Origin of the sequence: Salegentibacter sp. 24 (assembly GCF_004362395.1) — a bacterium.
Lineage (GTDB): Bacteria > Bacteroidota > Bacteroidia > Flavobacteriales > Flavobacteriaceae > Salegentibacter.
The window spans coordinates 1-57,671 of record NZ_SNWE01000013.1 but is presented as its reverse complement, the minus strand read 5'-3'; the positions used below and the strand labels follow the sequence as shown (position 1 = coordinate 57,671).

Here is a 57,671-nt window from a genome sequence, read left to right as displayed (position 1 = left end):
TAAAGAAACCGGGCATCAGAATGCTTATTTCCCTCTTTTTGTTCCCAAGCACCTGTTTGAAGCTGAAGAAAAAAATGCCGAGGGATTCGCCAAGGAATGTGCTGTAGTTACTCATTATAGATTAAAGACCGACCCAAACGATAAATCCAAATTAATTGTTGATCCCGATGCGAAACTGGAAGAAGAACTGGTGGTAAGGCCGACTTCGGAAGCCATTATCTGGAATACCTATAAAAACTGGATCCAGTCCTATAGGGATCTTCCTATAAAAATAAACCAATGGGCCAACGTGGTTCGATGGGAAATGCGAACCCGGTTATTCTTAAGGACTTCAGAATTTCTTTGGCAGGAGGGTCACACCGCCCATGCTACCAAACAGGAAGCCCTGGAAGAAACCGAGTTAATGAATAATATTTATGCGGAATTTGCCGAGAAATTTATGGCCATGCCGGTTATAAAAGGAAGCAAAACAGAAAGTGAGCGTTTTGCAGGGGCGGTGGAAACTTATTGTATTGAGGCCATGATGCAGGATGGAAAAGCCCTGCAAGCCGGAACTTCCCATTTTTTAGGACAAAACTTTGCAAAAGCTTTTGATGTAAAATTCACCTCCAAGGAGGGGAAGTTAGAAAATGTTTGGGCGACTTCCTGGGGGGTTTCCACTCGTTTGATGGGTGCCCTTATTATGACCCACAGTGATGACAATGGGTTGGTGCTTCCTCCAAATTTAGCCCCTACACAGGTTGTCATTGTTCCTATATATAAAGGAGAAGAACAACTGGAAGCAATTTCTAAGGTAGCCAATAAACTAGAGAGCGATCTAAGGCAAGCCGGTATTTCGGTAAAATATGATGACAGGGATACTCAAAAACCAGGATGGAAGTTTGCACAATATGAATTACAGGGGGTGCCCATTAGATTAGCTATCGGCCCTAAAGATCTTGAAAAAGGAAGTGTGGAACTTGCAAGAAGGGATACTTTGACCAAAGAATTCATAGACCAAAGTGAAGTCGTGGAGAAGGTGAAGGATTTAATGGTGGAGATCCAGGAGGCATTATTTGAAAAGGCCAATTCTTTTCGGGAGGAGCATATCACCAAGGTAGATTCTTTTGATGAATTTAAAAAAGTTTTAAAATCCAAAGGCGGATTTATTGCAGCACATTGGGACGGAACTACAGAGACCGAAAATAAAATTAAAGGTCTTACCAAGGCCACAATTCGCTGTATACCATTTGATTCCGAAAAAGAGTCGGGAAGCTGTGTGCTTACTGGGAAACCTTCTGTACAAAGAGTGCTTTTTGCAAAGGCTTATTAAATTTTAAATTTTTTTTGTGGAACTCTTGTGCCATTCAAAAATAGTTGTATTTTTGCATCCGCATTGAAACAAAAAAATGGTCCGTTCGTCTAGGGGTTAGGACGCCAGGTTTTCATCCTGGTAACAGGGGTTCGATTCCCCTACGGACTACAAAAAGACACAGGTTTTAGTCTTGTGTTTTTAAAGTCCTGAAAAGGCAATTTGAAATAAATTAATGGTCCGTTCGTCTAGGGGTTAGGACGCCAGGTTTTCATCCTGGTAACAGGGGTTCGATTCCCCTACGGACTACTTTAAAAAATAATTAAAGCAATTTTGTAATGGCAAATCACAAGTCAGCATTGAAGAGGATACGTAGCAATGAGACTAAACGTCTTAGAAACCGCTACCAGCACAAAACTACCAGAAACGCAATTAAGAAATTGAAAGATTCTGAGAAGAAAGAAGCTGAAGCTCTTTTGCCTTCTGTTATCTCAATGGTAGATAAATTGGCGAAGAAAAACATTATACACGACAATAAAGCTGCGAATTTAAAATCGCAACTAGCAAAGCACGTAGCCGCGCTTTAAGAATTATTACAGTGTTCAATTATAAAAAAATGCTTTCTGCGTTTGCGGAAAGCATTTTTTTATTTTTAATCGTTTTTTGGGATTAAAAAACCGAAAGACCGGTCAGGGTAGTAAGTCGTTCTAAGGCTTTCATACCTAATTCCGAATTACCTTTTTCATTCAAAATAGGGCTCCATACGGCAACGGAATACTGATCCGGATGAATAGCCACAATACCACCGCCAACACCACTTTTACCGGGTAGGCCAACTTCAAAACTAAATTCTCCGGCTTCATCATAAAAGCCACAGGTTTGCATTAAAGAATTGATCCTTTTTACCGTGGTAGGCGTTAAAATTTCCTCATCCGTGCCTAGTATTTTCCCCTTATTAGCAAAGATCATAAAGGCCTGTGATAACTGTTTGCAGGACATCGCCAGGGAACACAGATGAAAATAGAAATCCACAATAGGTTCTACTTCACATTTAATATTCCCGAGAGCCTTCATATAGTTTACCAGGGCAACATTTCTATAACCGGTAGATCGTTCCGAAGCTGCAATTTTAGGATCAAAATTAATGCTATTATCCTCAGTTATTTTCCGAACAAAATCCAGTAATTCCTGTTTGGGATCTTCCAGTTGATCCACCAAAATATCTGAAATTACCAGTGCCCCGGCATTGATAAATGGGTTTCGGGGTACACCGCTTTCATATTCCAATTGGCTTAAGGAATTAAACGGATCTCCCGAGGGTTCAACATCCACCCTGTCCCAAAGATCTTCACCCATAATTCGCATGGCCATAGAAAGGCTGAAAACCTTTGATATACTTTGAATGGAAAATAGCTCTTCACTATCTCCGAAACTAAAATGTTGGCGATCTCCGCAATAAACGTGCATCCCAAATTTTCTTGGATCTACCTTGGCAAGTTCTGGAATGTAGGAGGCAACTTTGCCTGTTACATCCCGGTAACTGAGTTCGTCATTAATTGTATTTAATATCTTTTGGTAATTCATAGGTTAATTTAGTTCGCTTAAGTCTGTATTGGTTTCTACCTCGTAAGGTAATTTTTCTGATTCAAAAATACGAGCACTTAACTGGCCTTTTAACTCAACTTTATTATCCGAAATCATAAGCCAGCTACCTTCCCTGAGACCCACTACAGGTTGTGTATTTATTTTATGAAATTCTTCAATCCTGGTTTCCCTGGTTTCTCCTTTATGTGTTGACCCGGGATCCGGATCTAAATAATGCGGATTGATATTAAATGGCAATAGCCCTAAAGTTTGGAAGCTTGGCGGATAAACTATAGGCATATCATTTGTAGTTTGCATAGTTAGACCTGCAATATTCGTTCCGGCACTGGTGCCCATATATGCACAACCATTTTGAATGCATTCTTTTAAAGGCTGCATTAATTTTTTGCGGTAAAGTTCGAAAACCAGTAAAAAAGTATTCCCCCCTCCGGTAAAAATTCCTTTTGCAGAGGTAAGGGCTTTTTCCATATTTTCGAACTGGTGAATTCCGTAGAGCTCTATTCCGGCTTTTTTAAAAGTTTTAGCTGCTTTTTTTGTGTACTGATCGTGTGAGATTCCCCCTGGGCGGGCAAATGGAATGAATAGGACCTTATCAGCTTCACTAAAAAAACTTTCTATTTCCGGGATAAGATATTCTAAATAGTCCTGTCCATGTAATGTGGAGGTACTGGCTAATAATGCATTGCTCATTGATCGTGTTTTTCTGAGGTGAGTATAAGATTTCTTGCCTTAAAATTAGTCTAAATAGGGGTTTTAACAAAAGTTTACAAGCTGCTTTACTAAATATAAGAAGTAAGAATTGTTACTTTAATAGTAGCAAAGATCTTAACTATGATAAAAAATACATTATATATTGCATTACTTTTATTTAGTAGTATTTTATTAGCCCAGGAAAAAGAAAGGATGATGGTTAACGGGAAAATTATTGTTCCTGAAAATGACTCATCCGAAGGCATGACTATATTTAATCAAAATACAGCTAGCGGTACTATTGCTAATTCAGATGGAGAATTCAAACTTCGTGTAGCACTAAAGGATACCGTGGTGTTTTCGGCCTTGCAGTTCGAGAATTTTAGCGTGGTGGTGGATGAGGGGGTTATAAACTCCGGGGAAATGAATGTTTTTCTTACGGAAACCGTTACCGAATTGCCAGAAGTACTTCTTTCTGATAATGATCTTTCCGGTGATATAAGGGTAGACGTAGCTAGAATTCCGATTGCGGATCCTGAAGTTCCCAGGTATTCGGCAGCCGAATTAGATGCGATGAATATTAGAATGCAACCTGATTCTTTAATGGGTCCTGGAAGGAACGCGGCCCTGGCCGCTAGTAATACCAGACTGGTTAACGGACTTAATTTCGTGAATATTTTTAAATTACTTGTGGGTGCTGAGGTCGAGAATAATCCTTTCACCAAACAAGAGCTTGATGAGAAGTTACGTGCCTTATATGATGATGAATTTTTTAGGGTCAACCTCAATATAGAAAGAGATAACATCGACGATTTTATTTATTATGTTACCGATCACGGGTTGGATAAAGACTTGTTGGAAGATGGAAGAGAATTAAACCTTATCGAGTTTTTGATCGAAAAAAGTAAAGAATACAAAGCCTTTAATACCAGGGAATAGTTCCTGTTAACCATTATAATTCCATGAAATATTTTTTATTCGCCTTTCTGCTTTGCTTTTCATTTATTGTAAATGCTCAGGAAAAACAAATATTAACCGGTATAATTGAAGCCGACAGTATAGAGGCTCCCGTTCACATTATTAACCTTAGCCAGGAAAAAGGGAGCGTGAGTGACAAGGCCGGGAATTTCAAGATTGAAGTTACTGCCAGTGATCGGCTGTTAATATCTTCGGTTCAGTTTCAACGCAAGGAAATAGAAGTTACCGAAAAAATGCTTGGAGATAAATTCTTGAGGATAAAGCTGCAGCCGGCACTTACAGAGCTGGAACAGGTTAGAGTTCATAATCTTAGCGGTAACCTCGGAGCGGATATCGCAACAATTAAGGTGGTGGATATGCCGGTTATAAGTGTGCCCCCCACGGGATATACCACCTCCCCAGGCACCCCCAATGCTGCCTTTAATGCAAGTCAAACCCAGGCGCCCACAGGTGGTAATATTTTGGGTCTGGTGGGACTTATTGCCGGTAAGCCTAATTTCGGTACATTAGGCAAGACTGATACCCCGGTCAGAGCCGAAGAGCAAGTTGTTAACAGGCTGCGTAATAAATTCGATGATTATTTCTTCACCAATCATTTAAATATCGATTCCAGTCATATTTGGAATTTCCTTTCTTATATTTTTGAAAATGGATTTCAGAAGCGATTACTTGAGAAGGACAGGTCTTTAGAGCTGATCGTATATTTAGAAAAGAAAAGCAGGGAATATCTTGACTTTATTGAAAATAAATGAAAAGAAACGTTCTTTTTCTTCTCCTGCTGATTTTTATAACTCCTTTATTTTCGCAGCAACGCGCAGGAATCAAAGGAAAAATTCTTGTCGATTCTATTGATGCCCCGGTGCATATTATAAATATTACAGCTGAAAAAGGGACCCTAACACAAGCCAGTGGAGAATTTGAAATTGAGGTTAAGAAAAATGATCTGCTGTTATTTTCTTCCGTTGAGTTTGAGAAGAAAGAAATAATCATCACTTCTGAAATTTTAACCGCTGGATTTTTAGAAATAGCCTTACATAAGAATTTAACTGAACTAGATGAAGTTAGACTGCATCGGTTTAGTGGCAATCTAGCTAAAGATATTGAAGGTATAGAAACTTATGATCCAAGGGCCTTAGGTTTTCCTCTTTCTGATAAAAAGCCTCTGAGTATTGAAGAGCGAAAGTTGGTAGCCGTGACCAACCCTAACGATCCTGTAGGAGTAATTTACGGTATCATATCCGGGGAAAATAAAATGCTTAAAAAGGCAATAGAAAACAATAAGAGGAGCAATCTGGTTTATAAGGTTAGAGATATGTTGCCTGATGAGTTCTATAGAGAAACCCTTGCTTTAGATGAAAGTAAAATAATGGACTTCCTTTATTACTGTGCCCAAAAACCGATTTTCAAAGAAATAGTTAGTAAAGAAGCACCTTTGATGATCATAGAATTCCTCAAAGAAACAATCACCCCATATAATGAGTTTACCAAAGACTAATTCTTTCTATACTCTATTATTAATGCTCTTTAATTGCGTTGCATTCTCGCAGGAACCAACAGTGCTGTCGGGAAATCTTATGACTAAAAAACCTTTAACTTCTCCTGTACATATTATCAATCTCACTCAGGAGAAAGGTAATTTAAGTGAGCTTTCTGGGGCTTTTTCGGTGGAAGTAAATATTGGGGATGTTTTGTTGTTTTCTTCGGTTCAGTATAAGAAAGTTACTTTTAAAGTAACAAGGGAAAACCTCAACCCGGGAAATTTCACTATTAAATTGACTGAAGACCTTACCGAATTGGATGAAGTAAAGCTTCATAATCTCTCGGGAAACCTGGCTAGGGATATTTCAGGAATTAAAACTTTTAATAAATTCAGTTTAAATGCGCCTATGGCGAGAAAACCGCCTCCTACACAACTGGAAAGACAAACTTTCACTGCCACAACAGGCCCTGGGGGCAGTAAATTAAGTCTGCTTGGGGTATTGACAGGAAGGATTCCTTTAGTTCCAATAATGAACGAGATCAACGGTAGTTTAGATCGACTCAAACAAAGACAGGAGCATGCCGATTTAAGCTTTACAGTTGATAAAGCTATTTATATAGTTTCAGAGAATATCTTCATCGAAGTTTTCAAAATACCGAAAAATCAGGTAAGGAATTTTGTGTACTATTGTGCTGAAAATTACCAGTTGCAAATGCTGCTGGAAAATCCATTGGAATTACACGAGTTTTTCCGCTCTAAATCGAGTGAATTTAAAACATTTATTTCTTTGGATTAATATTTGTTATAACTACCAAAAAAACATTGATGAGAAAAATAAGTTTAATCCTGGCCAGCTTTTTTTTGCTCACGGCATTCAAATCCGGTGCCCACGAATTTTATTTAAGTGTTACGGAAATTGAATACAACAAAGAGGAGCAAAGCCTGCAAATTATTACCCGTGTTTTTATAGATGATTTTCAAAATGTTTTAAACCAGCGATATGGTTTAGACCTTCAATTATCCCAGGAAGCGGAAGAAGGAGAAATTAGAGAAAATATTGCCAAATATCTCGAACAAAAACTAAGGTTGAAAATCCCCGGGCAAAACCTGGAATTAAATTATTTAGGAAAGCAATACGAGGCCGACCAGCTGGTGCTTTATATCGAGGTTGAAAACGTAGCACCATTTAATCAAATCGAAGTCACCAACGAGATTTTGACCGATCTTTTTGATGATCAAAAAAATGTAGTCCATGTAAAGGTAGATGACAAGACAAAAAGTCTACTTCTGATGCGACAACAGGAGACAGAAAAACTTACTTTTCCCTAAATTATATTAGAAATCCTGAGAAAAATATTTATTTTTAGCAATCTTTAAATTAAAACATAATAAATGAACCAATTAAGACTCTTAAGTTTCGCTTTAGTGATGCTTTTTGTAGGAGGTGTTCAGGCCCAGGAAGCTGAGGCCGACCAGCAACCAAAACAAGAAGGTCACGAAAATAATAATAAATTTAAACAGCTTTACCAAACTTTTGCAACACCCAACCAATACCGCACCGGTGCTGGAGCTCCTGGAGAAGCCTACTATCAAAACCAGGCTGACTATAAAATGGATATCGTTCTGGACGATAAGAATACGCGTTTAGATGGAGAAGCTGAGGTAACTTATCATAATAACTCTCCAGACGAGTTAGAATATTTATGGGTGCAGTTAGACCAGAATGTAAGAAAAAAAGAGTCTCCAAGTGCAGAGCGTAACCCTAGCGGTATGAATCCTGTAGCTACTCCCCGACGCTTTGTTGAAGATCATTTGCAGAAGCCTTTTGATGGAGGCTTCAATATAGTGGAATTAACCCACGATGACCAGGATTTGGATTATACCATAAATCAAACGATGCTAAGAATTGATCTGGAAGAGCCTTTACAGCCCGGGGAATCTTTCGAATTTGATATCAAATGGTGGTATAATATCAACGATTATATAGTTTATAGCGGAAGAAGTGGTTATGAACATTTCCCGGAAGATGGCAATAATGCCTATGTTATAGCGCAATTCTTTCCAAGAATGGCGGTTTATAATGATGTTGAAGGCTGGCAAAATATGCAGTTCTGGGGCAGTGGAGAATTTGCGCTTCCCTTTGGAGACTACGAGGTAAATATTACTGTTCCTGCAGACCATATTATGGAGGCTACCGGAAAACTTCAAAACCGGGAAGAGGTTTATACTGAAGAGATGATGAACCGGTATGAAAAAGCAAAAAAATCATTCGACAAACCGGTGGTAGTTAGAACCCAGGAAGAAGCTGAAAAAGCGGAGAAATCCTTTTCCAACAAAACCAAGACCTGGAAATATAAAGCCGAAATGGTAAGGGATTTTGGATTTTCTACTTCAAGAAAATTTATTCTTGATATGATGGCTACCGATGTGATGGGAAAAGATGTTATGGCGGTTTCATTATATCCAAAAGAAGGTAATCCCTTATGGGAAAAATGGTCTACAAGAGCAGTGGCCAGCACCTTGAAATCCTATTCTGAAAAAACCTTTCAATACCCCTATCATAAAGCGGTTTCAGTTCACGCTAGAAGCCAGGGGATGGAATATCCTATGATATGTTGGAATTACGGTCGTCCCGATGAAGACGGCACGTATTCCGATAGGGTTAAATTCGGAATGATAAGTGTGATCATACACGAAGTAGGCCACAACTTTTTCCCGATGATCGTTAACAGTGATGAACGCCAGTACGGCTGGATGGACGAAGGTCTAAATACTTTTAGTCAATATATTGCCGAACAGGAATTCGGAGAAAAATATCCGGAAGCTATTGCTCCCCTGGAGCAATATCCTTCCCGAAGAGGGATCCCTGCTAAAATTGTTCCTTATATGAAAGGGAACCAGGATTATATTGCACCGATTATGGCCAACCCCGAGAATGTATACCAACTGGGTAATAATGCTTATGGTAAGCCGGCTACCGCACTGAATATTTTGCGTGAGACGGTAATGGGGAAAGAACTTTTTGATTATGCCTATGCGACCTATGCGAAACGTTGGATGTTTAAGCACCCAACCCCTGAAGATTTCTTCAGAACAATGGAAGATGCTTCAGCGGTAGATTTAGACTGGTATTGGAGAAGCTGGTTCTATACTACCGATAATGTAGATATGGGAATCAGAGAAGTTAAGGAGCTTTATATTACCGATAAGGCTACCAAAGAAGGAAAGGAATTTCTTGAACGTTACGGGGCAGATCCCCAGGAGATTGATGTTATTTATGTAGTAGCCGAAGATAGTGAGGATTTTGACCCAAGCTTAAAAGGAAAATCTGTATTAGAAAATTCTCCAACTCTAAATGAATATGTAATGGATAATTTTTCTGAGCAGGAAAGAGCAGAACTAAAAAATCCTAAGTATTTCTATCAGGTTACTTTTGAGAAACCAGGAGGAATCCCAATGCCATTGCTGGTTCAGTTAACCTATGCTGATGGTTCTACCGAGATGAAAAGGTACCCTGCACAGCTATGGAGAATGAACGATGAGGTGGTTACAAAATCATTAGCTACCAGTAAGGAAATAACCAAAATGGTTGTAGATCCCCATCTTGAAACAGCCGATGTTGATGTTAGCAACAACACCTGGCCAAAAGAAGAGACCACCAGTAAATTTGAAGAATTCAAAGAAAGTCTTGGAAATTAAAATATTTTAAGCCGACTTTAACGAGTCGGCTTTTTTTATGCTTAAATTTGTGGCTATATTTGCTATGCTATGACTACCATACCCCTTTTTATTAGTGGTGCCGAGATTGCCTTTATCCTGTTTGTTTTGGTAATGGTTTTTGGTGCCGATAAGATTCCTGATATCGCCCGCGGAATGGGTAAAGGAATGAAAATGCTTCGTAACGCCTCTAACGATATTAAATCTGAAATTCAGAAAAGTGCCGATAAGCAGGGAATAAATACTGATATTTCTAAGGATGTAAAGGGCGAAATTGATAAAGTGAAGGAGGATATTGACGAGATTACCGGTTCAGTAAAAAGGAGATTTTAATCATTTTTTATGTTAGAACAGCTAAAACAATGGGATCGTGAGCTGTTTGTTTATCTCAATGGACTGGGTATTGAGGCCCACGATAATTTCTGGATTAGCGTAACTACCATCCAAAACTGGATCCCGCTTTACATTACTTTTTTTATTCTTTATTTTATAGCCTTCCACTGGAAAAAAGCACTTTTTACCAGTTTATTTATAATTGCCACAGCGCTTTCTACCTATAGTTTTACCAATTTAGTAAAGAATTTCTTTCTCAGGCTCAGACCAAATAATCAGCCAGAAATCGCAGATTTTATTAGAATCCTACAGACCCCGGATAATTATAGCTTTTTCTCAGGACATTCAGCAGTTTCTTCTGCTGCCGCATTATTTTTAATACTTTCATTAAAGGAAAAGTACCCGTGGATCTGGGCGGTGCTCATCTGGCCCCTGATGTTTATGTTGAGCCGAATTTATGTGGGAGTTCACTATCCCGGCGATGTACTGGTTGGCGCAGCCGTGGGGATCATTTTCGCAATTATTTTCTTTTTCCTCTACCAACGCTCTGGAAAGCGATTTATTTAACCCGGGTCAGTGTTAATCCGTCGCGAATTGGTAAAATCACCGTTTCCAGGCGCTCATCTTCTACAAGCATCCTGTTGTACTTTAAAAGTGCCTGTGTAGATTCATCATCGGATGCTACCGGTGTTGTTACTTTTCCATTCCACAATACATTATCGGATAGGATAACTCCACCTGGGTTCATTTTCCCGATGATTAAATTGATATAAGCTGGATAATTTGGTTTATCGGCATCAATAAAGGCTAAATCGAATTTTTCTTTTATCTCTGGAATGATCTTTTGCGCATCTCCGGTATATTGTTTTATTTGATTTTTATAATCAGAAGCCTGAAAATATTTCTGTTGAAAATCATATAATTCTTCGTTAATATCAATGGTATGTAACATTCCATTTGCCGCTAAACCTTCTGCCAGGCATAAGGCAGAATAGCCGGTGTATGTTCCGATCTCCAGAATACTTTTTGGAGCTATTATTTTTGAAATTATGCTTAATATCCTGCCCTGGTAGTTTCCACTGAGCATTCTGGGTTGCAATATTTTCTGATTGGTTTCCCGATTGAGTTTTGCTAATAATTCGGGTTCTTTAGCTGAATGAGCTAAAATATACTGGTCTATTGCTTCAGGCAAGAAATGCATAGGTTTTAATTTTTGTCAAATTTAAAGAATAGAGGTCAGTATTTAACTGCATACAATTTGTTTGTGGTATAATTTCTCTTTTTTAACCATTCTGGATGTGAGATTATGGAAAATTGTGGTTTTAGTTTGAGATCTAGTACTGATGCGTTAATTTTTAGTTGTTAAATAAGTCCAGTTGTTCTTTGTCATTTTGATTTGTTTGATATTCGGTTAAGATCTCATTTAAAGGCGTTTTATCGAATACTGAGATCCCTAAAATTTGCACGATTTCATAAATTGAGAGGTTGCTCTTCATTTCATGTTTGACACGTGCCACAATAAGGTAGGTACATATAGCAACCCAGATGTGGATATTGACTGCATTTTCAGACTGTCCCCATAATTTTTTTATGGTTAAATTCTGTTTTATCCATTTGAAGAAAGTCTCTATTTGCCATCTGTTACGGTAAAGTTTGGCTATTTCTAAAGCTGATACTTCATGATTGTTGGTTACAAAAGTAAGCAGGATATCGTTTTGATCATCATAGTATTCAACCAACCTTAGCGGGTCTGGATAAAGTTTACTTGATTTATAGCCGGCTAAAAGGATCGTCTTATCGCTTCTCAATCCAAATCTTAGATCGATGTTGTAATTATGTTCAATAACAGTATAATCCATCGTAGTCTTGGCTCTGGAAACGAAAAAGGCGCCCATTTCATGCATATGATATAATGCTGCAAAATCTATATAAGCTTTATCCATAAGATATATTGCTCCAGTTACAGGAACTAATACATCCAATATGTTGCTATCGTGATATTTACCATCGGTAATCATTATAAAAGAGGGAATACTGCCTCTTAGATCCAATAAGGTGTGCATTTTTATTGCACCTCGAGAATATTTTCCTGGAGCCCAGCTAAAAAGTTTTAAGCTCAAGGAGATTGTCGTTGAATCTAATGCAAACACCTCATTTTTAAGATCAATGTTAGGAATTGGAAAATCAGCGTACATTGGCCGGACTTGCTCTATCAAATATTGACCAAAGTCTGCAAATATTTTCCAATCCCTGCGCTCATTGGCTCGTGATATACTTGATTGATTCACTCGCTTTCTGATTCCGAGGTGGTACAGTTTGTTTTGATGGGCTTTCAGGCAAGTACAAATATCACGTAAGGAATTTCGGGCTGTTAGTTGACCAAAGAATAATTGAATAAATTGGTTCCAACAATTAAACTCCCTTGTTCCGTGGTCTCCATTGTATTTGGAAACGCACTTTTCAAACTCATAGCGGTTGATAAACTGCAAAAGTTGAGCGAAAATATATTTACCTGTATTCATAGCTTGCCTTAAAAAGGGCAAAGCTACAGATCAATTCAAATCAAAAAATCAAAGAACGTATATAAGTATTTTATTATCAGTTAATTATAAGCATTTTTAAAAAATCAACGCATCACTAGTATTTGAGATCGATTAATCCTAAAACAAAACTCATCAAAATACCTATTGATGTTAACATCACTTACCCAGGAATATGTTGTTCTTATCCAGGATTTTACCTGATGAATCATGGTGTGTAGCCCTTTAAAATTCAGCCCTTTATTACTATCGATTTGAGTGATGTCATAAGCTTTGGCAATAGGTCTGTACCCTCTCCATTTATCAGTGGTTACTTTTGCTTCACGACTAATATGATTGACGAATATATACTGAAGGGATCTGGCTGAGAAGTCTTTGATACGCATAGCGTACATCCTTCGTACTTTTCCATCCTCGGTTAGCTGAACTGCTGTAATAGCTTTCTTTTTCTTGCTATCATAGCTTCTTCCGATTTTTTTCTCTTCCCGGCCGCCAACTACAAATTCATCTACATGGACATCCCCGTCCATGGGGTTATTACCACTTGAAGACATAGCCTCCCTTACTTTATGCATAAACAACCGGGCTGTGGTCTGAGTGACTCCATAACGAACCGATACATAGCTTGCAGAAAGGCCCTTGGTACTGGTAGCCATCTCAAAAACAATAAAAAAGGCCTTACGCACACCAAACTTTACTTTATGAAAAAGCGTGTGCGCTGTTGCTGATTCTTGATGTGAACAAATATTACAGGTGCGTGAAAAATCTTTTCTGACCTGTGATTTCTTATGACCACATTTAATACATTCAAAACCGTCTTTCCATTTAATATCGGCAAGGTATTTTTTACAATCATTGTCCGATTTAAACCGATCAGAGAACTCTAGAAGGTTTTGACCTTTGAATATATCCATAATTGTACTGCTTTTGTTGACTTTAAAGATATGAATTTAAATGGTGACCTCTATTAAAGAAATTAATTCTGGTGCAATAACAGCTTTCCAACACGAAAGCTATATCCTTTTCCCAAGGTATAAAGTCTGTGAATAAATTGTATTTTTACTGGCAAAGTTAGCATTTGAACGCTATGCCGATTTAAAATATAACCACACATGCAATTTCAAAATACGCTCGAATATGCCCGGGAACTCGATGCCCAGGATAGCATATCCTCATATCGGGAGGAATTTATTTTTCCTCAGCACCAGGGTAACAATGTAATATATTTCACAGGGAATTCCCTGGGGCTTCAACCCAAATCTGCAAGAAACTATGTTGATGAAATAATGACCGATTGGGCGAATCTCGCCGTTGAAGGTCATTTCTCTGCCAAAAAACCCTGGTGGGATTACCACGAGCGTTTTTCAGGCAAACTGGCCAAAGTTGTAGGTGCAAAACCAGCGGAAGTGACTGTTATGAATACCCTTACGGTAAACCTTCATTTACTGATGGTTTCCTTTTATCGCCCAGAGGGCAGGCGATATAAAATAATCTGTGAAGAAAAGGCCTTTCCAAGTGACCAGTATATGATTTCCAGCCAGGTTCGTTTTCATGGTTATGATCCAAAGGATGCTATTGTGGAAATTAAAAGGCGGGAGGGTGAAAATAATTTTAGAACCCAGGATATTCTGGCAACGATACGGGAAGTGGGAGAAGAGTGCGCCCTTATTTTAATCGGAGGAGTAAACTACTACACAGGACAGGTACTTGCGATGGAAGAAATCACTAAATCCGGGCACGAAATCGGCGCATTTGTTGGCTGGGATCTTGCTCATGCCGCTGGAAATATTGAACTTAAACTAAACCATTGGAATGTGGATTTTGCCGCCTGGTGCAGTTATAAATATATGAATAGTGGGCCTGGAAATGCTTCCGGATGTTTTATCAATGAAAAATATCATAATCAAAAAGATATTCCTCGTTTTGAGGGTTGGTGGGGACATAATAAAGAACGTCGTTTTTTAATGGAGCCTGAATTTCAACCCGAAAATGGGGCTGATGCCTGGCAGATTTCAAATGCCCCGGTTTTAGCCCTTGCGCCTTATTTGGCATCTTTGGAAATGTTTGATAAGGTAGGGATGCCGGCCTTGATTGAAAAACGAAATAAACTCGTGGCCTATTTGGAATTTGTGTTGCATGAAATAGATAAGGAGGTGGATAGTAATTTTGAAATTATTACCCCAAAAAATCAGGATGAACGTGGCACCCAGCTTTCTGTTTTTTTACACGGACAGGGCAGGGCATTGTTTAATTATTTAATGAAAAATGGGGTAATAACTGACTGGCGGGAGCCAAATGTGATTCGACTGGCCCCGGCACCCTTTTACTGCTCTTTTGAAGATATGTACCAGTTCGGCCAAATTCTTAAAAAGGGAATTCAGGAAAAATCTGTGTAAATTTAGTGACTGCTTAATTCAACTACCGATGAAAAAGATAATTATTTTTAGTTTTTTAATACTTTCAACCATAGCTTTTGGACAGCAGAGGGAGCGTGATTTGGAACTTCAAAGCAAATTGGAAAATCTTATTAAAGATTTTAAGGGGGATGTGGGGGTTTATGTGAGACATTTAAAAACCGGGAAGGAAGTCGCGATCAATGCCGATACGGTTTTCCCAACGGCCAGTATTGTGAAAGTACCAATTTTGATAAAGATCTTCGATAAAATTGAAAAGGGTGAATTACGTTATACGGATTCGTTGTTGTATACAAAGGAGCGTATTTATGGCGGTTCGGGTTTGATGCAATTTTATAAAGACAGCACCAAAACAGATCTTCGAACACTGGTCGCTCTTATGATTAGTTATAGTGATAATGTAACATCACTCTGGAATCAGGAACTTGCCGGTGGGGGGGAAGCCATCAATGAATTAATGGCTGAAATCGGGCTGGAAAAGACCCGTGTAAATTCCAGGACCAAAAACAGGGATAAAGACTGGGAGAAGTACGGTTGGGGACAGACCACGCCGCGGGAAATGGCATCTATTTTAGTGAAAATAAGAAAACGAGAGCTTATAAGCGCCCGGGCCAGTGAGGAAATGTACAGGTTGCTCGGGAACTCTTTCTATCAGGAATACGCGCTCTCACAAATACCACCTTATGTCCAGGCAGCCGCAAAGCAGGGAATGGTGAATACATCCCGTTCAGAGCTTTTTTTGGTAAATGCACCATCCGGGGATTATGTATGCTATATCGCTACAAAAAATAATCAGGATGATTCCTGGGAAGATGATAATCAGGCCTGGCAATTACAAAGGGATATTTCCGCCTTACTCTGGGATTATTATGAGCCTGATTATAATTGGCAGCCCGGTGAAAATCCAGGGGGTTTAAAATATTAATGGTCGAAATAAATTTAGTCCCGTGCAGCTCTCTGGGCAGGAGTACCAATCAATATTTTAAAATAATGAACCAGCAATAGACTAAGAACTGCAGGTATGGTGACTAGTTACTTTTTTAATTTTTATGGAGCCTCGACTTCAATATCACTAAAAAATATTTCAAAACTTCCGTCTGGCGATTCATGGGATTTGGCGATTTTTAGGCCTTCAAAATCTTCATAATTCTCCCAGGTAGTTGGCATTTCTCGTTTCCCGTCGGCCGATTTATAGATCCATTCCTCTATTAAAAGATCATCCCTGTAATAAATCACATAAGTATCCCCGGGAGTATACCCACCTTCACCTTTGTAGGATACCTCCAGGTAGGTCATTTCCTTTTTACTAATTGGAGCTATCCCGGATTTTTCCTCAGAGATCTCAGGGTCGCTCCACACCATATGGAATGGGAACAATAGCCAGTAGGAGTCGTTGATGAATTTCTGGTCGATGTCCTTATCTTCCTCAGCAATACTATCGGTCCTGGTATAGCTTTGACTGATATCACCTTGGGTAAGCCTGATTTCGTTGGTTTGTGGTTTCCAGTTCCAGGCACGGCTGGTCCTAATGGAATCTCCAACCCTTACATTAAAGGTGAACTGAATCTCTTTAACATCATCGAAATTCTTCAATCCGTGAGCTACAGCGATTTGCTCAGGTACTGTTTTAACTGGTTCTGCACTTGTTTCTTTACCAATTTCAGTTTCTTTATTCTTGCAGCTGATCAAGGTAGCCATCAGAAAGCTAAAAAGTAATAGTCTTTTCATTGTAATTGTTTTCTTTTAAAGATACAAAAAATGGTACTAAATAGCATTAATGCTCATTCCTCCATCGGCTACAATATTTTGGCCGGTGATGTATGAGGATTTGTCCATCGCCAAAAATGCAATTATCGCTGCTATTTCACTGGCCTTAGCCACGCGTTTTAAAGGCGTTCTTTGGATAATAGGATTCATTCTATGCTCCTCTTCTAAAAGTCCTTTTGTGAGCGGTGTAACAGTAAACCAGGGAGAAACTGCGTTCACGCGAATTCCATCCCCCGCCCATTCCACGGCAAGACTTCGGGTTTGCTGCAGTAAGCCGGCTTTGGACATGGCATATGGTGTGCCGGTACCAACATCCTGCATGGCCGCAGAGGAGGCTACATTTACTATTGTTGAATGATTATCTTTTTTTAGCAAAAAATGAAGCTTGCGACTGAATTCAAAAGGGGCATTCAAATTAATTTCCATCACTTTTCTGAATTCTTCATCAGAATAATCCTTAGCTTTTTTCCGGATATTAATGCCTGCGTTATTCACCAGAATATCTAGTTTATTCCAATGTTTCTCAATGTAGGCGTAAACTTTTTGCCGGTCCTGGGCAATAGCTACATCGGCAACAAGTCCGTGAGCTTTTTTACCATATGCTTTGAGTTCCTTCAATAAAGCGTCTATATCCTTCTGGGTTCTTGAGGTGAACAGAACTTCTGCACCCAAATCTAGAAATTCAAGTACTGTAGCTTTTCCTATTCCTTTTGTGCCACCGGTTACCAGGGCGAATTTATTCGATAGATTCCACATAGTGATTAATTTAAAGTCCGAAGATAAGATTTACTAAGCAAAGCAGGGATGAAATGCCTGGATGTACCTTATAGAAAATAAGAAAACCCTTTGAACAGTTCAAAGGGTTTAATGAATGTAAATAAATTATTAATTACAGACGTCGTCCGGTTAATAACTTATACAAAATCAGGATTACGGCTACCACAATTAGAATGTGTATAATGCTTCCTAAATCTGGAAATGCAAAATAGCCAACAAGCCATCCTATTACTAATAATACTACGATAAGCCATATTAAATCTCTCATACTGGTTGGTTTTAAGTAGCTGAGCTACCTTGGTTAATAGTTTATACAAGTTAATAAATAAATTCGTGCCTCGAAAAAAAATGAAAACTATAAAAATTTGATTTATAGTAATCTATAATTATCAATAATGAAATTTCAATTATTAAACGAATTTATAGAATAAGTGATTTGAAAGGATATCTTTTAACTAGTGTTTAACTTGAATGTTAAAAATTTTGTGGATTGCTAATTATAGAGTGGTCTCTTTCTTTTATTTTAGATAATTCCTGGTTGGATTTTTTATCCAACATTTTTAGCATCATTGCCATCCGGCGGTTATTTTGAAAATATTCTCGTTTGGTATTTAAAAAATTCCAGTATAAACTATTAAACGGGCAGGAATTCTCCCCCGTCTTTTTCTTCACATCATATACACACCCCTTGCAGTAATTGCTCATTTTATTGATATAGGCCCCGCTGGAAACGTAAGGTTTGGTCGCTACCAGGCCTCCATCAGCAAACTGGCTCATTCCCCGGGTATTTGTGATTTCTACCCATTCTATGGCGTCAATATAAATTCCCAGGTACCAGGCGTCAACCTCATCGGGATGGGTTTGGGTGAGAAGCGCATAGTTTCCGGTGATCATTAAACGCTGAATATGATGTGCATACGCATTGTCCAGGCTTTGTTTAATGCTATGCTTTAAGCAGTTCATTTTGGTATTGGCATTCCAGTAGAATTCCGGTAATTTATTCTGGTTTGAAAGTTTGTTTGCTTGTTTATACCCCGGCATTTCTTTCCAGTAAATTCCGCGCATATATTCTCGCCAACCAAGAATTTGTCTTACAAAACCTTCAACCTGGGAGATATCAATCTGGTCCTGGTTTTCTCTCCAGTGACCAATTACTGAATCGATAACCTCTTTAGGGCTGAGCATTTTGGTATTTAAGGCAAACGATAAGCGGGAATGAAATAAATAAGCTTCCGAAATATGCATGGCATCCTGAAAATCGCCAAAATGAACAAGCAGATTTTTACAGAAATAGTTTAGAACCGATAGTGAATCTTCCCGGCTGGTTGGCCAGTTGTATTTTCCAGCATCAATGTTTCCGAAACTTTTAATTTCTGCTTTCCTTATCTCCTGTAGTGTTTCTGAAATATCTTTTCTAAATCCACGCTCGTGTGGAATTTCCGGTTTGCCCATCCATTTCTTACGGTTAGTTTTATCGAAATTCCATTTTCCGCCTTCAGGGTCTTTCTCATTTACCAGGAGTATTTCATGTTTTTTGCGCATCTCCCGGTAAAAGTATTCCATGGTCATCTGCTTTTTTCCTTCATAGAATTTGGCAAGATCTTCTCTTGAAGTGAAAAAGTGTTCGGTATCGTAAGCTTCAGAGACTATAGATAATCCTTTGCAGAAATCCTTTAGCTGCTTGTCCAGACGGAATTCATCAGGAAGCTGGTATTCAAATTTCTCAATTTTATACTCGGAAATTAGCCATGACAGGTTTTTTGATAAAATCTGCTGATTCCTCAGGTCGTTGATCTTTAAATAAATCACCTCGTGCTCACGTTTTCTTAAGTATTCAGCAAAATTTCGCATCGATCTGAAAAAGCCGACTATTTTCTGAATATGATGGAGGACATAATCGGTTTCCTGTCGCATTTCCATAAAAACGTAAAGCAGGTTTTTTTGCTCCTGCTTAAACCAACTGTGTTGATAATTGAGCTGGTCCCCCAAAATAAGCCTTAAGGTTTTTACTTGCCCAGCCATAAATTTTGGAATTTCTGCTCCGGATCATAACGTTCCGCCTGGCGTTTAATATTGAATTTTCTATCCCTTGGATCGTTGCCGACTCCGCTGTTATACATCCAGTTTCCCCAATTGCTGTGCACGTCATAATCAATGAGTAGGCTTTCAAAATATGCCGCCCCAAAGCGCCAGTCCTGTTTTAACTCTTTAGCCCAGTAGCTTGCCACATTTTGCCGACCGCGATTACTCATAAAACCAGTGGCGGCTATTTCTTTCATATTGGCGTTTACAAAAGGCTCCCTGGATTGTCCAGAAATCCACTGTTGCTGGGTGTCCTTGTTGTTATCCCAAGGTAAATCCATATCGAGAATTCCCTCGATTCTGAAGATGCTATTTCCGTGTTTTAGAGAAATATATTTAAAGTAATCGCGCCAGATGAGCTCAAAAATAAGCCAGTAGGTATCCTTGTTCTGAATAATCTCTTTTTCAAATTTTTGTACCTCCCAGTAAATTTGTCTGGCTGAAATGCTACCGTTGGCCAGCCAGGGAGAAAGTTTCGAACTGTAGTCTTCTCCAAGGAGCCCATTACGGGTTTGTTTATATTTTGTAAGCTTCTGGGTTTTCCAGAAATAGTGGTTGATTCTTTTTTTTGCCTGTTTCTCCCCACCTTTAAATGGAAAAGCGCTTCTTGGATCTTGCTGAAATTCTTGAAAACCTAATTGTCTGAAATCAGGAATTTCAGTCTCATTTTTTAAATGGAAGTTTTCTTTTTTTAAAGGTTCAGAGACCGGGGTGCATTTTCTAACTGAAATTTTAGCTTCACATTTTTTTCTGAAACTGGTAAAAACCTCCGGTATCTCACTGAAATTAGCATACGGAATATCCTGGGGATGAAATAGAAATTGATCAAAATAGGTTTTTAATCTTATGCCTTTCGGGAGCTTTCCTTTTAACCTGGCCAGGAGCACCTGTTCCTCGCTGGTCCATTCCTGCTGGAGATAAACGCAGCTGACAGCAAATTGCTGAAGGAATTCAGGGAAGCTATCTTCTGGTTTTTGGTGATAAATAAATAATGGAATATTTAGACTGCAAAGCTGTTGCTTTAATTCTGCGATGCTTTCCATTAAAAATTTTGCCCGAAATTTTCCCGTCCTGGGGAATCCGAATTCGGTCATGGCAAACTGGCGGGGATCAAAAAAGTAAATAGCAATTACCCGGTCATTTTCCTTACACGCTTTTGCTAGGGGTAAATTATCTTCGCAACGTAAATTGTTCTGAAACCAAACTAATCCTGTTTTCATCTTTTAATGCATCTTTATTTTTCACGGCAATCAATTGTTACCTCCCGATTTTCATTCCATTTTTTTTGCTTGTTGTCAGGCTTTTAAGGGCATGTTTTTTCGCACAAATCGGCTTTCTTATGATCTTTATATCAATCCTTTTGATTAAAGAAGGATTTTATTTCCTCATCGGGCCGGGCATAATGAAAACGATCCAATAGACTGGGTAGGGCATAAGCATCCAAACCATTTATAGCAACTGTTTCGGAGTCGTCAAGGCGTAACCAGCCATCTGGGGCCTGTATGCTTTCATCATAATAAATATGCTCTATTGCGCCAATTACCAGGACGGTATTGTTTTCTTTTATGAAATATTCATTGACAAACTTACAGCCTAACTTCACAGTGGACTGCTTTACATACGGCGCATAAAAACTGTCCAGATATTCTTCTTCAAGACCGGTTTTCTGAAATTCAGAAACCTCCTCTTCGTATTTAGCGGCTGTCCGGTGCGCGCTTTCAATCATATCTTTTTGGATATGGTTGACGGTAAAATAGTTACTTTCTTTAATGTTTTTGTAGGTGTTTCTGGGGACCTCTTGAGTAGGGCGGGTGATAAAACCTAACAAGGCCGGGTTGCTTCCTAGATGGGTGACCGAACTAAACACAGCCACATTAGCTCCTTTTTCATCAGATCTGGTAGCAATGAGATTGGCGGATTTATATCCGGTGACACTATTTATTAGATTTAAGCGGTATAGTTTTTCCATAGCCGCGATTTGCTCTGAGGTAATATGTTGCATAGGAGTGTTATATTAAAAAAGGTGACCAAACTAAAAATGCCGCTTCCTGACAAATTTAAGTTTTAGTCACCTTTAGCAGGTAATCATTAGCTTTTCTTTATAATTTGATTAGCCCTGGTTTTCCAGTTTATTGATTCTCATTTCATATTCCTCCATGGCTTCCCGAACCTGGTCCACATTGTCTGAAGATTTTTGATGGGCGGCATTCATAGCCTTTTCCAACTCTTTGTCGGGGTGCTGAAACAAATCGGTTATCACATGATTGATCTTATCGATAATACTTTCCTGGCTGTTTTTTATATCTTCCAGCTTATTAAGGGTAGACCTCATTTGTTCAATTTTCGACTCATCCATTTTTTTTGATTTTTAGGGTTCTCAATAAAACTAATTATTTGCCTGCTAAGTGCGCTTGGAATTAACCCGATTTTAAGGACATTTAATCTAAAATTATGAATATTTCAAGTTAGCCTTAAGCATCAAATTTCGGATAATCGGTGTAGCCTTTCGGGCCTGCTGTGTAGAAAGTATCTTCATCCCACGCTGCGATGGGGGCATTCTTAGCAAAACGTTCCGGTAGATCGGGATTGGAAATAAAAAGCTTCGCATAAGAAACCATATCGGCATTTCCCTGTTCTAGAACCTTGTTGCCCGACTCCTTATCAAAGCCCGCATTGATCATTAGTTTTCCCTTATAAATAGGACGGTAATGTTGAGCGATATTTGGTTCCAGATAAGCTATTTCACTTATATCGGTAAAGGGTTCCGAGAGATGTAAATAGGCCAGATCATACGCGTTTAATTTTTCAATGATATGATCGAAGGTGGGAATTGTTTCTTCAGACGCCTTAATACCAAAAGCATTATGCAGGGAAGGATTTAATCTTACTCCAATACGATTTTCTGGCCACACTTCGCTGATGGCTTCTAGTATTTCAAAGAAGAAGCGGGCTCGATTTTGAATATTTCCACCATAATCGTCTGTTCTTATATTGGCATTTTTATTGAAAAACTGGTGAATTAAATATCCATTTGAGCCGTGTATTTCTACTCCATCAAAACCTGCATTTTTAGCATTTTCTGCAGCGTGTTTAAAATCCTGAACGGTTTGTTTTATATCCGCGATACTCATAGCTTCTGGTTCCACCGTATCCTCAAAACCATCCGGGGTGTAGGCCTGGGTATTAGGATTGACCGCACTTGGTGCTAATGGTTTAGCTCCCTGGTGAAACTTAGGGTGGGAAATCCGGCCGCAATGCCACAACTGAAGGAACATTTTACCTTCATTTTCATGGACTGCTTTAGTTACTTTTTCCCAGCCTTTAATCTGAGATTCACTATAAATTCCAGGCGTATTTATATAACCAACCGCTGCTTTGGAAATTTGCGATCCCTCGGAAATTATAAGTCCGGCACTAGCACGTTGCCCGTAATATTCCACGTGTAATTCTGTGGGAGCATTATCTTTATTATCGGCTCGATTTCGTGTCATTGGAGCCATAATGACCCGGTTTTTTAATTCTAGGTCCCCGATGTGAACTGATTTCAATAAAGCTTGATCTTCCTTCATAATTCTTGTTGTTTTTATGCTCTAGGTGAGGTTTGAAATATTCAAGAGTTGTTTTAAATTCTTTTTCAATTGATTTAGCCGGAAGACTCGCTTACAGCTAGTTTTCAATTAAATTTAAAGAAAGCATATTCGAACTGCTGTTAATTAAATGGTAAATAGATTTTTCTTAAACCTTCCAGGAATGCCTAAAGTCAGTAGAAATAAGTATTTTCGTAACATGAATTCGCATCCTCTTTAAGTAGATTTTTATATTTTCTCAGGGATGCACAGCAGGCACTTTATGCAAACACCAAAAAAAATTGCCATCGTTGGCTCAGGGTTGGTTGGATCTTTACTCGCTATTTATCTTAGAAAAGCAGGTCACAAGGTGGAGGTTTTTGACCGAAGGAAAGATGTCAGGAAAGTAGCGTTTTCTGGACGTTCTATAAATCTAGCCATGTCTAATCGAGGCTGGAAATCCTTAAGGGCTGTTGGTATAGAAGATGAAATTAAGAAACTGGCGCTTCCCTTGGATAAAAGAGCCATGCATCTTTACCACAAACCACTTTATTACCAAAAATACGGAAAGAAAGAGGAAGCCATCTATTCAATTTCCCGTGGTGTCTTAAACCGGAAAATGATCACCCTTGCCGAAGAAGCCGGTGCTAAATTTAGGTTTGAAGAAAAAGTCTGGGATATAGATATGACCGAAGCCAAGTTATATACCGGGGAAAGTGAAAAAGGACAGTGGAAGGAATACCAGTTTGATCTTATTTTTGGAGCCGACGGGGCTTTTTCCCGGGTTCGCCATAAAATGCAAAGGCAAAGTCGGTTCAATTATTCGCAGCATTTTATCAATGTCGGTTATAAAGAATTAAGTATTGCACCAAATGAGGATGGCAGCCATAAAATGGATAATGCCTCCTTTCATATTTGGCCTCGAGGTGAATTTATGCTCATTGCAATGCCCAATTTAGACGGTAGTTTTACCTGCACTTTATTTATGCCATTTGAAGGTGAAAATTCTTTTGAAAGCATCAAAACCGAAACCGATGCGGATGCTTTTTTTCAAAAACATTTCCCTGATATCAATCATGAAATAGAGAACCTGAAAAGGGATTTCTTTAAAAACCCTACCAGTAGTATGGTCACCATTAAATGTTTTCCCTGGTCTTACTGGGAAAAAGTAACTTTAGTTGGTGATTCCGCGCATGCCATTGTGCCTTTTTATGGGCAGGGAATGAATGCTGGTTTTGAAGATATTTTGGTGTTAAGCCAGAAAATGAAAAAGCACGGAGACCATTGGGAACGTATTTTTGAAGAGTATCAAAATGCCCGTAAACCCAATACTGATGCCATTGCGGAACTTAGTTATCGGAATTTCAAGGAAATGAGCAGTAAAACCGCAGATCCTGATTTCCTACTGCGAAAGAAAATAGAAAACTGGTTCTCTGATAAGCATCCCGAGACCTGGGTGCCTTTGTACTCAAGGGTTACTTTTTCTGATAAACCTTATGCAGAGGCGCTGGCCATTGGAGATTATCAGCGAAAAATTATGGATCAGGTAATGGAAGTGCCAGGGATTGAAGAAAAATGGAATTCTATTGAAATTGAGAATAAAATTCTAAAACTGCTGGATGATAAACCTGTGTTTTCAGTTTAAGTTTTCTTCAAATTCCGATTCAATATTCAGACTTTCGTAAACACCCACCATTGTTTTATGATCTTCGGTTAAAACTACAAGCATATCATCTGCTTCAATAACCGTATTTCCATTGGGCGTGATAAACTGGTCATCCCGGGAGATCATGGCAATAATTGCCTTCTTTGGAAATTCTAATTGGACAATTCTCTTTCCTACCGAATGGTTATGTTCCGGAATATTTATTTCTCTTAAAAAAGATTTGGCCCCGTCGGCCATAAAAGCATCTACAGGTGATTTTTGCTTGGCTTGCATCGGTAAGGCCACGTGTAACCATTTTGCAACAACAGATAGGGTAGTGCCCTGAATGAGCACTGAGGATAAGGATACAAAAAATACAATATTGAAAATCATATCTGCCTTCTCGATCCCGGCAAGCAGGGGATAGGTTGCAAATACAATTGGCACGGCCCCTCGAAGTCCCACCCAGGAAATATACCAGCGTCTGCGCATCTTCATTTTAAAGAAAATTAAACTTAAAAATACACCCAGGGGCCTTGCGATAAATATCAGAAAAGCGGAAATAAAGATTCCCACCCCAATCACGGGGACGATATGCGAAGGGTAAACCAGTAAACCCAAAGTAAGGAACAAAACTATTTGCATTAACCAGGCAAGACCATCAAACATTCGCATAATGGTCTTTTTGTGAATAATATTGTGGTTTCCTAGATAAACACCACTTAGGTAGACAGCTAGAAATCCATTTCCGCCAAGGACATCAGTGGCGGAAAATACGATAAACATTAAGGCGATGGCCAGTACCGGATATAAACCTTCGAAATCCAGGCGAATTCTATTGATGACCAGACGGCTTAATTTTCCGAAAATAAATCCCAGAGCGGCACCAATGAGAATTTGCTGTAGAAAGAAAGGGATAATGCTGTAAAGACTTTGATCCTGATTCACTACCAAACCTAAAAAGGCAATAGTCAAAAAGTAAGCCATAGGATCGTTACTACCACTTTCGAGTTCCAGGGTCGGTCGTAAATTTGATTTTAGTGCCAGGTTCTTAGATCGAAGAATAGAAAATACCGCTGCAGCATCGGTAGAAGAAACAATTGCCCCCAGCAGTAAACCTTCATATATCGTAAAATCGGTGATATACCAAACAAAAACACCAACACTCACTGCGGTGAATAATACCCCAAGGATGGAAAGAGAAATCCCCTGCCACATCACTGGTTTTATGGTTTTCCAACTGGTGTCAAGCCCCCCGGAAAATAAGATAAAATTCAAAGAGACGATGCCAATAAATTGGGCGAGTTGGGGATCGTTAAAATAAATTCCTCCTATACCTTCTGAACCTGAAAGAATACCAACGGCTAGGAAAAGCACCAGGGTCGGTACGCCAAACCGGTAAGAGGTTTTCCCGGCAAGGATACTTATAAACAACAAAAGAGAGCCAATTAAGAGAATATTTTCTATGGTGATGCTCATGGTGTTTTGTGCTCTTACTCACTAAGTGAAATTGGAAATGCGGTGGTAAATTATGGAGGATTTAACACCCGGGAATTCTCGCGTTAAAAATACATATTCGGCCTAATTAAATAAAGCCGAATAGGTATAATTTAAAAATATTAGTCATGATTTTTACCCGCAGTTAATGCGATTCCTCTTTAAGAATTTCGGGGAATTTTTCTTTAAAACGGTTTAAACGAGGAATAGAGACCTGTTGGATATAAGGATTGTTTGGGTTATTCCTTTCATAATTTTGGTGGTAATCTTCAGCTTTCCAGAATTTCTGAAAAGGTAATATTTCAGCAGCTATAGGTTCTTTGTAATTTTTAGCGACCTCTTTTTTAACCTCATTTATAAGCTCCTTTTGTTTGTTATTTTGATAAAAAATAAGGGAACGATATTGTGAACCAATATCCGGGCCCTGGCCATTGACCTGGGTAGGATCTTGGGAACCAAAATAAACTTCTACCAGCGTTTTGAAACTCACAACATCCGGGTTATAAATAACTTCCACAGCTTCCGCGTGCCCTGTTGTTCCTGTATTGCTGGATTGATAAGTGGGGTTTTTGGTATGCCCCCCTGAGTAGCCTGAAATTACTTCTTTAACGCCTTCTATGCTCTCATAGATAGCCTCGACGCACCAAAAACAACCGCTGGCAAAATAGGCCTTTTCATATCCATTTTCCGCCTCGACCTCAATGGGTGCGGCGTTGGCTATTTCGGGCTTGGTTGCTGTTTTTTGCTGGGCGTTATTCCCGCAGGAAATCAATAAGAATATAAAAGTGGGTAAGAAAAATCGTTTCATTGGATTATTGTTTTTTATAAGTTCCTTCAAGTGTTTTTTTGCCATAAAGCGCATAATCTACCGCGAGCTCGCCATTGATGGAAAATCCTTTCCAATCTAAATTCATCACTCCATTTTCATCCGGAGTTAACACAGCTATAGGAATATTGGTGTCGAAATCTTTCCATGGGAGCTCTTCATTGGTGTTCTTATTAGATGGGTTTATGTAATAGAAATTTACCAGATTTCCGGATTTTGAATATCTCGCGTTTATATACATTTCGTTTTCTGAAAGACATAATTCAGTATTTGTACCTTTAGCTAAGGCTATGCAATAACAACTGCAGTTCGCATCGTTTTGATCTGTTTTAACATAGATAGTTCCCATATCAATACCCTCAGCAGATTGGGTGTTACTGCCTTGGTTTTTATCCGGGGCGTTCCATGTTTTTTCTTTCTCAGGGACAGAGGTTCCCTTTGAACCGGACTCCTGACCACTGGCCTGAGAATGCTCATAATTTTTATCCTGTTCGGTTTGAAAATCATTACTGGTTTCCTGGTTTTTATCATCGTCTTTACATGAAACCAATACTAATATCAGGCTGAGTATGATGGTGTAAAATTTCATAATATCGGGGATTGGTTGGTAGGATAAAGGTAGCTCTTAATTGGCTTAAAAGTGTGAAAAGCTTGTTAATCAATATTGCCTCCGGATGAAACAACTGATAAATTATCAGATTTTTCAACGAATTGCAATTATTATTGATTTGAATAATAATGAAACAATATTCCTTTGATTTAACAATATTTTATAGATTTACATAAAATTAAATCCTGGATGTTTGTATTTGTTTTATTAGAAACATTTCAAAGGAAGTTTAATTAAAAAACTTGATAATTTGTGAGCAAAGACTAACCCCCCCAAAGTCGATACTGCTAAAATACAGATCGACATAAAAAAGTAACCAAGAGTGATCTTGTGTTTTAAAATTTAAAAGTTTAATAAATCCAACCAAATCAATATGAAAAATAAATTAAAATTACTTACCGGCATATTCCTGCTAACAATTAGCCTTCATTCCTGTAGCAAAGAAACACAGGAAACAACAGATGATGCCAAAGCACTGGAAAAGGAGCTTGCTCAGGATCATAATGGTGTACTAAAGCTGGAATCGGCTACCTATATATTTCAGAAAACTGGAGAAACTACTAAATTCCTGGAGGATAGAAGAGATTTCAATTTCAAGTTTGTCAATGAAATATCGTATCAGACCACGGGAACAAATAAACACGCTATTGAAGGACTTACCATAACAAATCCCGAAACTGGTGAGCATATGATATTTTCAAATTTTGAAGAATTAAAAAATGGTTTCTTGAGCTTCGATGTAGCACTGAGCAGTGGTCAGACTTTATCTTCAGTATCTTACAAACCCGGCAATGAGACTGCCTCAACAAATAAATGGCACGGGGAACCCCTATTGCCAGAGCCCTCTAACTTAATAGGTGCGATGATTGAAGTTTCCCAGCAGGAGCTGGTAAATGATTGCAGGGCCGCCATGGAAGTTTGTGCTGCGACCAATGGAGTTCCTACAGTAGCCCTTAATAATGGAAAAGGGTGGTTTACCGGAATTGAATCCTGCTCCCTGGAATGCCATAATTAAAAGAGAGGAATCGCTTTAGAGATATCCCAACAATTTTATAAGCAAAAAAGCCTTCAATTTTGAAGGCTTTTTTAGTGATAAGATTTTATGCTAATTAAACTTTAGCGAAAAGATTCTGCATTTTTTCCTGCTCTTCTTTAGCAAGTTCTTCGTCAACCAGTATTCTTCCACTATGTTCATCGGTGATGATTTTCTTCCTACCCGCAATTTCCATAATTACCTGAGGCGGGATGGTAAAATAAGAGCCTCCAGAAGCACCACGTTCCACGGGTACAATAGCAAGTCCGTTTTTAACGTTGGTTCTGATTCTTTTATAAGCATTTACAAGGCGATCTTCGATATTTTTTTCGAATTCTTCAGACTTTTTGATTAATGCCTGTTCTTCTTTTTCAGTTTCAGCAAGAATCTCGTTAAGTTCGCTTTTTTTATGTTCCAGGTGTTTTTTCCTTTCATCAAGACGTTCTCTGGTTTGCTCAATAACCTCTTTTTTCTGCTCAATTTGAGCCCGGTATTCCTTGATATGTTTCTCGGCAAGCTCTATTTCCAATTCCTGGAATTCAACCTCCTTGCTAAGTGCATTAAATTCGCGATTGTTTCGCACGTTTTTTTGTTGCTCAGCATACTTCTTCATGGTCACTTTCGACTCATCAATAAGATTTTTCTTGCTCTTAATATCATTTTCGATTACCTCAATATCGGCATCCATTTTTTCCAAACGCTTGCTCAATCCGGCTACTTCATCCTCCAAATCTTCCACTTCCAGGGGAAGTTCACCGCGTACGTTCCTTATTTCGTCAATTCTGGAATCAACCAGTTGAAGGTCGTACAACGCTCTTAATTTGTCTTCTACAGTAACATCGTTCTTTTTTGCCATAGTTATATATACTTGATTGGATTGGTGTTTGTCTCTCCTAAAATAAGTGCAAAATTACTAATTTTTTTTGTAAGATAAGAATGTAATAAATCTTTTGTGTATTGCTCGCTTTCATAGTGACCTATATCGGCCAAAATGAAGTTATGATCTGCTTTATAAAAGTCGTGATATTTCAGGTCGGCCGTAAGATAAATATCTGCGCCTGCCGCCTTTGCCTGGTTTATGGCGAAACTACCGCTACCACCGAGCACTGCAACCCTTTTTATAGTATTTTTATTCAACTCAGAATGCCTTATACATCCGCAATGGAAGATTTTTTTGATTCGTTTTAAAAAGCTTATTGGCTCTTCTGGGGTCTCTAATTCCCCGATCATTCCCATTCCCAAATGTTGGTTTTCATTTTCTAAAACACTTATTTCATAGGCTACTTCTTCATAAGGATGAGTGCTAAAAAGTGCCTTAAGAAGTGATTTTTCAATATGCTCGGGATAAATAAGCCCGATTTGGGTTTCTTTCTCAAGATGCACTTCCCCGCGTTCCCCAATAACAGGCTTGGCGTGTTCATTAGGTTTAAAGCTACCTTCTCCCTGTAAGTTAAAACTACAGTGGTCATAATTCCCGATACTGCCCCCACCGGCATCAAAAAGTGCTTTTCTAACTGCTGCTGCCTGCCTGTGGGGAACAAAAGTGGTTAGTTTCCTAATACTGTCTTTGCGTGGAATTAATATCTGTCGCTTTTTAAGTCCTACCATTTCACAAATCATATCGTTCACACCTTTAAACTGGTTGTCAAGAGCGGTGTGAATGGCATAAATAGCGATATCATTTTTAATGGCCTTTATCACGGTTTGTTCCACGTAATCGTTCCCGGTAAGTTTCTTTAAGCCTGAAAAAATAATGGGATGAAAGCTAATAATAAGATTGCAATTTTTTTCAATGGCTTCATCCACTACGCTCTCTAAGGTATCTAAGGTGATTAGAGCAGCCTTTACTTGAGCATTTTTATCTCCCACCAAAAGGCCTGTGTTGTCAAAATCTTCTGCATAGGCAGGTGGCGCTAATTTTTCAATAATTTCAATAACTTCTTTTACAAGCATCTTGTTTTTCGGATTTTATAGACCTGGCAGGTTGCTTTTTACTAATTTCGTGTTAGTGGTCACTGAGTACAACCTCAAATATAATTATTATAGCCTGCCTTATATGAAGATTTTACGAAAAATGCTATTTCCTTTTGCTTTATTATATGGCTTTATCACCTGGAGCAGGAATTGGCTTTATAACTCCGGGGCCTTAAGCTCCAAATCTTATGACCTTCCCATAATTGGTGTAGGAAATCTTAATACAGGGGGAACCGGAAAATCCCCAATGATAGAATATTTACTGGAATTTTTACTGCCTGATTTTAAAGTGGCTACGCTAAGCCGGGGATATAAGCGGAGCACCAGGGGTTTTAAATTATTAGAAGGAACTGAAACTGCCGGGGAAGTAGGGGATGAGCCGCTTCAGTTTAAAAGAAAATTTCGGGAGGCAATTGTTGCTGTAGACGCTGATAGGCAAAATGGAATTGAGAAACTTCTCAAAGAGAATACGGAAATAATGTTACTGGATGATGCCTTTCAACACAGAAAGGTAAAGGCCGGGCTCGATATTTTACTTACTGCTTATGGAGATCTATTTGTAAATGATTTTATGTTGCCTACGGGATACCTGCGCGAACCCACAGTGGGAGCAGAGCGGGCCAAAATAATTGTGGTTACCAAATGTCCTTCTGCACTCACCTCCCGGGAAATGGAAATAATCCGCCGGAAACTCAAATTACAGAATTATCAAAAGCTTTATTTTAGTTTTATCGCCTATGGGGAAGAAATAATCTCAGCAGATACTAAGATGACATTGGAAAGTCTGAAGAATGATAAATTTACTTTGGTTACCGGAATTGCAAATCCAAAACCGCTTCTGAATTATTTAAAGGAGAAAGATTTTGACTTTAAACATCTCGCCTTTAAAGATCATCACAATTTCAGTGAAGCCGAGATTCTGGAATTAGAAAAGGAACCTTTTTTGCTGACCACAGAAAAAGATTATGTACGCCTTCACAAAAGAATGGAGGCTAAAGCCTTGTTTTATTTGCCGGTCAAAACAGCATTTTTAAATAAAGAAGCAGAATTTAAAAGAGAAATTTTAAAGTTTGTAAACAAAAAATGAGGTGCATTCACACCCCATTTTTATTTTGGCTAATTCAAACTATATATGATGTTTTTATTCGATATATAATTCAATTAACGTATCGTTTACAAAGGCTGTGCCAAGGACTAAACCGTACTTTCTTTTAGGGCTAACTGCCGGTTGATTTTAAGGAAAAATTCCTCAGTTTTATAGGGTTTAGGAATAATTTCACTGAAGCCATTTAAAAAGAATTCATCCAGGTCTTCATCTAAGGTTACGGCCGTTAGGGCGATGATAGGGATCGCCGAATTGAATTTTCTGATCTCCTTAGTAGCTTCAATACCACTGATTCCGGGCATATGAATATCCATAAGAATAAGATCGTATTCCTTTTCCTTGGTCTTCTCTATGGCAATAGTACCATTATCTGCAACTTCACAAATCACCTGGTGTTTTTCCAGAATCTTACGGGTAATCATCTGGTTAATTTTATTGTCTTCTACAATAAGTATATGCTTGCCTTCAAGTTTAATTTTAGCGGGTTCTTCTGGAACTTCAGGACTGTTTTCAAGCTTATTGTCGGTCTCTTTTGCTTCAAATTTGAGCTGAAATGCAAAGGAAGATCCTTTACCCAGTTCGCTCTCCAGCTTAATTTCACTGCCCAGTAAAGTGAGCAGGTTTTTGACAATGGAAAGGCCTAATCCTGTGCCTCCGAATTTTCGGTTAATTTGTGTAGAACCCTGGGTGAAATTTTCAAAAATAGCCTTTTGCTTTTCTTTGGTAATTCCTTCGCCGTTATCTTTAATTTCGAAATCCAATAGTACGTTGTTACCGTCCCGGCTGTTTTTAGATACATCGATCCATATATCCCCATCTTCTGTAAATTTTATAGAATTCCCTATAAGATTGATGAGAATCTGGGAGATTTTAAGCGGGTCCCCTTTTAATTCCTGAGGTATGGAATCATCATAATTAAAATGAATCTTGATATTTTTATCGTCAGCCGAATTTTTAAGGGCAACCAGCACATCCGAAATTCGTTTTTTAAGATCAAATGAAGCTTCCATAATTTCCACTTTGTTAGCTTCAAGTTTATTGAGATCTAAAATATTGTTAATCAAGGAAAGTAAATACTCTCCAGAAAACTTCAGGGAATTAAGATGTTCCTTCTGGTTTTCGGTAGGACTTTCTTCCAGCAATAAATGTGTAAGACCGGTAACTGCATACAAAGGTGTTCTTAACTCGTGGGTGATAGTAGAGAGAAACTGGGCCTTGGCCAGGGAAGCTTTTTCAGCATTCTCCTTGGCTTTGGTTAGCTCGGTGTTTTTCTTTTGCAACAATTCATTGGCCCGCGCACGTAAATTATTGTTTTTATATAGGGAAAGGGTGAGAAGGGAAAGTATCGTGATAAGAGCTACACTTAAAATAGTGGTAAGCTTATTGACTTTAAGATTTCTTTCCTGCTCCGCATTTTGAAGGCTTAGTTCATTTAAGCTGCTTTGTAATGCATCAACCCCGTATTTCGCATTGGCCTGGTCCGCCAATACTTCTTTATTCATGGCAATTATAGAATCCTTTCTGGAATAGCTTTTTTCCAGGTAGGCTAAGGAGGTTTTGTAGTCTTCCTTTTCTTCATAAATCTTGCTTAATAATTTATGAGTGCTCATCACCATTCCCCCGAAATTTTCGGCCTTTGCAATTTCTAAAACTTTTTGACAATACTCCTGGGCAAGCTCATAGTTTTCAAGGCTGATATAAGCCCTGGCCAGGTAATAATAGAGCCGGGAGACTTCGTATAATTTATCGGAATCCTCTAGTTGAGTTTTGGCCTGCTTTAGCAGGTTCAGGGATTGACCAGGCTCTCCTTCAGTATTCAGGATGATAATGGCACGGTTTAAAGCAACGATACCCAGAAATTCTTCATTACCCAATTTGGAATATAATTCTTCAGCAAGACTCAAATATCGATTGGCCCTGGTTTTATCCTTTTGAGCGATAAAGATTTTTGCAAAATTCACATAGCTATAGGCCAGACCTTCTTCATCATTAATTTCTCTTTGTATGGAAATTGCCCGGTTTAATTCTGTTATGGCCTTGTCGTATTCGTGCCGTAAATAATATAGCTTAGCGAGGATACTGCTGGATAAGGCGATAAAATGCTTGTCATCAATTGATTTTGAAAGGGCTAAAGAAGAATTTAACTGTTCAATAGCGTTATCGAAATCAAGCATATTTACCGAAACTTCGGCATCGTTGATTAACTGCTGAATTCTTTCATTGGCTATCTGATAGTCTTGGGTTTCATCCTGCGGTAATGAATAGCATAGATTGCCCCAAAATGCGAATAGTAGTATAAAAGTAAAGTTCTTCATTCAGGAAATTCAGCTAAACGCTTAATCTTGATAAATATAGTTATTTATCATTAACCATTGAAATTAAATCGATGAGACGACTTGAATACCCGATCTCATTATCATACCAGCCAATAATTTTAATCAATTTCCCGCTGATTACCGAAGTCATTTGCGCGTCAAAAATACAGGAATGTGGGTTGTTATTGATATCTATAGATACGATAGGGTCTTCGGTATAACTAAGAATCCCTTTCAGGGAAGTTTCTGAGGCTTGTTTAAAAAGCGCATTAATCACCTCAATACTGGTTTCTTTGTGCACGTTTAAAGTCATATCAGTAAGCGAACCATTTGGTACGGGAACCCTAATTCCACAGCCCCCAATGACATTACTAATATCGGGGAAAATACCGGTCAGGGCCTTTGCTGCACCAGTTGTGGTAGGAATTATTGATTGCGCCGCAGCCCGGCTTCTTCTTAAGTCACGATGAGGTTTGTCGTGTAAACTTTGGTCTGAGGTGTAAGAATGTATCGTGGTAATATAAGCTTGCGCTACCTTAAAATTTTCATGAATAAGCTTAAGCATTGGAGCAGCATTATTGGTAGTGCAACTCGCGTTGGAAACTATTCTCTCACTGCCGTTCAAAATATGTTCATTGACCCCAAGAACCACCATTTTAATATTCTCATCTTCCGGTGGAACGGTTAATATTACCTTTTTTGCCCCGCTGTTAAGGTGGAACTCAAGATCTTCTGATGTTTTAAATTTTCCGGTTGCTTCTACTACGGTATCCACCTGGTAACTGCTCCAGTCAACATCTTTTGGATGTGCAGCGTTTAATAATGGGATGGCATTGCCGTTTACAATAATAGTATTCCCTTGAGAAGAAATCTCAGCTGGTGAAACCCCGTGAATACTATCGTATTTTAATAGATGGGAAAGGGTTTTAGCATCGGCCAGGTCGTTGATGGCAACGACCTTTATCCTTTTGTTTTCGATTAAAAGCCTAAAGAGGCTTCGTCCAATACGGCCAAAACCGTTTATGGCTATATTGATGCTCTTGTCCATTGATGTTGATTCAGGAAGATCTTAGTCGATATGTTTGTGAGCCTTATAAGAAGAACGAACCAGGGCGCTGCTTTCTACGTGCCGAAATCCAAGATCAAGACCAATGGCCTCATATTTCTTAAACTGATCGGGGGTGATAAACTGCTTTACTGGTAAGTGTTTTTTACTGGGTTGGAGGTATTGTCCAATAGTTACCACATCTACATCGACACTTCTCAGATCATGCAGGGTTTGGATAACTTCATCCTCCTGTTCGCCAAGGCCGAGCATAATGCCGGATTTAGTTCTTTTAATTCCCTGTTCCTTTAAGTAGCGTAACACCTCTAAACTACGATCGTACTTCGCCTGAATTCTTACTTCACGAGTCAACCTCTTGACGGTTTCCATATTGTGCGATACCACCTCGGGCATTACCTCTACGATCCGGTCAATGTTTCGTTCATTTCCCTGAAAATCCGGAATAAGGGTCTCCAGGGTAGTTTCCGGATTCATTCTGCGGATGGCCTTTACAGTTTCTGCCCAGATTATAGAGCCCATATCTTTTAGATCATCGCGATCCACACTGGTTACTACCGCATGTTTAATGCCCATAATTTTAATAGAACGGGCTACTTTTTCAGGTTCGTCCCAATCAACGGTTTCTGGACGACCGGTTTTTACACCACAAAATCCGCAGGAACGAGTACATACATTTCCTAATATCATAAAGGTAGCAGTACCTTCGCTCCAGCATTCACCCATATTTGGACAACTACCAGAAGTACAGATGGTATGCAAATCATATTTGTCAACCAGGCTACGAAGTTCGGTGTATTTTTTTCCTGTTGGAAGTTTTACCCTTAGCCATTTAGGTTTGGCTTTTGGCTTTTCTTTTACGGGGCTTATAGTGTCTATACTCATAGTGAAAATCTAGTTTTCAAAGATACAATAATCTGATGAACTGCATAAATTAGAACGTTAAGTCGACCAAAACTTACATTGATTTTCGATCTTCAATAATTTTAGCGAGTAGTTTTTTGGCCCTCAGTAACTTTACTTTTACATTATTTATGGGTTCATCCAAACTTTCGGCAATTTCTTTATAAGATTTTTCCTGGAAATACCTAAGGTTAATCACTTCCTGGTAATGGGGCTTCAATTGTTTAATATCGGTAAGCAATTGCGCCAAATGCTGTTCGCTGATTAATTTATCCTCTATGGTAGGAGTTTCATCGGCAATGCGATAAACCCTATCATTCTGGTCTGAAGTGGTTTGGGACCTGATAGATGATTTTTGTTTGCGCAGCATATCTACGTGGATATTCTTTGAAATGGCAATTAGCCAGGTGCTAAATGAATAATCTTCATCAAAAGTTTCAATCCTTTTAAAAGCTTTTGAAAAAGTTTGAATGGTAATATCTTCGGATTCATAAGCATTTCCGGTTTTTTTAATCTGGAATCCGTAAACACTATCCCAAAAGGTGTCAAGCAAATAATTAAAAGCGGACTGACTCCCGGTTTTGGCAGCTTTAATCTTGGTAAGTAGCAATTTCTGATCTATTTCCAATGTCTGGGTTTTGAAAGACTATTTGCTATAAATATGCCAAATTGGGTAAAGATTAAAAATACCTCTAAAAACGGAAATAACCAAACCACATCGGTCTCCTGAAGTTTTTGCGCTGATTTAGCATATACCACTGCCTGCACTAATAAAACAAGTCCTGTAATACTTAGCACCAATTGCCACTGGAACTGGAGCATTAGTAGCGCTGCCAGTAAGATCCAGAAAAAAAATCGGGAAGCATAAAACAGGCTCAGTAAAATCTTGTCTTTTGTTTTATAAAACCCGGCTACTGATGCATGTCTTCTTTTCTGATGAAACCAGGATTTTAAGTCTTTCTTCGGGATACTTCTGGTACTTGCCTGGGGATGATAACAAATAAAGGTATTTACTTTGTTTCCGCCCTGATTTACAAAGAGATCATCGTCGCCCGAACGAAGGTGTAAATGCTCTGCAAAGCCTTTTTGATCATAAAATTGTTTTGAGGTGTAGGCAAGGTTTCTTCCCACGCCCATGTAAGGATTTCCTAATTTTGCATAGGAAAAATATTGAATTGCAGTGAGCAGGGTTTCAAACCTTATGAGTTTATTCAGAAGAGATCTACTATTTTTAAAATAACCACCGTAACCCAAAACAATACTTTTCTCTTGGTGAAATCCGGCAGCCATATGTCTGATCCAGAACCGACTCTGGGGAGCGCAATCCGCATCTGTAAAAATTAAATACGGGTGTCTGGCTTTTTTTATTCCAAGGGTAAGGGCATATTTTTTGTTTGCCCAAAAGGCCTCATTATTCTTAACATCCACAAGGCTTATACGGCCATCAAGGGCTTGGAAAGCTTCTATTACCTCCAAGGTGGTATCTACTGAGGCATCATTGATTATAATTAATTCAAAATCAGGATATTCCTGGTCAAGGATAAGAGGCAGGAAGTTTTTAAGGTTTTCGGCTTCGTTCTTTGCACAAACAATTACCGAAACCGGTATGTTTACAGGGCCAGGATTCCTGCTTTTATCGCCTGCAAAGGCAAAAAATGCCAGGTAGAAGGCCAGGATTATTAAAGAAAACAGTAAGAAAAACCCCAGTAGAAGTGTTGCCATTTGATCTAATTAGCCTTCTTTTCTCCAGAGCAGTCAGCCATTTCATCGGGCATTTTTCCACAGAAGCTACAGGCTTCGCCCTCTTTATTTAAAAACGGACTTTGGCTGGCGCAGGTTCCTGCGAACTTGCCGTCTTTTTTGCCCCATATTTTAATGGCTATTCCGGCAAATGCCAGTCCTAGAAGTAAAATGGTAATCAATAATAATTCCATAGCTAAAATTTTTCTAAAACCTCATTCTTCAAAGCAAGGTTTTTATTACAAAGATATTCCCGAAAAATATCGAAGAATACTACTGCAAAAATAGCAATAAATAAACGTTTGGAAAAATCCAGAACTACATTAGCATTAGGTTTGCATAATTTAACTAAAATTTAATCCTAAACCACTGTTTATGTAAAGTTTACAGACTAAATTAGTTGGCTTAAACTACTAATAACTAAATTATGAAAACTAGATTTTTATGGGTACTCCTGGCAGTTTTTGCTTTCAGTCTAACCTCGTGTGAAGACACCAAAAAAAAGGAAGAAGAAAAAGCTGAAATGGAACAGGCAGAAGCCCAGCGCCAGGCTGAAATGGAAGCCGAAAAAGAACGTATGGAAATGGAATCCAATAGTATTGCCGCCAAGGCCATGGCAACAGATTCTTTAAGTACTTTGGTCAGTGCATTGAAAAGTGCAGAACTGGCAGCTACTTTTACAGAAGATGAAGGCCCATTCACTGTTTTTGCGCCTACCAATAGCGCATTTGATGCCGTTGATGATGCAGCTCTGGAGGAATTGATGATGAGTGAAAATAAGGATCAGTTAGCGGAACTTTTAAAGTATCACGTGGTAAATCAGGAGATCACTGCCGCAGATTTGAGCCAGATGATTCAAGACGCTGAAAATGGAGAAGCAACTATCACTACCCTTGCAGGGGTAGATCTTACCGCTATGATGGAGGGTGAGAATATAGTACTTAAAGATGAAAACGGGAATACGGCAACAATTATCGCTACTGATATTGAAGCTTCAAATGGTATAGTTCATTTGATTGATGCGGTGGTGATGAAAAAAGCTGCTTAATTAGAAAGCTAGATCAGCATTAAAATGCCAGGCGGAACTTCGGTCCGTCTGGCTTTTTTTTAGCCTTCTTTTTCAAACAAGGTTGCAGGTGTAAGGAACAGGATACCACTCTTATAAAAGACTGTTTTATTTATGATGAAAAAGAAATTAAAAAATATTTACTTCCGCTTCTAAATTAATTCCATACTTTCCATAGATCTTATCCTGAATTTCTTTAGATAGGGATAAAATTTCTTTTCCTGTAGCGCTGCCATAATTTACTAAAACCAGGGCCTGGTGTTTATGGACTCCAGCATCTCCCCGCCGAAATCCTTTTAAACCAGCCTGATCAATGAGCCAGCCGGCCGGAATTTTTATTTTATTTGCTCTCAGGGTATAAAATGGTATCTCAGGAAACTGACCCTGAAGCTTTTTGAATTCAGATTCTCTGACGACTGGATTTTTAAAAAAACTACCACTATTTCCCAGTTCTCTGGGATCGGGTAATTTTTCCTTACGGATGCTTATCACAGCATCCGATACATCTTTAATGGTCGGTTTTTTAATGTCCTTTTTATCGAGTTCAGCCTGGATTGACCCATAAGTAGTGCTTAACTGATGGTTTCTTTTGCTTAACCTGAAGTTTACCGAGCTAATTATATATTCTCCTTTTAACTTACCTTTAAAAATAGAGTAGCGGTAATCAAATTTGCATTGGTCCAGGCTAAAAGTCTCCATCTCCAGGGTTTGAATGCGCATCGCCTGGCAGGATTCAAAAGTATCTTTTAATTCGACCCCGTATGCGCCAATATTTTGAACAGGTGCAGTGCCTACGTTTCCGGGAATAAGGGATAAGTTTTCTATTCCACCGTATCCTTTTTCAATACAATACAATACAAATTGATGCCAGTTTTCACCGGCACCAACTTTTAAAATCACTTCATCCTGACTTTCAGAAACAAGTTCAATTCCCTTAAGGCCGATCTGAATAACTGTTTTATCTATATCCTGGGTAAGCAACATATTGCTGCCTCCACCCAGTACAAATATTTCAGAGGCATAGGTTTGCTTTAAAACATCGCGTAATTCTTCGGTGCTGTGCACAGAAATAAACTTCCTGGCCTTTACATCTACTCCAAAAGTATTGTACTGCTTGAGCGAAAAATTTTCAGCAACCTGCATAGCCTATTTGTTATATTCTTCCAGGGCTATTTTGAGGATTTCGATGGCTCTTTCCAGGTTTTCTTTTTTCAAAACATAAGCTATTCGCACCTGGTTCATGCCTGTGTTTGGGGTAGAGTAGAACCCGGCAGCGGGAGCAACCATCACGGTTTCTCCATTGAATTCGAAATCTTCCAGTAACCACTGTGCAAACTTATCGGCGTTTTCTACCGGTAGTTCTGCAATACAGTAAAACGCTCCTTTTGGTTTGGCTACTTTTACACCTTTAATGCGCTCCAGACCTTCAATTAACAGGTTTCTTCTTTCGGTATATTCTTTATTTACCTCTTCAAAATACGCATCGGGAGTATCCAGTGCAGCTTCTGCAGCGATTTGAGCAAATGTTGGCGGACTTAAACGTGCCTGGGCGAATTTCATTGCGGCAGTCATAACCTCTAAATTTTTAGAAACCAGACAACCAATTCTTGCACCACACATGCTGTAGCGCTTAGAAACAGAATCGACCATAATGGCATTTTGTTCCAGCCCGGGAATACTCATTATGGAATGGTGTTTTACACCTTCATATGCAAATTCGCGATAGACCTCGTCGGCAACGATAAAAAGGTCGTGTTTTAAAGCTAATTCGGCAAGTTGTTGAATTTCTTCACGGGTATACAGATAACCGGTCGGATTACCAGGGTTACAAAGTAAAATCGCCTTGGTTTTATCGGTGATTAATTTCTCAAATTCTGAAATTGCAGGAAGTGAAAAATTATCTTCAATCGAACCTTTTATGGGCACAATTTTCACCCCTGAAGCTGTTGCAAAACCGTTATAATTAGCATAAAAAGGTTCGGGAATAATTACCTCATCTCCCGGATCGGTAATACTGCCCATAGCAAATAACAAAGCTTCTGAACCTCCGGTGGTAATAATGATATCTTCAGCATCTACCGGGATATCATTCTTACGATAATACTTAGCCAATTTGATTCGGTAGGATTCAAAGCCTGCGGAATGGCTATAGGAAAGCACATCAATATCGTTATTCTTTACCGCATCTAAAGCTGCTTTAGGAGTTGCAATATCCGGTTGCCCAATATTTAACTGATAGATTATTTTTCCCTTTTTTATGGCTGCTTCCGCAAAGGGAACTAATTTTCTTATTGGAGATTCGGGCATAAGGCGCCCTTTGTTTGAAATATTTGGCATGAGATTGTTTTTAATAAAATGCAAAAATGCAAAATTCCTGTAAAATTATAGGTCTATTTTGCGTTATAATTGGTTAAAACTAAAAAAGGGGTTTGTCCGGTGAGTTTTAATTTCAGGCATAAAAAAACCGTTTGAAAAATTTTATATTAATCAAGCTGCTTCGGCTATCTATGATAGGAGAGCCTGAAAAAGTACAGAATGACTTTTATAAAGAGATTTCAAACGGTCATTTCTAGGTTTTAAACCTTAGAATTACGTGTTGCTTTCATTTTCCTCAACAACTCTTCCTTTAATTTTAAGCGATTTAGTAGCCTGATCGGCATTGGAATATACGGTGATGGTTTTTCTAATTGGACCAACACGGTTGGTATCATATTTTACCTGAATTTCCCCACTTTCTCCTGGTTGGATAGGTTCTTCGGGCTTTTTAGGAATTGTGCATCCACAGCTGGAAGTTACCTCAGAAATCACCAGGGGAACATTACCGGTATTGGTAAATTCAAATACTCTAACCCCGTCACTACCTTTGTTGATTTCACCATAGTCAATAGTTTCACTCTTGAATTCTATTTTGGCCTTCTCCTGCGCCGTTACAGCGCTAAATCCGGTAACGACAAATAAGGCAATAGCAATAAACTTTTTCATAATAAATGGGTTTTAGTAAACAAAAGGTAAATATAAACTGAAATGATGTACACACAAAATTATATTCAAATCAACTTCTTTTATAATCCTTAAGTTATAATTACTTTTGCCTTTATTTTCAAAAACCAGACCACTATGGCGATTGCTTCCCAATACGATTCAAAAAAAATAGAAGATAAATGGTATAACTACTGGATGGAAAACAATTATTTTCATTCTGAAGTAGATCAAAGAGAACCATACACTATCGTGATCCCACCGCCAAATGTGACTGGGGTTTTACATATGGGCCATATGCTGAATAATACCATTCAGGATGTTTTAGTAAGACGTGCAAGGTTAAAGGGTTATAACGCTTGCTGGGTGCCGGGAACAGATCACGCTTCCATTGCTACTGAAGCAAAAGTAGTGGCAAAGTTAAAGGCTCAGGGAATTGATAAAAATGATCTTAGCCGTGAGGAATTTCTACAACATGCCTGGGAGTGGACACATAAACACGGGGGTATTATCCTGGAGCAGTTAAAGAAATTGGGAGCATCCTGTGACTGGGAGCGTACCAAGTTTACGATGGATGAAAACATGTCCGCCTCGGTAATAAAGGTTTTTGTAGATCTATATGAAAAGGGACTTATTTACCGGGGTTATCGAATGGTAAACTGGGATCCTGTAGCAAAAACCACCCTTTCTGATGAAGAGGTGATTCACCTGGAGAAGCAGGGGAATCTCTATTACCTGAATTATAAAGTGGAAGGGAGCGATGAGGTTTTAACCATTGCCACCACCCGGCCTGAAACCATTCTTGGAGATACTGCAATTTGTATAAATCCAAACGATAAGCGCTTCACTCATTTGAAAGGTAAAAAAGCAATTGTGCCTATATGCAATCGCGTGGTTCCAATAATTGAGGATGAATATGTAGATATTGAGTTTGGTACTGGTTGTTTAAAAGTAACCCCGGCCCATGATGAGAATGATAAAATGCTGGGAGATAAGCACCATCTTGAAGTAATTGACATTCTTAACGATGATGCAAGCCTTAATGCCCACGGCCTGCATTATGAAGGTAAAGACAGGTTCCAGGTAAGAAAGGAAATTGTTGAGGAATTAAAGAAAATGGGTGTACTTACCAAGATTGAAGAACATTCCAATAAAGTTGGAACCAGTGAACGCACCGGTGCGGTTATAGAACCAAAGTTGAGCGATCAGTGGTTTTTGAAAATGAAGGACATGGCTAAACCGGCGATTGATGCCGTGGTTGGAGACCAAATTAATTTAGTTCCGGATAAATTCCTGAATACCTACAAGCACTGGATGGAAAATGTACGTGACTGGAATATCTCACGTCAGCTTTTATGGGGACAACAGATACCCGCGTATTACTATGGAAACGCAAAAGAGGAATTTGTAGTTGCTGAAACTGCTGAAGAGGCTTTGAAGAAAGCCCGGGAAAAATCCGGAAATGCAGGCTTAAGAGCAGAGGATTTAATTCAGGATAAAGATGCCTTGGACACCTGGTTTTCTTCCTGGTTATGGCCAATTAGTGTTTTCAACGGAATTCTGGAGCCCGAGAATAAGGAAATCAATTATTATTATCCCACCAACGACCTTGTGACTGCTCCTGAAATTTTATTTTTCTGGGTAGCACGTATGATTATGGCCGGATATGAATATCGGGGAGAAAGACCCTTTAAGAATGTATATCTCACAGGTATTGTCAGGGACAAGCAGCGAAGAAAAATGTCTAAATCCCTCGGGAATTCACCGGATCCACTTGGCCTTATAGAACAGTATGGTGCTGATGGGGTTCGGGTAGGGATGCTCCTTAGTTCTCCAGCCGGAAACGATTTAATGTTTGAGGAGGATCTCTGTAAACAGGGGAGTGCTTTTTCAAACAAAATATGGAATGCTTTCAGATTGGTTAAGGGCTGGGAGATTTCCCAGGATAAAGAGCAGGAAGAGACTTCTATAATTGCGTTGAACTGGTACAAGGCAAGGTTTAGAAAAACCCTTGCTGAGATTGAGGATCATTACTCCAAATACCGGATGAGTGATGCTTTAATGAGCACCTATAAGTTGATTTGGGATGATTACTGCTCGTGGTTCCTGGAAATGGTCAAACCCGCTTATGGACAACCTATGGATGCCAAAACCTATAAGGCGGTAATTGAAATCCTGGAGGATAACCTAAAAATCCTTCACCCATTTATGCCTTTTGTGACCGAAGAAATCTGGCAGGAAATTTCCGAAAGAAAACCTTCCCAGGCATTAATAGTTGCCAAATGGCCAGAGCTAAAAGATTTTGATGATGAAATAATCAGTGAATTCGCATTGGCATCAGAGGTTATTGCGGGAATCAGAAAAATCAGGAAAGAAAAAAATATTTCTTTTAAAAACACCATTGACCTATTGGTGATGAATAATGAGAAAGCTTCTGAATTGTTTGATCCTGTCATTGTAAAAATGGGTAATATAAATGATTTTGGATATGTAAATAAGCAGGTGGAAGGGGCGCTTTCGTTCCGGGTAAAATCTAACGAATATTTTATTCCTATCGCCGGGTCCATTGATGTGCATGCGGAAATAGAAAAGCTGGAAGAGGAATTAAAGTATAATGAAGGTTTTTTAAAGTCCGTGGAGAAAAAGCTTTCGAATGAGCGGTTTGTTAATAACGCACCCGAAAAAGTGGTAGCGGTTGAAAAGGCAAAAAAAGCTGATGCAGAAGCAAAAATCGAAGCGATCAAAGCCAGTCTTAAAAGTCTGAAATAAATTTTAGAGCTATTGGCGGGGAGGTATTATGCAGTTACCTCGCCAATATGCTCCTCTACAAGTTCCACATATTTTTCACGGGCTTCTTGCTTGCTTAGGTTTTTAACCTGTAACAAAGCATTTACCTTGAAGGCGTCACGTAGATCCCCCTCGTTTGTGGGTGGGATATAAAACCCGTTAACCTGTGTAGCTCTTTTATAATAGGCATAGAAATAAAGCATAACATCCGGAGCAAATCGCTGGTTGGTATTACTAGCCATATCATAGGCTTTTAAAAACTTCTCTTCTGTTATTTCAGGCATAACACTGCTTATTCTGCAATTTTTGCTATTACACTTAGCCCACCTTTTACTTTCTGGTTAAGTTTAACAGAAAGAGGTGTATTTATCGGTAAAAAAACATCTACCCTGGACCCAAATTTTATAAACCCGCTGTCACTTCCCTGAACCACGTCCTGGCCGACCTGGGCATAGTTTACAATTCTTTTAGCCATTGCACCGGCAATTTGGCGGTAAAGAATTTCTCCGGCAAAGGAGTTTTCTACAACTACGGTAGTTCTTTCATTCTCTTCACTGGATTTTGGATGCCAGGCCACCAAAAATTTTCCGGGATGATATTTACTGTATTTTATTTTACCCCCAATAGGATGCCTTGTGACGTGCACGTTTATAGGAGACATAAAAATAGAAACCTGTAGGCGTTTGTCTTTAAAGTATTCTTTTTCTTCAACCTCTTCAATGGCAACAACTTTTCCGTCTACCGGGGCCACTACATGGCTATCATTTAAAACAGTACTTCTTTTGGGGTTTCTAAAGAACTGAACAATGAGTAAAAACAATATGACCGTAACTATCAGGATCGAGAATTTTATCCAATAGGTATATATTAACGTATATGATAATGCGTTTATTGCAATTAGCAGCAAAGCCGCTATGGCCATAATTTTATAACCTTCTTTATGAAACATAGTCTAGAATATATAAATAAGCATAAACAAATGGGCTCGAGAAAATAATACTATCCAGTCTGTCAAACAGTCCTCCGTGCCCTGGCATTAGGCTCCCACTGTCTTTAACGCCAGCCTGGCGCTTGAATTTTGATTGAATAAGATCTCCTAATGTTCCAAAAACACTAAGTATTATCGCTAAACCTAGCCAAATAGTAAAGCTCAGGAACTGGGTATAATAAAAAATAAAAAAACTGGCTATACCGCTAAAAATCAATCCGCCCAGGAAACCTTCTACGGTTTTATTGGGGGAAATTCTTTCAAAGAGCTTTTTATTTCCGAAATTCTTTCCAACAATATAAGCAAAAGTGTCATTTGTCCAAATAAGTATAAAGATCCCTACCACCAGTCTTGGTATAAAAACACCTTCTATAGTTGGAATAAGGGTAAGAAAAATAACCGAGGAGATTAGATAGAAAATAATTATGATGTACTTTTTCTTTTCAAAAACAGGGATTTTCTTGACAAACAGAAGGTCCTTTACCAGGAATAAGTTTACGAAAATCGTTATAAATAACAGCAGAATAGTAGCATCCTGATTGAATTTCAGGTAACTAAATAGATAAAACAGTAAGGCCTGCACCCCGTAAAGAGCGTAACTTTTTAAATGCAGGAGTTTTTGCATTTCAATCAGGCAAACCAATCCAAGAAGGTAAAATAAACTGATAAATATAAACTCGGAAGAGAGTATGGAAGCAACCAAAATGGATACGTACAACAATCCCGAAATAGTTCTAATAATTGCTTCCCTCATGTGTTTATAAATCTTCCAGCAGGAGCAAATATAGGTTTTTTGTGCTACTTCCATAGCTCATAAAATCTCCCTCTTTTTGAGTTTCAAAATTTTTGATGGTAGTAATATTAGAAGGAATTCGCTGTTTGTTGCGGAATTTAATGCCACGAAGGCCTTCGCCAATGGTATCTATCAACTGACTGGTAGAAGAAATAATGACGAAATTATCTGGTAGATCATTGAGTTTGCATTCTTTGATTTGGTTGGAGGAAATAAGAATAGAACCATCGTTGGAAATCAAATATTCGCAGGTTGATAAAAAGAAAGGTGCAGAACCAGACCTGGTAAAATTTAGATTAAAACCCTTAAATCTATCCTGCAGGTTTGGGTCCAGGCAAAAGCAGTCATTTTCATACCAGTCATTTTCTAATAGGATATTATCAAAAGCTTCCTGTATTTCATTATTGTCCTCACAATAGAGAAATTTACCACCGTTATTTTTAAAATTGAGCATAAAACGCTCATCGGTAGGTAGTTTTACCTCGGGCATATATTTCCCTCGATCAGCTTTTTCAGGGGAATCCTGTTGCTTGTCTGATTTAGATTTAGGGTTAAGAAATCTTCTAAATAGACTCATAGAGTTTTGGGTGTGGTTCTCAACGTCATTTTAACCAAAGGTAAAAAATCTTAATTTAACACTTATGTAAATTAAGATTTTTTAAACTATGGTTGTGAACTATTTATTAACTGAATTTTTTTCAGTTAATGTGTTCTCTGAGGAATCTTCTTGCGGGGTAGGATTTTGCTCTTTGGTCTTAGCAATCTTCTCTTCTATACCAGGGGTCTTTTTGCTACCAAGTACTTCTGTTTTCTCTTTTTCTACATCATAAGGCCTCCTTCCAAAGATATCCTCAAGATCATCTTTAAAAATTACCTCTTTATCAAGAAGAATGTCAGCTAACTGGCCCAGTTTATCCTTGTGCTGGGTAAGTAGATCTATGGCACGTTGATATTGTGTTTCAATTAAATTTGAAATTTCTTTATCAATGAGTTCAGAAGTGCTTTCACTGTAGGGCTTTGTGAAATTGTATTCGCCCTGTCCTGATGAATCGTAATAGGTAAGGTTTCCTATCTTCTCGTTCAGTCCGTAGATGGTGACCATGGCCTTAGCCTGTTTGGTTACCTTTTCAAGGTCACTTAAGGCACCGGTGGAGATTTTATTGAACACCACTTTTTCTGCAGCTCGCCCGCCAAGGGCAGCGCACATCTCGTCCAACATTTGTTCCGGTCTTACAATAAGCCGTTCTTCGGGTAAATACCAGGCTGCTCCAAGAGATTGTCCACGAGGAACAATGGTAACTTTTACCAGGGGTGCAGCGTGTTCCAACATCCAGCTTACAGTGGCGTGGCCAGCTTCGTGATAGGCAATGGCTTTCTTTTCGTCTGGTGTAATTATTTTATTCTTTTTCTCGAGTCCGCCTACAATCCTGTCTACGGCATCAAGGAAATCTTGTTTTCCAACTGCTTTATTCCCTTTACGAGCGGCAATAAGTGCGGCTTCATTACAGACATTGGCGATATCTGCTCCGGAGAATCCGGGGGTTTGTTTTGCTAAAAATTCAGTATCAAGTTCTTCAGCTACTTTTTTAAGTGGTTTGAGGTGAACTTCAAAAATTTCTTTTCGTTCATTTAAATCCGGCAGGTCAACGTAGATCTGACGGTCAAATCTTCCTGCTCGCATTAAGGCTTTATCCAGAACGTCCGCACGGTTGGTAGCGGCAACAACAATGACATTGGTGTTGGTACCAAAACCATCCATTTCGGTCAATAACTGGTTTAACGTATTTTCGCGTTCATCATTTGAACCTGAAAAGTTACTTTTCCCACGGGCTCGTCCAATGGCATCGATTTCATCAATAAAAATAATGGAAGGCGACTTCTCTTTGGCTTGTTTAAACAAATCACGAACTCTGGATGCTCCAACTCCCACGAACATCTCTACGAAATCTGAACCTGAAAGTGAGAAGAAAGGGACTTTCGCTTCGCCCGCAACAGCTTTTGCTAAGAGGGTTTTACCCGTTCCGGGAGGCCCTACAAGTAAGGCTCCTTTTGGGATTTTACCCCCTAGAGAAGTATATTTATCCGGATGTTTAAGGAAATCTACAATCTCCTGCACTTCTTCTTTGGCGCCTTCTAAACCGGCAACATCTTTGAAAGAAGTTTTTACATCAGTATTCTGATCAAATAATTTGGCCTTGGATTTACCAATATTAAAAATTTGGCCTCCAGCACCGCCACCTCCGCCGGAGCTCATTTTTCGCATGATAAAGATCCATACCCCGATGATTAAAATAAAAGGTAACAAAGCCCAAAAAATCTCACTCATCACGTTGCTTTGTGTATCATACACAACGGTAGTTTCCAGATTGTTTTCAGCTTTAATTTCCTTGATATCGTTTTCAAGGTTCTGTAAATCTCCGAATTCAAAGCTATAGGCGGGAGTATCACCCCCAGTGGCTAAAAGCTCAGGGTCTGTAGCTTTTTCATGGATTTCTTTTTGACTAGCTTCTTCGGTAAGATATACATTAGCTCTTTTGCGGTTTACGATCTCAACTTTCTTTACATCACCACTTCTAAGGTAAGAAAGAAATTCCGCCGGATTGGTTTGAGAAGGTTCGCTAAAACCGCCTCCGCTAAAGAAGTTAAGTCCTAAAAAGAAAATAATTATAGCGGCATAGATCCAGTAAGCGTTAAATTTCGGCTTTTTAGGATCTGTATTTTTTTTAGTTTGCTGTTTCGCCATTCTTGGAAATTCTAAATTAAATAATTAATAATTGGTTGCTATGGAGGTGATCTTAGCATCACCCCAAAGACTTTCAATATCGTAAAACTCTCTAATATGCTTTTGGAAAACGTGGACAACTACGTTTACATAATCTAATAATACCCACTCAGCATTTTCTCCGCCTTCTACGTGCCAGGGTTTGTCTTTAAGAGCTTTACTTACAGTTTTTTGGATGGAATTCACAATGGCGTTTACCTGTGTGTTGGAGGTACCGTTGCAAATAATAAAATAGTCACATACGGTGTTTTCAATTTGCCTAAGGTCAAGAATATCTATGTCGTTTCCTTTTACTTCTTCAATCCCTTTAATTATATGCGCAATAAGTTGATCGTTGTTCGGTTCTTTTTTTGCCATTAAAATTAATTATTTTCGCAAAGTTATTACTTTTTAGCTGTTTATAGGCTTAGTTTACATAACATTTAACGCCCGTTTCATTTCTTACTATTAGTATGCGTATAATCAAAATTAATGCCACCAATTCTACCAACGAATTTGCCAGGGAACTCTACCGGGGGAATACCTCTTTTGAGCCGCTTTGTGTGGTAGCTATAGAACAAACCAAAGGCCGGGGACAACGAGGCTCTGGATGGATTTCCAATGCTGGGGAAAACCTTACTTTTAGTGTTTTATATCCAAAGATCAGGGTCGGGCTTAACCATCAATTTTTAATGAGTGCAACGGTGTCTCTGGCGATATTAAATGTGCTTAAAAAATTTAATATCCCTGGTCTTAAGGTCAAATGGCCTAACGACATAATGTCAGCACGCTATAAAATTGGTGGTATCCTCATTGAAAACATTCTGAAAAATAATGAAATCGCGGCTTCGGTAATAGGAGTGGGCCTCAATGTGAATCAAACCGAGTTTCCTGACCTGCCACAGGCCGCTTCGCTTAAGCTTTCAACTGGAGTTCATTTCAACCTGGATGAATTGCTGAAAAGGATCACGGATGAGTTTGAAGTGAAACTGACGCAAATTTATGACCAGGCTGAAACCGCTATTTTGGAGGAGTATGCCAGGAGTATGTTTAGAAGGGACCAGGTTTCTACCTTTGAGTTCCCTAACGGAACTTATCTCACCGGAATTATAAGGGGTGTCACAACTTCCGGAAGGTTGAATATAGAAGTGGAGGATTCCGTTTTTAAAACTTTCGATTTAAAAGAAATTAAATTGCGGTATTAATAAATTTAATGCTCTTTAAACAGCCGCTTTAATGTGTGTAACGGACCTACTCACTGGGCGATAAATGTTTTCGCCTGGCTTTGGATAGTAAAATATTTCATGAGATATTGAGTATAAAATTAATAACAATATGGAATGCCATCCCGTGTATTGTTAAACCAAAAGGGATTCTTCGCGCTGTAAGTAAAGAGGTGGGGGACAGCAAATCCTATCAACCTTTACAGAAATAAGAGGAAAGCCTACGAAATTCTTAAATACCATATCACCATAGATTTTTGTAGTTTAAAATTCTATATTTGTTGTTAATATTTTCATAAATTAGATAAATAATGTAAAGCTATTCCAAATGTGCCCTTTATCAATAGGGGTGCATCCGTTTATTGGATGCCATTTCTCCTAAGCAAATGATGATTTTTTAATTATTATGATTATAATTCTACTTATAGCGGCCATATTCGGCTTTGTTTTATCCACAACATTATTTTTTAAAGAATCTACTAATACTATTGCCACTCGCATTTTAGGTAGTTTTTATTTTTTATTATCGGTTTATGCCTTGCAGGCTTATATAATAGATGGCGGCTTTTTAGAGCATTTTAAGTGGTTTTTCCTTTGGCCATTGCTCCCGTATCATTTAATATTTATTCCGATTTATTATTATTTCAAAGTTATTATCACCGATGAGCTCAAATGGAATAGTGGGGAATTGATTCTATTTTTACCCTTTCTTTTAGGCTTAATTGATGTTGCTTATGTTTATCTCCAACCCGAGAGTCTATATAATAATATTATATCTACAACAATATCGGCTCCTGAGAAAAGACTGGGAGTCCATTATTTACTTTTGAATTTGGACCAACACTTACTTATGAGGCACCTATGGCAGTTAGGAGTTTTAGTGGTGTTAGTGCCCCAAATAAGGTCGTTTATAAAAAAAGGTAAGGATGATGAACTAAAATCTATTCTTGACAAATGGCTAGTTACATTTTGGAGCATTCTAATAATTATGGCAGTCCTGGCTATTCTTTATGCATTAGAAAAAATCTTCGAAGAAAACTTGTTTCACAACTTACTAGTAATTGGAGAAAATGGGGGAATTATAACTTTCTTTCTTTATATAGCTCTATTTCTTATTGGGATCATTCCCATTTATTTTCCAAGTATTCTGTATGGCTACCCCCAACACCAGGAAAAACCTATTCTTGATATTAAAAAACAAGATCAAACCGATGACCTCAAATTCGGCCTGAATGAGCAGGAGGTTAAATCAAAGTTAGAGGGTCTAAAAGAAACTAAATCCTATCTAAACCAAAGTTTCAATCTTACCCAATGTGCCCGGGCACTGAATATGCCGTCTCATCATATTTCCTATTTTCTTAAAAAATATTATGAAATGAGTTTTGCAGACTATAAAAACTCTTTAAGAATGGACCATGCCAAGAAACTTATTGAAAAAGGTTACCTGCGAAATAATACTATTGAAGCTTTAGCAGGGGATTGCGGATTTGCCAGCAGAACCTCTTTTAGTAAAGCATTTAAAAATGCAATGGATGTAAGTCCCAGTAAATATGCACTGGAATGCAAATAATTTCTGTTATTACCAAAAAATTATTTTTTTCTGACCTTATTACAATTTAGGGTGCTAAGAACGTGTCCAAATACAATTTGAATACGCTTACGCCTATATTTTACCCCTGGTTTTAATCCTTTTAGCTTTGTTTTGTAATTATTGGATTTTATATGAGACCACCAGGAGCCTTTGGTCATTGGATTAGAGCTCAAAGATAAGTATTCGGCAGGGATGAATAGTGACAAAAAAATAAGCTTTCAGGAGGTATTAAGCTCGTTAGAGAAAATTCTAAATAATAAGTTGTTTAACCTTATTATATTTGGGATTGCTATACTAATACTTGTACTTTTTTTCTTCTACATTTCCGTCTTTTTTGGTAGTAAAACCTATAGAGGACTGGGAATTATGGCGAGCGCTTTGGTGATGCTTCTTGTGTTGGAGTATGCCATTGTAAAAAAGAAAAATTATTCTAGAGATCAATCTTTAATGGATTTTAAGTCCCAATTAAAGACTTACTATAGGACTAGAAAATATATGCATTTTATAGTGACTCCCTTGTGGTTGGCCGTATATAGCTACGGTTTTACGATGCTGCTCTCTTTTATCGAAAAGGAGCGCTTGGGAAAATTCTATGTATGCATCATTTATTTGTCGTGGGCTGTTTTCTTTGGACTTGCCGTTTTAATTAGGGTACAGCTGAGAAAGGAGCTCGAAATCCTGAAATTATTAATTACTGACAGTAAAATCTCGTAGGTAACACTTTTTGAGGTTGTAAAGGGAGGGTAAAATAAAAAATAATAGAGGTGAAATTCGTGAGTAGTTAGCAGGTATCCCTTTGCAATTCGCTCTGTGCAAAAGATCTAAATCTGATTCTAGCACCTAGTGGATAGTCATTACTATGAGTTTCTATCCATCAGAATTACCTAGGTATGGATCTGGCAAATAAACTAATTTAAGAAAGCTACCTGAAAAATAATCGATTGAAGGTTTAGCTTGAAAAAATGAATGAAAGCTTCAAATAAATACGATTTGTACATTCAAATATCCTCTAAAACTACTTAAGGGCCGGAATAATTTCTTACTGTTTGAAATTTAATCTGTTATGTACGTATCCAAATCGAATTTGAACACCATCTCACTTGCATTTCGTCCTGTTTTTTAATTCTTTTAACGTTTTTTTGTTTTTCATTTAACAGTTTTTTTCTCTCCCCTAGCTAGAGAGAACATTCAGAGATATCCTTATGCGTAACAAATCTATTTTTACATGAAACAAAATTACATTTCAAAAATTCTAATTTTAGTTATTTTATGTCTGGGAAGTGAAATCGCTTTTGCGCAAACTTTTGAACAGGTAATGCCTCCTCCTCCCGCCCCACAAATTATTCCTTCCTTTGAAGGGGTTCAAAATAGTTCCATAGCTTTTGCCGATGTAGACGGAGATGGTGACCAGGATGTGTTAATAGCCGGAGGTTCTGGTATGAACGGAGGTACGATAGAAGGAGAAGGAGCAAGCGCTATACTCTATCTCAATGATGGATTTGGATTGTACAAGGAAGTTGCTGGAGCCCCTTTTAAGGGAGTGCAGAATGGTTCCGTAGCTTTTGCCGATGTAGATGGAGATGGAGACCAGGATGTGTTAATAACCGGCGGGTCTTCTGGTATGATGGGGATGCCTGAAATGGCGGAACCTCAAGCCTATCTTTATCTAAATGATGGTTTGGGTAATTATACAGAATTCTTAGACACTCCTTTTGTAGGGGTACAAAATAGTTCACTTGCTTTTGCTGATGTAGATACCGATGGAGATCAGGATGTGTTGATAACAGGATTTGCTGGTAGCACCTGGGAGGGAGTCCCTAGTGCTATTCTATATTTGAATGATGGCAATGGACATTATACGCAAGACAGCAATAATATTTTTGAAGGAGTACAGTACGGTTCCATAGCTTTTGCTGATGTTGATGGAGATAATGATAAGGATTTGTTGATCACAGGACAATCCACTATAGGTGGAATTACAACACTATATATAAATAACGGTTTCGGAAATTTTACAGAATCTACAGATACACCTTTCCCGGGAGTGCGAAATAGTTCTGTTACTTTTGCCGATATAAACGGGGACGGTAGTAATGATGTTTTTATTTCGGGTAGGGATAACTCCAACACCCGCATCGCCAAACTTTACAGCAATAATGGAGCCGGTAATTATACAGAAGTTCCGAATACTGCTTTCGAAGGAGTAGAATACGGTTCAGTGGCTTTTGCAGATGGAGATGGAGATGGCGACCAGGATGTATTGATCACTGGGCTCGATAATACATATAACAGCCTTTCTAAACTTTATAAAAATGATGGCTACGGTAATTATACTGAAGATATTAATAATTCCTTTGCAGGAGTGCAATATAGTTCTATAGGTTTTGCAGATATAGATGGGGATAATGATCAGGATGTAATAATTACGGGTGCGGGTAACTCTTATAATCCTGTTGTTAAGCTATATGTAAATATTGGTGCCGGTAATTATGTAGAACCCACAGGTATGTTTTTTACAGGTGTGCAGAATAGTTCTATAGCTTTTGCCGATATAGATGGAAATGGCGACCAGGATGTATTGATCACCGGGCACGATAATACATATAACGGTATTGCTAAACTTTATAAAAATGACGGCTCCGGCAACTTTTCGAAAATAACGGGAACTCCATTTATGGGAGTGCAAAATGGGGCTATTGCATTTGCTGATGTAGATAAGGATGACGACCAGGATGTATTGATCACTGGGGCGGATAATACATATAACGGCATTGCTAAACTTTATAAAAATGACGGCTCCGGTAGTTATTCAGAATCAACAGGAACTTCTTTAGCAGGCGTACAAAATGGTTCCATCGCTTTTGGCGATGTAGATGCAGATGGTGATCCGGATGTGTTGATTACAGGCAGGTGGGGTAACTCTTCCTTGAATGTTAGTGCCAAACTTTATAAGAACGATGGTTCCGGAAATTTTTCAGAAATTACGGGAACTCCTTTTACAGGAGTGCAACAAAGTTCCATCGCTTTTGCCGATGTAGACGGGGATGGGGACCAGGATGTTTTAATAACTGGTAGGAGTAGCCAGTATTCCAATTATATCGCCAAACTTTATAAAAATGACGGTTCTGGTAAGTATTCAGAAATAACAGAAACTCCGTTCTTAGGCGTGTCTCAAGGTTCCATTGCATTTGCTGATGTAGATTTGGATGGCGACCAGGATGTGATGATCACGGGCTATAGTTATTCTGATAGAACGACTATCGCCAAACTTTATAAAAATGATGGCTCCGGCAATTATTCCGAATTATCAGGAACCTCTTTAGCAGGAGTGCAAAATAGTTCCATCGATTTTGCTGATGTAGATGGAGATGGTTTCCAGGATGTGATGATCACTGGTTATGATATGAATTATAACCAGATTGCTAAGCTTTACGTAAATGATGGCACCGGTGGATTTACGGAAATCTTCAACATGCCTTTCCGAGGGGTCGAAAGTGGTTCCGTAGCTTTTTCCGATATTGATGGAGATAACGATCAGGATGTGCTTATTACTGGTAGAGCTAGCGATGGTCCCATTTCTATATTGTACAGAAATACAAGTATTACAACCACACCCCCGGTAGATGAAACCGCACCGGTTGTTAAGAATTTTTCTCCTGCCCATCAAACTACAGAGGTTGCTCTGCAACCCACTTTATCAGTCACTTTTGACGAAGCGGTAGAGCTTAACTCAAGTGGAATCCTGACTTTGGAAGATGCTAATGGAGTGGTGCAAACCTATGATCTTTCAGTTTGGGAAGACCGGGAGAAATTCAATCTTTCTGAAGACAAGTTGACTTTATCGTTTGAAATTACTGAAAACCTCCCTGCAAACACTACACTTTCTGTGGGAATTAGTAACGGTTTTGTTAGGGATGATCATAACAACAATATTGAGGCAATAGAGGCAAGCAGCAATATATGGACGTTCATTACAACTAAGCAGGATCAGTTTATTAACTTCCCTGAAATTTCGGTGAAAACCTACGGAGATCCTGCCTTTATTTTGGGAGATGAAAAAACCGATAAGGAGTTAACTGTTATATATACTGCCCAGGATCCCGATATCGTATCAATTTCGGGAAATCAGGCTATTATATTAAAAGCCGGAACAACGGAAATAACGGCCTCTCAGGTTGGAAATGACCAACATCTAGCGGCTCCCCCTGTGAAACAAACTTTAACTGTAAGTAAAGCAACTGTCACTGTTTCGGCAGAGGCAAAATCTAAAATTTATGGAGCTGAAGATCCGAAACTTTTTTACCAAATTACCGCCGGGGCTTTAGTAGGTGATGATACTTTTACGGGGGAATTGAACCGTGAGACCGGAGAAAAGGCAGGTGTCTATGTTATTGAACAAGGAACTCTTTCATTAGACAGCAATTATAGTCTTATTTATGAAACGGCAGATTTCACTATTAACAAAGCTCAGGCCATCATCACTGCAGATGCCGTTCAGACCTTTACTTTTGATGGGACCATTAAGAATGCTGCAGCAATGCTAAATCATACTGAAACTGAATTGGCCTATTCTCCTACACAAGGCTATACCGATGCAGGAACTTATCCTGTTACGATTTTAGCCGAAGAGACTGACAATTATTTATCAGCTACAAAAGAAGTTTCCCTGGTAATCGATAATGCGGAGATCGCAGGAGTGACTTTTGAGAATAAAGCCTTTACCTATGATGGCGATTCCAAATCTATTTCGGTAAGTGCTATTCCAAAGGGTGCAACAGTTAAGTATGCCAATAATGGACAAATTAATGCAGGAACTTATAAGGTAACAGCAACTGTTAGTCAGGAAAATTATAATGATAAGGTATTGACTGCCGATCTTGTGATCAAAAAAGCTGAAGCTATAATTACTGCAGATGCTACGCAGACCTTCACTTATGATGGAACTTTTAAGAATATAACAGCAACGCTAAACCACTCAGAAACTGAATTGGCTTACGCTCCTTCACAAGGCTATACCGATGCTGGAACTTATCCTGTAGTTGTGGCTTCGGCAGAAACTGACAATTATTTATCAGCTTCAAAAGAAGTGTCGCTGGTAATTGAAAATGCAGAGATTACAGGAGTGACTTTTGAGAATAAAGCCTTTACTTACGATGGCAATTCCAAATCTATTTCGGTAAGTGCTCTTCCAGAGGGTGCAACAGTTAAGTATGCCAATAATGGACAAACTAATGCAGGAACTTATAAGGTAACAGCAACTGTTAGTCAGGAAAATTATAATGATAAGGTACTGACCGCCGATCTTGTGATCAAAAAAGCTGAAGCTATAATTACTGCAGATGCTACGCAGACCTTCACTTATGACGGAACTGTTAAGAATGTTTCAGCAACGCTAAACCACTCAGAAACTGAATTGGCCTACGCTCCTACACAAGGATATACCGATGCAGGAACTTATCCTGTTACGATTTCTTCAGAAGAGACTGGCAATTACCTATCCGCTTCCAAAGAAGTTTCCCTGGTAATCGAAAA

54 protein-coding genes and 2 tRNA genes (1 of these 56 running past the window's edge) are annotated in these 57,671 nt (G+C 38.6%); 23 read left to right on the top strand and 33 right to left on the bottom strand.

The features are described from left to right. From proS to rpsT, 4 genes are all read left to right on the top strand, one after another. On the top strand, positions 1-1,312 hold the 3' portion of the coding sequence (gene proS / locus DET49_RS10710; protein WP_133548101.1) for a proline--tRNA ligase. It extends 167 nt beyond the left edge of the window; the window shows 1,312 of its 1,479 coding nt (coding positions 168-1,479); the start codon falls outside the window, past its left edge; the stop codon is at positions 1,310-1,312. A gap of 78 nt (positions 1,313-1,390) precedes the next feature. After that, positions 1,391-1,462 (top strand) — tRNA-Glu (locus DET49_RS10705). A gap of 66 nt (positions 1,463-1,528) precedes the next feature. After that, positions 1,529-1,600: transfer RNA gene (locus tag DET49_RS10700), tRNA-Glu, on the top strand. A 29-nt stretch (positions 1,601-1,629) separates the two neighbouring features. Further along, positions 1,630-1,878 carry a 30S ribosomal protein S20 gene (gene rpsT / locus DET49_RS10695; RefSeq protein ID WP_133548100.1) on the top strand — a complete coding sequence of 83 codons (249 nt, stop codon included), beginning with the start codon at positions 1,630-1,632 and terminating at the stop codon, positions 1,876-1,878. 82 nt (positions 1,879-1,960) lie between these two features. On the opposite strand, the gene DET49_RS10690 is transcribed toward rpsT, so the two are convergent. Both DET49_RS10690 and pepE read right to left on the bottom strand, forming a co-directional pair. After that, positions 1,961-2,875 (bottom strand): glutaminase, encoded by a 915-nt coding sequence (locus tag DET49_RS10690; protein WP_133548099.1) that lies wholly within the window; start codon positions 2,873-2,875, stop codon positions 1,961-1,963. Positions 2,876-2,878: 3 nt separating this feature from the next. Continuing rightward, positions 2,879-3,586 (bottom strand): dipeptidase PepE, encoded by a 708-nt coding sequence (pepE, locus tag DET49_RS10685; RefSeq protein ID WP_133548098.1) that lies wholly within the window; start codon positions 3,584-3,586, stop codon positions 2,879-2,881. 141 nt (positions 3,587-3,727) lie between these two features. Here pepE and DET49_RS10680 point away from each other — a divergent pair, with 141 nt between their 5' ends. From DET49_RS10680 to DET49_RS10645, 8 genes are all read left to right on the top strand, one after another. Beyond that, positions 3,728-4,525: a hypothetical protein gene (locus DET49_RS10680; RefSeq protein ID WP_133548097.1), complete on the top strand. Its 798-nt coding sequence runs from the start codon at positions 3,728-3,730 to the stop codon at positions 4,523-4,525. A gap of 23 nt (positions 4,526-4,548) precedes the next feature. Continuing rightward, positions 4,549-5,316, top strand: coding sequence for a hypothetical protein (locus tag DET49_RS10675; RefSeq protein WP_133548096.1), 768 nt, complete (start codon positions 4,549-4,551; stop codon positions 5,314-5,316). Then, on the top strand, positions 5,313-6,059 hold the full coding sequence (locus tag DET49_RS10670) for a hypothetical protein (RefSeq protein WP_133548095.1): 747 nt from the start codon (positions 5,313-5,315) through the stop codon (positions 6,057-6,059). Before DET49_RS10675 ends, DET49_RS10670 begins: the two co-directional genes overlap by 4 nt. Then, positions 6,040-6,840 (top strand): hypothetical protein, encoded by an 801-nt coding sequence (locus tag DET49_RS10665; protein WP_166636571.1) that lies wholly within the window; start codon positions 6,040-6,042, stop codon positions 6,838-6,840. The genes DET49_RS10670 and DET49_RS10665 overlap by 20 nt, the downstream gene beginning before the upstream one ends. 29 nt (positions 6,841-6,869) lie before the next feature. Further along, positions 6,870-7,373: a DUF6702 family protein gene (locus DET49_RS10660; RefSeq protein WP_133548093.1), complete on the top strand. Its 504-nt coding sequence runs from the start codon at positions 6,870-6,872 to the stop codon at positions 7,371-7,373. 63 nt (positions 7,374-7,436) lie between these two features. Continuing rightward, the gene (locus DET49_RS10655) at positions 7,437-9,743 is read left to right on the top strand and encodes a M1 family metallopeptidase (RefSeq protein WP_133548092.1); all 2,307 of its coding nucleotides are present in this window, start codon (positions 7,437-7,439) and stop codon (positions 9,741-9,743) included. A gap of 69 nt (positions 9,744-9,812) precedes the next feature. Beyond that, complete coding sequence (locus tag DET49_RS10650; protein WP_133548091.1) at positions 9,813-10,094, top strand: twin-arginine translocase TatA/TatE family subunit; 282 nt, start codon at positions 9,813-9,815, stop codon at positions 10,092-10,094. A 9-nt stretch (positions 10,095-10,103) separates the two neighbouring features. Next, positions 10,104-10,661 (top strand): phosphatase PAP2 family protein, encoded by a 558-nt coding sequence (locus DET49_RS10645; RefSeq protein ID WP_133548090.1) that lies wholly within the window; start codon positions 10,104-10,106, stop codon positions 10,659-10,661. Here the strand turns inward: DET49_RS10645 and DET49_RS10640 are convergent. From DET49_RS10640 to DET49_RS10630, 3 genes are all read right to left on the bottom strand, one after another. After that, entirely contained in the window at positions 10,654-11,295 is a 642-nt protein-coding gene (locus DET49_RS10640; protein WP_133548089.1) for an O-methyltransferase, read from the bottom strand. The two genes, DET49_RS10645 and DET49_RS10640, sit on opposite strands and share 8 nt — an antisense overlap. A 154-nt stretch (positions 11,296-11,449) precedes the next feature. After that, positions 11,450-12,616 (bottom strand): IS4 family transposase, encoded by a 1,167-nt coding sequence (locus DET49_RS10635; RefSeq protein ID WP_133548088.1) that lies wholly within the window; start codon positions 12,614-12,616, stop codon positions 11,450-11,452. Between the two features lie 104 nt (positions 12,617-12,720). Further along, on the bottom strand, positions 12,721-13,548 hold the full coding sequence (locus DET49_RS10630) for an IS1595 family transposase (protein ID WP_133548087.1): 828 nt from the start codon (positions 13,546-13,548) through the stop codon (positions 12,721-12,723). Between the two features lie 198 nt (positions 13,549-13,746). Between DET49_RS10630 and kynU the strand changes: the two genes are divergently transcribed. Both kynU and DET49_RS10620 read left to right on the top strand, forming a co-directional pair. Continuing rightward, the gene (gene kynU / locus DET49_RS10625) at positions 13,747-15,030 is read left to right on the top strand and encodes a kynureninase (RefSeq protein WP_133548086.1); all 1,284 of its coding nucleotides are present in this window, start codon (positions 13,747-13,749) and stop codon (positions 15,028-15,030) included. Positions 15,031-15,058: 28 nt separating this feature from the next. Continuing rightward, positions 15,059-15,973, top strand: coding sequence for a serine hydrolase (locus DET49_RS10620; protein ID WP_133548085.1), 915 nt, complete (start codon positions 15,059-15,061; stop codon positions 15,971-15,973). Positions 15,974-16,095: 122 nt separating this feature from the next. Here the strand turns inward: DET49_RS10620 and DET49_RS10615 are convergent, their stop codons facing one another. The 8 genes from DET49_RS10615 to DET49_RS10580 all read right to left on the bottom strand — a co-directional run bounded on the left by DET49_RS10615 (position 16,096) and on the right by DET49_RS10580 (position 23,243). After that, the gene (locus DET49_RS10615) at positions 16,096-16,776 is read right to left on the bottom strand and encodes a hypothetical protein (protein ID WP_133548084.1); all 681 of its coding nucleotides are present in this window, start codon (positions 16,774-16,776) and stop codon (positions 16,096-16,098) included. Between the two features lie 36 nt (positions 16,777-16,812). Continuing rightward, positions 16,813-17,571, bottom strand: coding sequence for an SDR family oxidoreductase (locus DET49_RS10610; protein WP_133548083.1), 759 nt, complete (start codon positions 17,569-17,571; stop codon positions 16,813-16,815). 133 nt (positions 17,572-17,704) lie between these two features. Further along, complete coding sequence (locus tag DET49_RS10605) at positions 17,705-17,860, bottom strand: lmo0937 family membrane protein (RefSeq protein WP_103294398.1); 156 nt, start codon at positions 17,858-17,860, stop codon at positions 17,705-17,707. A gap of 206 nt (positions 17,861-18,066) precedes the next feature. Further along, positions 18,067-19,614, bottom strand: coding sequence for a cryptochrome/photolyase family protein (locus DET49_RS10600; protein ID WP_133548082.1), 1,548 nt, complete (start codon positions 19,612-19,614; stop codon positions 18,067-18,069). After that, positions 19,599-20,894: a DASH family cryptochrome gene (locus DET49_RS10595; RefSeq protein WP_133548081.1), complete on the bottom strand. Its 1,296-nt coding sequence runs from the start codon at positions 20,892-20,894 to the stop codon at positions 19,599-19,601. The genes DET49_RS10600 and DET49_RS10595 overlap by 16 nt, the downstream gene beginning before the upstream one ends. A gap of 131 nt (positions 20,895-21,025) precedes the next feature. Further along, positions 21,026-21,676, bottom strand: a complete 651-nt coding sequence (locus DET49_RS10590; RefSeq protein ID WP_133548080.1) for a flavin reductase family protein — start codon at positions 21,674-21,676, stop codon at positions 21,026-21,028. Between the two features lie 108 nt (positions 21,677-21,784). Beyond that, positions 21,785-22,030: a hypothetical protein gene (locus DET49_RS10585; RefSeq protein WP_133548079.1), complete on the bottom strand. Its 246-nt coding sequence runs from the start codon at positions 22,028-22,030 to the stop codon at positions 21,785-21,787. 115 nt (positions 22,031-22,145) lie between these two features. Beyond that, the gene (locus tag DET49_RS10580; protein WP_133548078.1) at positions 22,146-23,243 is read right to left on the bottom strand and encodes an alkene reductase; all 1,098 of its coding nucleotides are present in this window, start codon (positions 23,241-23,243) and stop codon (positions 22,146-22,148) included. Between the two features lie 280 nt (positions 23,244-23,523). On the opposite strand from DET49_RS10580, the gene DET49_RS10575 reads away from it, so the two are divergent. Further along, positions 23,524-24,885, top strand: a complete 1,362-nt coding sequence (locus tag DET49_RS10575; RefSeq protein ID WP_133548077.1) for an FAD-dependent oxidoreductase — start codon at positions 23,524-23,526, stop codon at positions 24,883-24,885. Here the strand turns inward: DET49_RS10575 and DET49_RS10570 are convergent. The 3 genes from DET49_RS10570 to DET49_RS10560 all read right to left on the bottom strand — a co-directional run bounded on the left by DET49_RS10570 (position 24,877) and on the right by DET49_RS10560 (position 27,797). Then, positions 24,877-26,364 carry a potassium/proton antiporter gene (locus DET49_RS10570; protein ID WP_133548076.1) on the bottom strand — a complete coding sequence of 496 codons (1,488 nt, stop codon included), beginning with the start codon at positions 26,362-26,364 and terminating at the stop codon, positions 24,877-24,879. The genes DET49_RS10575 and DET49_RS10570 overlap by 9 nt on opposite strands. A 163-nt stretch (positions 26,365-26,527) precedes the next feature. Beyond that, positions 26,528-27,190 (bottom strand): peptide-methionine (S)-S-oxide reductase MsrA, encoded by a 663-nt coding sequence (msrA, locus tag DET49_RS10565; RefSeq protein WP_133548075.1) that lies wholly within the window; start codon positions 27,188-27,190, stop codon positions 26,528-26,530. A gap of 4 nt (positions 27,191-27,194) precedes the next feature. After that, positions 27,195-27,797 carry a hypothetical protein gene (locus DET49_RS10560; RefSeq protein ID WP_133548074.1) on the bottom strand — a complete coding sequence of 201 codons (603 nt, stop codon included), beginning with the start codon at positions 27,795-27,797 and terminating at the stop codon, positions 27,195-27,197. A 394-nt stretch (positions 27,798-28,191) separates the two neighbouring features. Between DET49_RS10560 and DET49_RS10555 the strand changes: the two genes are divergently transcribed. Next, positions 28,192-28,833 carry a hypothetical protein gene (locus tag DET49_RS10555; protein ID WP_133548073.1) on the top strand — a complete coding sequence of 214 codons (642 nt, stop codon included), beginning with the start codon at positions 28,192-28,194 and terminating at the stop codon, positions 28,831-28,833. Positions 28,834-28,927: 94 nt separating this feature from the next. On the opposite strand, the gene DET49_RS10550 is transcribed toward DET49_RS10555, so the two are convergent. Both DET49_RS10550 and DET49_RS10545 read right to left on the bottom strand, forming a co-directional pair. Further along, positions 28,928-29,707 carry a zinc ribbon domain-containing protein gene (locus DET49_RS10550; RefSeq protein WP_133548072.1) on the bottom strand — a complete coding sequence of 260 codons (780 nt, stop codon included), beginning with the start codon at positions 29,705-29,707 and terminating at the stop codon, positions 28,928-28,930. Positions 29,708-29,709: 2 nt separating this feature from the next. Continuing rightward, positions 29,710-30,804 carry a Nif3-like dinuclear metal center hexameric protein gene (locus tag DET49_RS10545; RefSeq protein WP_133548071.1) on the bottom strand — a complete coding sequence of 365 codons (1,095 nt, stop codon included), beginning with the start codon at positions 30,802-30,804 and terminating at the stop codon, positions 29,710-29,712. A 103-nt stretch (positions 30,805-30,907) separates the two neighbouring features. Here DET49_RS10545 and lpxK point away from each other — a divergent pair, with 103 nt between their 5' ends. Beyond that, the gene (lpxK, locus tag DET49_RS10540; RefSeq protein WP_133548070.1) at positions 30,908-31,912 is read left to right on the top strand and encodes a tetraacyldisaccharide 4'-kinase; all 1,005 of its coding nucleotides are present in this window, start codon (positions 30,908-30,910) and stop codon (positions 31,910-31,912) included. A 107-nt stretch (positions 31,913-32,019) separates the two neighbouring features. Here the strand turns inward: lpxK and DET49_RS10535 are convergent, their stop codons facing one another. From DET49_RS10535 to DET49_RS10510, 6 genes are all read right to left on the bottom strand, one after another. Further along, positions 32,020-34,245 carry an ATP-binding protein gene (locus DET49_RS10535; RefSeq protein ID WP_133548069.1) on the bottom strand — a complete coding sequence of 742 codons (2,226 nt, stop codon included), beginning with the start codon at positions 34,243-34,245 and terminating at the stop codon, positions 32,020-32,022. A gap of 40 nt (positions 34,246-34,285) precedes the next feature. Further along, the gene (gene gap, locus DET49_RS10530; RefSeq protein ID WP_133548068.1) at positions 34,286-35,293 is read right to left on the bottom strand and encodes a type I glyceraldehyde-3-phosphate dehydrogenase; all 1,008 of its coding nucleotides are present in this window, start codon (positions 35,291-35,293) and stop codon (positions 34,286-34,288) included. 21 nt (positions 35,294-35,314) lie between these two features. Next, positions 35,315-36,193 carry a lipoyl synthase gene (gene lipA, locus DET49_RS10525; RefSeq protein ID WP_133548067.1) on the bottom strand — a complete coding sequence of 293 codons (879 nt, stop codon included), beginning with the start codon at positions 36,191-36,193 and terminating at the stop codon, positions 35,315-35,317. A gap of 73 nt (positions 36,194-36,266) precedes the next feature. After that, entirely contained in the window at positions 36,267-36,839 is a 573-nt protein-coding gene (locus DET49_RS10520) for an RNA polymerase sigma factor (RefSeq protein WP_133548066.1), read from the bottom strand. Then, positions 36,830-37,933 carry a glycosyltransferase gene (locus DET49_RS10515; RefSeq protein WP_133548065.1) on the bottom strand — a complete coding sequence of 368 codons (1,104 nt, stop codon included), beginning with the start codon at positions 37,931-37,933 and terminating at the stop codon, positions 36,830-36,832. The genes DET49_RS10520 and DET49_RS10515 overlap by 10 nt, the downstream gene beginning before the upstream one ends. Before the next feature lie 5 nt (positions 37,934-37,938). Continuing rightward, entirely contained in the window at positions 37,939-38,145 is a 207-nt protein-coding gene (locus DET49_RS10510; protein WP_133548064.1) for a membrane or secreted protein, read from the bottom strand. 233 nt (positions 38,146-38,378) lie between these two features. On the opposite strand from DET49_RS10510, the gene DET49_RS10505 reads away from it, so the two are divergent. Next, complete coding sequence (locus tag DET49_RS10505; protein WP_133548063.1) at positions 38,379-38,999, top strand: fasciclin domain-containing protein; 621 nt, start codon at positions 38,379-38,381, stop codon at positions 38,997-38,999. Between the two features lie 147 nt (positions 39,000-39,146). Here the strand turns inward: DET49_RS10505 and murB are convergent, their stop codons facing one another. The 3 genes from murB to DET49_RS10490 all read right to left on the bottom strand — a co-directional run bounded on the left by murB (position 39,147) and on the right by DET49_RS10490 (position 41,999). Then, positions 39,147-40,160 carry a UDP-N-acetylmuramate dehydrogenase gene (gene murB / locus DET49_RS10500; RefSeq protein ID WP_133548062.1) on the bottom strand — a complete coding sequence of 338 codons (1,014 nt, stop codon included), beginning with the start codon at positions 40,158-40,160 and terminating at the stop codon, positions 39,147-39,149. A 3-nt stretch (positions 40,161-40,163) separates the two neighbouring features. Beyond that, complete coding sequence (locus tag DET49_RS10495) at positions 40,164-41,354, bottom strand: pyridoxal phosphate-dependent aminotransferase (protein WP_133548061.1); 1,191 nt, start codon at positions 41,352-41,354, stop codon at positions 40,164-40,166. Positions 41,355-41,606: 252 nt separating this feature from the next. Further along, positions 41,607-41,999 carry a DUF1573 domain-containing protein gene (locus DET49_RS10490; RefSeq protein WP_133548060.1) on the bottom strand — a complete coding sequence of 131 codons (393 nt, stop codon included), beginning with the start codon at positions 41,997-41,999 and terminating at the stop codon, positions 41,607-41,609. A gap of 135 nt (positions 42,000-42,134) precedes the next feature. Here DET49_RS10490 and DET49_RS10485 point away from each other — a divergent pair, with 135 nt between their 5' ends. After that, complete coding sequence (locus DET49_RS10485) at positions 42,135-44,765, top strand: valine--tRNA ligase (RefSeq protein WP_133548059.1); 2,631 nt, start codon at positions 42,135-42,137, stop codon at positions 44,763-44,765. Positions 44,766-44,791: 26 nt separating this feature from the next. On the opposite strand, the gene DET49_RS10480 is transcribed toward DET49_RS10485, so the two are convergent. The 6 genes from DET49_RS10480 to rsfS all read right to left on the bottom strand — a co-directional run bounded on the left by DET49_RS10480 (position 44,792) and on the right by rsfS (position 49,703). Further along, on the bottom strand, positions 44,792-45,067 hold the full coding sequence (locus DET49_RS10480) for an acyl-CoA-binding protein (RefSeq protein ID WP_133548058.1): 276 nt from the start codon (positions 45,065-45,067) through the stop codon (positions 44,792-44,794). Between the two features lie 8 nt (positions 45,068-45,075). Then, a complete protein-coding gene (locus tag DET49_RS10475) occupies positions 45,076-45,732 on the bottom strand; it encodes a phosphatidylserine decarboxylase family protein (protein ID WP_133548057.1) in 657 nt (218 codons plus the stop codon). After that, positions 45,722-46,525 (bottom strand): phosphatidate cytidylyltransferase, encoded by an 804-nt coding sequence (locus tag DET49_RS10470; protein ID WP_133548056.1) that lies wholly within the window; start codon positions 46,523-46,525, stop codon positions 45,722-45,724. The genes DET49_RS10475 and DET49_RS10470 overlap by 11 nt, the downstream gene beginning before the upstream one ends. Before the next feature lie 4 nt (positions 46,526-46,529). Continuing rightward, positions 46,530-47,141, bottom strand: coding sequence for an LUD domain-containing protein (locus tag DET49_RS10465; protein WP_133548055.1), 612 nt, complete (start codon positions 47,139-47,141; stop codon positions 46,530-46,532). Positions 47,142-47,240: 99 nt separating this feature from the next. Then, positions 47,241-49,307, bottom strand: a complete 2,067-nt coding sequence (ftsH, locus tag DET49_RS10460; protein ID WP_133548054.1) for an ATP-dependent zinc metalloprotease FtsH — start codon at positions 49,305-49,307, stop codon at positions 47,241-47,243. A 24-nt stretch (positions 49,308-49,331) separates the two neighbouring features. After that, positions 49,332-49,703: a ribosome silencing factor gene (gene rsfS, locus DET49_RS10455; RefSeq protein ID WP_133548053.1), complete on the bottom strand. Its 372-nt coding sequence runs from the start codon at positions 49,701-49,703 to the stop codon at positions 49,332-49,334. A 95-nt stretch (positions 49,704-49,798) separates the two neighbouring features. Here rsfS and DET49_RS10450 point away from each other — a divergent pair, with 95 nt between their 5' ends. The 4 genes from DET49_RS10450 to DET49_RS10435 form a co-directional block, all read left to right on the top strand. Continuing rightward, positions 49,799-50,530, top strand: a complete 732-nt coding sequence (locus DET49_RS10450; RefSeq protein ID WP_133548052.1) for a biotin--[acetyl-CoA-carboxylase] ligase — start codon at positions 49,799-49,801, stop codon at positions 50,528-50,530. A 424-nt stretch (positions 50,531-50,954) separates the two neighbouring features. After that, positions 50,955-52,118 carry a helix-turn-helix domain-containing protein gene (locus DET49_RS10445; RefSeq protein WP_133548051.1) on the top strand — a complete coding sequence of 388 codons (1,164 nt, stop codon included), beginning with the start codon at positions 50,955-50,957 and terminating at the stop codon, positions 52,116-52,118. Between the two features lie 213 nt (positions 52,119-52,331). Then, positions 52,332-52,853, top strand: coding sequence for a hypothetical protein (locus DET49_RS10440; RefSeq protein WP_133548050.1), 522 nt, complete (start codon positions 52,332-52,334; stop codon positions 52,851-52,853). 511 nt (positions 52,854-53,364) lie between these two features. Then, positions 53,365-57,671: FG-GAP-like repeat-containing protein (locus DET49_RS10435; RefSeq protein ID WP_133548049.1), on the top strand; the 4,307-nt coding region annotated here is incomplete at its 3' end.

Bases quoted from the DNA above. Each gene is read 5' to 3' on its own strand.
- rpsT (WP_133548100.1), top strand. From the start codon at position 1,630: ATGGCAAATCACAAGTCAGCATTGAAGAGGATACGTAGCAATGAGACT.
- DET49_RS10690 (WP_133548099.1), bottom strand. From the start codon at position 2,875: ATGAATTACCAAAAGATATTAAATACAATTAATGACGAACTCAGTTAC.
- pepE (WP_133548098.1), bottom strand. From the start codon at position 3,586: ATGAGCAATGCATTATTAGCCAGTACCTCCACATTACATGGACAGGAC.
- DET49_RS10680 (WP_133548097.1), top strand. From the start codon at position 3,728: ATGATAAAAAATACATTATATATTGCATTACTTTTATTTAGTAGTATT.
- DET49_RS10675 (WP_133548096.1), top strand. From the start codon at position 4,549: ATGAAATATTTTTTATTCGCCTTTCTGCTTTGCTTTTCATTTATTGTA.
- DET49_RS10670 (WP_133548095.1), top strand. From the start codon at position 5,313: ATGAAAAGAAACGTTCTTTTTCTTCTCCTGCTGATTTTTATAACTCCT.
- DET49_RS10665 (WP_166636571.1), top strand. From the start codon at position 6,040: ATGAGTTTACCAAAGACTAATTCTTTCTATACTCTATTATTAATGCTC.
- DET49_RS10660 (WP_133548093.1), top strand. From the start codon at position 6,870: ATGAGAAAAATAAGTTTAATCCTGGCCAGCTTTTTTTTGCTCACGGCA.
- DET49_RS10655 (WP_133548092.1), top strand. From the start codon at position 7,437: ATGAACCAATTAAGACTCTTAAGTTTCGCTTTAGTGATGCTTTTTGTA.
- DET49_RS10650 (WP_133548091.1), top strand. From the start codon at position 9,813: ATGACTACCATACCCCTTTTTATTAGTGGTGCCGAGATTGCCTTTATC.
- DET49_RS10645 (WP_133548090.1), top strand. From the start codon at position 10,104: ATGTTAGAACAGCTAAAACAATGGGATCGTGAGCTGTTTGTTTATCTC.
- DET49_RS10640 (WP_133548089.1), bottom strand. From the start codon at position 11,295: ATGCATTTCTTGCCTGAAGCAATAGACCAGTATATTTTAGCTCATTCA.
- DET49_RS10635 (WP_133548088.1), bottom strand. From the start codon at position 12,616: ATGAATACAGGTAAATATATTTTCGCTCAACTTTTGCAGTTTATCAAC.
- DET49_RS10630 (WP_133548087.1), bottom strand. From the start codon at position 13,548: ATGGATATATTCAAAGGTCAAAACCTTCTAGAGTTCTCTGATCGGTTT.
- kynU (WP_133548086.1), top strand. From the start codon at position 13,747: ATGCAATTTCAAAATACGCTCGAATATGCCCGGGAACTCGATGCCCAG.
- DET49_RS10620 (WP_133548085.1), top strand. From the start codon at position 15,059: ATGAAAAAGATAATTATTTTTAGTTTTTTAATACTTTCAACCATAGCT.
- DET49_RS10615 (WP_133548084.1), bottom strand. From the start codon at position 16,776: ATGAAAAGACTATTACTTTTTAGCTTTCTGATGGCTACCTTGATCAGC.
- DET49_RS10610 (WP_133548083.1), bottom strand. From the start codon at position 17,571: ATGTGGAATCTATCGAATAAATTCGCCCTGGTAACCGGTGGCACAAAA.
- DET49_RS10605 (WP_103294398.1), bottom strand. From the start codon at position 17,860: ATGAGAGATTTAATATGGCTTATCGTAGTATTATTAGTAATAGGATGG.
- DET49_RS10600 (WP_133548082.1), bottom strand. From the start codon at position 19,614: ATGGCTGGGCAAGTAAAAACCTTAAGGCTTATTTTGGGGGACCAGCTC.
- DET49_RS10595 (WP_133548081.1), bottom strand. From the start codon at position 20,894: ATGAAAACAGGATTAGTTTGGTTTCAGAACAATTTACGTTGCGAAGAT.
- DET49_RS10590 (WP_133548080.1), bottom strand. From the start codon at position 21,676: ATGCAACATATTACCTCAGAGCAAATCGCGGCTATGGAAAAACTATAC.
- DET49_RS10585 (WP_133548079.1), bottom strand. From the start codon at position 22,030: ATGGATGAGTCGAAAATTGAACAAATGAGGTCTACCCTTAATAAGCTG.
- DET49_RS10580 (WP_133548078.1), bottom strand. From the start codon at position 23,243: ATGAAGGAAGATCAAGCTTTATTGAAATCAGTTCACATCGGGGACCTA.
- DET49_RS10575 (WP_133548077.1), top strand. From the start codon at position 23,524: ATGCAAACACCAAAAAAAATTGCCATCGTTGGCTCAGGGTTGGTTGGA.
- DET49_RS10570 (WP_133548076.1), bottom strand. From the start codon at position 26,364: ATGAGCATCACCATAGAAAATATTCTCTTAATTGGCTCTCTTTTGTTG.
- msrA (WP_133548075.1), bottom strand. From the start codon at position 27,190: ATGAAACGATTTTTCTTACCCACTTTTATATTCTTATTGATTTCCTGC.
- DET49_RS10560 (WP_133548074.1), bottom strand. From the start codon at position 27,797: ATGAAATTTTACACCATCATACTCAGCCTGATATTAGTATTGGTTTCA.
- DET49_RS10555 (WP_133548073.1), top strand. From the start codon at position 28,192: ATGAAAAATAAATTAAAATTACTTACCGGCATATTCCTGCTAACAATT.
- DET49_RS10550 (WP_133548072.1), bottom strand. From the start codon at position 29,707: ATGGCAAAAAAGAACGATGTTACTGTAGAAGACAAATTAAGAGCGTTG.
- DET49_RS10545 (WP_133548071.1), bottom strand. From the start codon at position 30,804: ATGCTTGTAAAAGAAGTTATTGAAATTATTGAAAAATTAGCGCCACCT.
- lpxK (WP_133548070.1), top strand. From the start codon at position 30,908: ATGAAGATTTTACGAAAAATGCTATTTCCTTTTGCTTTATTATATGGC.
- DET49_RS10535 (WP_133548069.1), bottom strand. From the start codon at position 34,245: ATGAAGAACTTTACTTTTATACTACTATTCGCATTTTGGGGCAATCTA.
- gap (WP_133548068.1), bottom strand. From the start codon at position 35,293: ATGGACAAGAGCATCAATATAGCCATAAACGGTTTTGGCCGTATTGGA.
- lipA (WP_133548067.1), bottom strand. From the start codon at position 36,193: ATGAGTATAGACACTATAAGCCCCGTAAAAGAAAAGCCAAAAGCCAAA.
- DET49_RS10515 (WP_133548065.1), bottom strand. From the start codon at position 37,933: ATGGCAACACTTCTACTGGGGTTTTTCTTACTGTTTTCTTTAATAATC.
- DET49_RS10510 (WP_133548064.1), bottom strand. From the start codon at position 38,145: ATGGAATTATTATTGATTACCATTTTACTTCTAGGACTGGCATTTGCC.
- DET49_RS10505 (WP_133548063.1), top strand. From the start codon at position 38,379: ATGAAAACTAGATTTTTATGGGTACTCCTGGCAGTTTTTGCTTTCAGT.
- murB (WP_133548062.1), bottom strand. From the start codon at position 40,160: ATGCAGGTTGCTGAAAATTTTTCGCTCAAGCAGTACAATACTTTTGGA.
- DET49_RS10495 (WP_133548061.1), bottom strand. From the start codon at position 41,354: ATGCCAAATATTTCAAACAAAGGGCGCCTTATGCCCGAATCTCCAATA.
- DET49_RS10490 (WP_133548060.1), bottom strand. From the start codon at position 41,999: ATGAAAAAGTTTATTGCTATTGCCTTATTTGTCGTTACCGGATTTAGC.
- DET49_RS10485 (WP_133548059.1), top strand. From the start codon at position 42,135: ATGGCGATTGCTTCCCAATACGATTCAAAAAAAATAGAAGATAAATGG.
- DET49_RS10480 (WP_133548058.1), bottom strand. From the start codon at position 45,067: ATGCCTGAAATAACAGAAGAGAAGTTTTTAAAAGCCTATGATATGGCT.
- DET49_RS10475 (WP_133548057.1), bottom strand. From the start codon at position 45,732: ATGTTTCATAAAGAAGGTTATAAAATTATGGCCATAGCGGCTTTGCTG.
- DET49_RS10470 (WP_133548056.1), bottom strand. From the start codon at position 46,525: ATGAGGGAAGCAATTATTAGAACTATTTCGGGATTGTTGTACGTATCC.
- DET49_RS10465 (WP_133548055.1), bottom strand. From the start codon at position 47,141: ATGAGTCTATTTAGAAGATTTCTTAACCCTAAATCTAAATCAGACAAG.
- ftsH (WP_133548054.1), bottom strand. From the start codon at position 49,307: ATGGCGAAACAGCAAACTAAAAAAAATACAGATCCTAAAAAGCCGAAA.
- rsfS (WP_133548053.1), bottom strand. From the start codon at position 49,703: ATGGCAAAAAAAGAACCGAACAACGATCAACTTATTGCGCATATAATT.
- DET49_RS10450 (WP_133548052.1), top strand. From the start codon at position 49,799: ATGCGTATAATCAAAATTAATGCCACCAATTCTACCAACGAATTTGCC.
- DET49_RS10445 (WP_133548051.1), top strand. From the start codon at position 50,955: ATGATTATAATTCTACTTATAGCGGCCATATTCGGCTTTGTTTTATCC.
- DET49_RS10440 (WP_133548050.1), top strand. From the start codon at position 52,332: ATGAATAGTGACAAAAAAATAAGCTTTCAGGAGGTATTAAGCTCGTTA.